The organism is Varibaculum massiliense (assembly GCF_900106855.1).
Classification (GTDB): domain Bacteria; phylum Actinomycetota; class Actinomycetes; order Actinomycetales; family Actinomycetaceae; genus Varibaculum; species Varibaculum massiliense.
The window spans coordinates 922,177-979,181 of the sequence record NZ_FNWI01000004.1 but is presented as its reverse complement, the minus strand read 5'-3'; the positions used below and the strand labels follow the sequence as shown (position 1 = coordinate 979,181).

Sequence of the window (57,005 nt, the reverse complement as noted above, 5' to 3'; positions counted from 1 at the left end):
CCCAGTGCGCTAACTGGTTTAGATTAGTTGCCATTCCGGCAAGGGTGCGCTGCTGGATTCTCAACTGCGTTACCGCCTCCGCTAGTCCTTCAACGTCAATCGTTTGTAAGATTTCTGGATCGGTGGCCGTTCTCTTAACAATCCATGCAGCAATACTCATACCGGCTCGCTGAGCCGCGCTAGTAATTTTTTCATAATCACTTTCAGTTACCTTCGCTTTAACTACCCGCGTGTAGCTGCCGCGCGCGTTGGGTTGTCTACGGCTCATAGGACAGCCTTGCTCTTATCTTCTTCCATGCCTATATAAAGAAGCCCCGGCAAACTCTCCACCGCCCAGTAGATCGGTGCCTCGAACTAGAAAAGTTAGCGGCAAAGTTTAAGAAAAAGTTCGCGTACTTGTACCGGAAATTTTCCTGAAAAATTTCAAAAACTTTTCCATAAAAGTTTGCGAATGTGTACCGCAAAATTTCCCGGCACAAGCCCAGTACAAAACCATGTAACAAGCCATGTAACAAAGAGTTTCCCAGCGAAGCGCACTTTAGGACGTAAGTCCTACAAGGTTCCTATGGGTACATGGGAACACATCTTGCGTCCGGCAACGCCGGAGGCGAATTTCCAAAATATGACGCAGGTCACGTTATGAGAAGATTCTAAGGACGTGATTTGCATACAGATTTTGTACCGGAACAATTTCGGGTACGTGTACCAGAAATTTTCCCGTAATTTTTTTGAAACTTTTCTGTAAAAGTTTGCGAACGTGTACCAGAAATTTTTTGAAACTTTTTCGGAAAACTTTTCGGTTACTCGGAAGGTTGTATCGGAATTTTATTCCGTACTTTTTGGGTTGGGGCGCGGGCTCGGCGCGGTTAAAAGTTTTACAGGTACCGCCTGCGCTGCGTTGTGGGTGGCTTTACTACCCGGCTTGTGGTGCCCGGTAGTAAAGCCGCGCGGTTTTCTGGCTATCTTTACCGCAGTAATGGGGAAGGGATCAGGTATTTATTTTTTCCCCGCTCGGTGGCACCTTCGAATCTAACTCTGGCAGGTGTTTTTTATCGCCGGTATGTACCAGTTCTGGTGATGTGCAGCTACCGGAAAGTTTTTTGTGACTGGCTGCCGTTTTTTTATTGACCACGCTATTTATATTGGGTGAGAGTTGAGGTATGGCAAGGAAAACTTTTACTGCAACTGAGTTAGCTCAAACTACCAGGGCTTTGAAAGAAGCAGAAGTCGCGCTAGTGGAGGCTAGTAATCGGTACTTGCGAATCTGGAAATCTTTTCCAGGTGCGGTGCGTCTACTAACCCCGCTGGGGTTTATTAAGCCACCCTATACGCGCGAGCTTGAACCGACAGGAATTGCAGTAACTGTGGCCACTGAATATGGCCAGGCGAATCAGGAAAATAATAGCGATGATTAAGGGAGAAGTTTCAATGAGTAATCGTAAGAGCATTAGCGGCGCAGTAGGTAAAGGATGCGCAGGAGTATTTGCAGCGGCGCTATGCTGCGTAGGTGGGGCGTTACCTGCTTTCGCGGCAGATACTACCCCGGCACCCGATCCGGTACCAACAGTTAAACCAAACCCTACCCCGGCACCCGATCCGGTAGTGCCTGCAAAACCGGATCCAAAACCTACTCCGAAACCGGATCCAAAACCAGAACCTAAACCGGATCCAAAACCAGAACCTAAACCGGCAGATACTACCCCCAATGTTTCGCCGGCAGCTCCCGGCAATAGTGGAACTAAGACCGCTCCGGCACCCGCGAAAAATCCGGTTACCAATCCTAACTATGTAACCCCGCGCGGTAGTGGCGGGTTTAGTCAAACTCAAAGCGTTTCTGGTCAAGGCGAGTTAGCTAAAACTGGTGCGCTTGCGATGACTGGCGGGCTTTGCGCACTGGTACTCGTTGCCGGTGGCGGTGGCACAATTTTAGTGCGGAAACTTCGCGGGAACACTCCGGAAAAATTAACCTCAACACCTGGGGTGGGCAGCGATAACTAAACCGTTAAATACAGTTCCTCCCTTACTGCATTTAACGCTATATCCCCTCCCCTAAAGTTCCGGTCTTGTACCGGGCAGGGGAGGGGAAAATATAGGCTTATCGGTCGGCACCTAGACCGATAAGGTTTTACCGACTATGTTCGGTAAAACTCATGGAATAGAGGGAATACAATAAGCGGGCGCGATCTTGTCCTGTGATCGCGCCCGCCTTCCCTATATGAGATATGTTTTTTCGGGTCTAACTTTCTTTGTGCGGCGGGTTTTCCGGGTCTTTAAGTTCGACTTCAATAAACCGGATCCGTTTTTCAAAATGTACCCGCTTTTGCCCGTCCTTATCCCGATATTCTGAACGGGTAATGTAAAGCCTTCCGGTAATGGAAACATAATCGCCCTTTTTCAAGTTCAAGGCTTCGATCTGTTCAGCTTTTTCTGCCCACGCCTCGGCAACTAGCCAGATTTGCTCACCAATGTAACGGTTTTTATCCCCGATCTTGGTTCCCGGCCTTATCGGGGTATCGTTTACCAGCAGGTTAATAATCTTTGTTCCATCCGACTTATACCGCACTTCCGGGTCTTTAGCCAGGAAAGATAGCGATTGAATTTTCGGGCCATATTTACTCATTTTCTTTTCTCCTTTGAGTACATAATTATTCTTGGTCACTTCTATTAAGATTTACCGGCAACACTAGCTGCCGGGTGGTTGCCAGGGCAGGAAGTGTTGCGCCTGCCCCGGCCTTGCTAGATTTCTTAGCGGTCTACCCAGTAGGTGTCATAGCTGCATTTGCTTAGGCCGTAACGTTTTAGATAAGTGTTTAACCGGCGGTCAAACGCTTTGAAGGTGGCCTCGATTAGTTGTTTATAGGTTTCTAGTTCTTCGCGTGTCATCGCGCTATCAGCGCTTTTAAGAACAAGTTGTGTGTGCGGGTGCAATAACTGATCTTTAGCGAAGCAGCGAACCTCATAGAAACGGGAACCAGTACCCCAGGCGTTGAATAAGAAGAAGTAAGCGGTGCCAGATAACGCTGCCTCAATATTCGCAAGTTCTTTATAGTAGCCTGCACGCTTTAAATTTTTGCGTTTGAAGTATTCGCGATCCCGGCTCGCTTTACTTGCTAGCTCTACTTTTTCTTGGAAGTCGGATCCGTTTTCTCCGAACCAAAAACTTTTCTCTATTTGTGGCTTGTCAGTGGTGATTATTTTTCCATCGCCAGTGACCATGTAGCCAACTGCGGATTTTCCTCGATATTCCCCGCCGGGTAGGGCAGTTAGTTTTTCCCGGTCTGCCCGGCTGATCTTGGTTACTAGCTTGATCCGATTAGTTGCAGAAGCAATTGTCATAGTCATTTTCTTTCCCCTTTTTTTCTAGTGTTTTTATGCCGCGTGTGACCACGGGTTGTGGCTGCGCTGTTCGATTGCGTATGTGGCTAGTTCTGCTAGATGCTCTCCTTCATCCCAGATAGCATCGCTTATGTCAGCGTTGAGGAAGTCTTGGTATTTGCTTGCTCCCCATGATCCGGCAATAGTTGCTAAGGCTTGGCAGCGGTGGCAGGTGATGTAAATGTTCGGCCCGCCGATAGCTACCGCGAAGCTGAAACCGTTGAATTGTCCTTGCTGGTTGAAAGTGAACTCCATATCCCAGCAGTCATTGAGATATTCTGATAATGCCTCCGGGCTATCCTGCTTTACCAGGCGTTCTAGTTCGCTAATAAATTCGTCTACTCGCTGTCTTAATAACGCGCTATCCCTATCCATGATGACTCCTTTAGCTTTTCGGTTAGTGGGTTAGTTTTTTGGAAGATTGATTACGGGTTGTTCTCCGCACTCTTGGCACTCTTGGTACTGGTCGAGAGGTAATCCGCAGTAGTAACAAGTACCGTGGCTAGGGCGGTAAATACGTGTGATCCGCCTGCGTAGCCCGCGTGCTTTCGCCGCGCTTGACCAACCACTAATATCTGCACCACATCCGCAGTCGCACTTTTGCATTTTGGACTCCTTTAGCTAGGACTTTGACTTTGTTTTTGCCTCACCGGGCACTGCGTAGCAGTGAACGAGAGCGAAGTCTTGTCAATCCGTAGGACTTAGGGGAGGAAATGTGGGGAAGGTCAGGGCGCGTAGCGCGGTGACCTTGCGCATATTTACGTACCGGTGGCCGCGCTTTGCGCGGCTTGACTAGGCGTAGCGAACGTTATAATTGGGTTCCCGGTGAGGAAAAAATATCGGGTCAGGTGGGGTTCTAAGGCGCGTCAGCGGCGTGAATCCTGCCCAGTAGCGCCCGTTTAGGGCGGCCATTGTGCTGCGTGGCTGTTCCCCTCGCAGCATCCCGCGTAGCGGGTTTTCCTGCCCCGTTAGGGGTGGTATGTTTTGGGGTTTTAAGTGGCAGGCCAGATCGTACCGCTAAGGGCTGCCCTTCATTTAGTAAGCTCAGCTCGTCAATGTCAGCATCGTGAGAAACCGTGAGCTTTTTTCGTGAGAAACCGTGAGCTTTTTTCGTGAGAAACCGTGAGCTTTTTTCGTGAGAAACCGTGAGCTTTTTTCGTGAGAAACCGTGAGCTTTTTTCGAAGGCAGGTGGGCGATTGTGCTGCGTGGGTTTCCGCGCCGAAAAGATAGCGTTATTTCAGCTAGCCGGCGGCGGGAGGTATATTGATAAAAAGTTACCTAAGCATGGTTAATGCTTGGCAATACGGTTTACGGCCGTAACATTTTACTTTAGAAACAGCTTAGGTACTTTGATAAATGTTTTATAAAGAGTAGCTTTGGTGACTGGTTTCAGTCACTTGGTCACTTGCCCAGGATTTCAGATAAACGAATTTTTACGGCTTCATCGGCGCTGAGGGATTGTTCCGCTACCTGGCGCACGATGTCGCGGGTTCTAGGATCAGTTACCGGCATATCGGCAAGATTCATAGCAACGTCAGCAAATGCTATCGCCGCTTCTGCTGGGGTCGGGGCGTTGGCCACCTCGGCGTATGGTGTGAGCTGATCTTCGGGGCGGTATTCAGGTTTGGTTTCGCTGTCTTGTGGACGCATATTTTAGTGCCTAGATTTCTAGTGAGGGCGGTTTTCTTCTTAGCCGACTACCGGGCGGTGTTAATGGTCGTGCAGGTGTGCGGGTTTTGATAGGGGTTAGGGTTTTGGTGAACATGGCTTCTAGTTCGCTAAAATCGCTTTGTTCTTTAGCAATCATGCAGGCGTGATCGTTTTCCTGACTGCTTATTTTTTCCCACGATATTTCATATCCTGCTTGCCGTAGGATGTTCGTCCACATGATCCGGCTGGTACGTCCGTTCCCTTCTCGAAACGGGTGTATATAGTTATAGTTGTCGTAATGATAGGCAAGACGCTTCGGGATGTCTTGCGGTTCCATGTGGTTAAAATGCTGATCCTTACATAACTCTTGGTGTGCCCAGGAGGTAGCGTCATAAATTCTGGCGCAGGGCAGGAACATATGGCCGTGTGCGCCTTGTTTCCAGATTTCAACGGTTCGTATTTGTCCTGCCCATTCGTAGATGTCTTGAAACAGGAAGTTATGGATTTTTTGTAGATCAGTGAGAGTTCCCTGCAATGGCGGGCAGCCGCGTTCTTCTAACTGTGCTGCTCTAATGGAAGATAATTCTGATTCAGCTTTGGTTAGCTCCGGCCAGGTGTCAATGCCGCGAAGGTTTTTTAATATCCCCGTTTCCGGGTCGATATATGGATCGGTAAGACTCATCCGACTATGCAGGGTGTTTCTTTGTATTGCGCTTTAGGGCGCGTTGCAGCATTTGGTCAAGGGTGAGTGTTCCCGTGATGTATTCGTTCGCGTCCTTGATGAACTTATCAGAGAAAGTACCACCCTCAAGTTTGGCAGAATGGATCACTCGTTCCATGTTTTCTCGTCTTGTTAGTTGCATAATTTTCCCTAATTTTCTGCGTTCAATATATGACTAATTATAGTATTTACCAGGGGTTACTGCTAGTTTCCGGGTAATTATATTAGTCACGGCCGTGACTACTTTTCTTGCTTGAAGGTTATTTCTGTTTCGATTTGATAAAGGCTACAAAGTAGATAGATGGCTTGGACAAGCGGCCTCATGTGTTTGTATTCTGCTTGTTCTGGATCAAGGATGTGGGCATATATTTCCTCGTTGTCATCAAGTAGTTCGATCATGCTGCCAAGTGATTCAAGGAAGGACTCGAAAGATTCTTGTACCTGTTCGATTACCGGGGCTGGTGGCATAGCTCTACCTGTTAGCCATCTCCGGGCGGTGCGTTCTTGTACTTCGAACTTTCGCGCCAGATCAGCGGCGGTAAGTCCTAGTAGTGAAGATTGTAAAGAAAAGTCAGCTAACATGGATACTCCTATAAATCGTATTTCTTGGCGATTGCGGCAAATTCTGTGCTGGTTCCCTTGGGGGCGCGCTTAAAGCGTTCGATACCTAGAACGTGATTACCTGTGACCAGTTTTTTCCCTTTAAGGGTGTATGCCCAGTTATTTTTTACTATCGCGAAGGCTGTGCGGGTGTGGAAACGCCCGTTGTTTCTGGTTCCGATCCATTCCTCGAATTTTATTTTGCCTTTGTAACTAGCCGCGTTGGTGGCCGCGCTTGGCTTAAAAGTTTTCATCGCTTCTAAAATGGTTTGGTCGGCGGCGTTTTCCAGGTTGATCCCGTAGAAACTGGTGCGATTAAAGTGTTTAGAGGTGTGATGCCATTCCTCGCATTGCAATAGGTAGTGTTTTAACGCTTGAAGGCTGCAACTTTCGAGATCGGCGCGTGAGAATACGCAATTTTCATAGCCTAGAACTTGGTTTATCAAGTCTTTTTTCGTCCATTTGGATATGGGGCGTAAACCGCCTGAATATGCAGCTAGTGCATTGTTACTCATTGAATGATTAAAATATCCAGCCATTTTTAATTCCTTACTCCAGGTGGCCGGGACTTTTCCCTGACCTTCCCTACTATTATAGCAGGTATTAACTGGTTTTGTCTATTATTTAGTAGCTATTTTTAGGTTATTTTCCTTCGGGTAGGTCTAGTGGTGTGGGGTTGGCGATTTCCTGGATTATTTGGGCAGGGGTTTTCCCTTGGGTTAGTAGGTTGTTGATTTGGCGGGCGCTTTTTTCGGTTAGGTTCTCGCAGTTGAAGGTGGGGTCTTGTTCTTGCATCCGGGCGCAGACTTCTTGTTTCAAGGTTTCGTGGCGTGCGATGGTGGGGATGTAGGGGCGCGCTATGGTGTATAGACTCATTGCGGCCAGGATCAGTACCGCGATCTTGATTAGTGTTTTCCGCATGGCTTAGTTTCCTTTTATCTCGGTGGGTTCAATATGAGCGTTTTTTTCGGCTCCGGGTATTTCTCCTGCCCGGTTGTTACCGAACGCTACTAGCTGCCCGGTTTTGGTTTGTGCCCAGGTGACGTAACCTGAGCTTTCCAGGCCGGTGATCTGGTCTTTGATATTTTTTGGAAGGCTCATTTTAGTGGGGGTGAGGGCTTGCCCAGTATCTTTTATTTGGCCATTTGTGGTATCTCCCCAGCAGTAGAGGCTGGTTCCGGTGGCGGCGCAGGTGTGGGCGGCACCTAATGTTAATGCCGTGATTTCCCCTTTTCCGGTGAGTACCGCTGTTGGGGTAGCTGGCGTATCGGAAGGGGTTCCAGTTGCTTGCCCGGTATCGTTTTTACCCCAGCAGTACACGCTGGTGCCGGTAGCGGCGCAAGTGGTTGCGCGCGAGGCGGCCAGGTGGGTAATGGTTTTACCTTTCAGCTCGCTTAGCGTGTTGCTGGTGGTTTCAGGCGTGGTGGTGCCGAGTTGTCCTTGATCGTTTAACCCGCTGCAAGTGATGCCTTTACCGTCTGTTCCGGTCTGGCAGGTAAATAGGTTGGCTCCTGCCAGGTGTGAAGAATGAACGGTGCGGGTTATTATTTTGGGTTTTGGCGCAGGTGCCGCGGCCGCCGGTTTAGTGGGGGTTGTACCGTGTAGTGCCCAGCCACTGATAGCACCTAATGTGCAGGTAGCGGCCAGGACTAGGGCGGTGGCCGCTATGCGCTTTATTGGTAGGTTTTTCAGCCGGTTTTGCCGGGCGGGCTTGTATCCTAGTGCGCGGGCTTTTATGATCGCGGCTGTGCGTAGTCCTGCCTGGTTGGGGCTGGTAACAGTGATGGTGTCATCGCTGGTATGTATTTCGGCGTGGCCGTCATCATAGATTTCTATGCAGTCTTTCATGGGGTTCCTCGTCAGTAGACGTTGACGTGTACGTGGTCATAGTGTCCGGTAGTGGCGTTTTGCTTGGTCGGTCCACCGTATCCGCCGTATTGTTTCCACTTGCCACTTGATCGTGTCCAGATTTTTCCTTGCCAGATTAGGTAATGGACTTCAAGGCGTTTGGAATTATCTATTGCCCAGTTAGCGAACTCGTTGCCTCTGCGTAGTTGTTCTCCAGTGGCGGGTTTTCCAGCATCAAACATATAGTCACAGGCTGTACCTGATGGGTGCCATTTCATCGAGTCTGGCCGCCAGCATCCGATACCTTTACCGGGTTTGCCGTAGCCGGCTTTGGCAGCTTCATCATAGAAGCGTTTCATTCTTGGCGTGATTTTTCCTCCTGTGCCGGTGGGGTCAGGTATGGTGGCCGGTTCTGAGCCGGGCTTGGATGAGTCTTGCCCTCCGTCATGGACACCTCCTGCCCCTCCTAGGCCTGGTATTCCGTTAGAAAATATGGAACAAAATCCGTCTGTGGCACCACTGGTGCCAGGTTCGCTGGTGGGGTTGGCGGTTGCGCCTTTCATGAAGGGTTCAGGATTTATGGGTTTGCCGTTTTGATGAATCTCATAATGGATGTGTGCCCCGGTGACGCGGCCAGTAGATCCGGTTAATCCTATGGGGGTGCCTTTTTGTACTTGCTGCCCCGGTTTGACTAAAAATTTTGATAAGTGTCGGTGGCAGGTTTTCCAGGTTGCCCCCGCGAACTCGCCGTGGTCGATACACACGGTGTTTCCTCCGGTGCCCTCATATTTGGTATAGAGAACGGTTCCGGGTGCGGTCGCGTATTGGGGATTGCCTTCTGCTTGCGCATAATCTGTTCCGGCGTGGAGGGATTGCATCTGCCCGGTGACAGGGTGGCGGCGCGGCCCGTAGGGGCTGGTGACGTGAAGGCCTCCGGGTGCGGGCGCATCAAATTTGCCATCCCAGGCGGCAGGATTTATTGCTTTTTGAATAGCAGCCTTTAGCGCGCGCGGGTTAGTAGCTGCGCCCGCTTTTACCCCTCCACCAGCTACGCTAACGCTACTGCTAGTTGCGTTAGCATCTTTCATATAGGGCATCATCCGTTCGATTGAGCGGCGGGTTTCAGCAGGCATTTTTCCCTTTTTTTGGGGGGTGAGGTAGGCAGGCCCCGCGTTATGAGCCAGGATTACCAGTTGCCAGTCTGGAAGGGATTTCAGGTTTGCTGGTAGGTTAGTGGATCTAGCTTTGTGTACCTTGTCGAGGTTTTCTGCTGAGAGTTTTCCGCAGTATTTCGCGTGAATAAGCGGATCATAGATATTGGGTGATGATGGGGTGCCTCCGGTGAGGTGTTTCCATTCTTCTGTTCCGATTTGGCATAGCCCCATGTATCCGAGGGAGTTGCGGATTTGCGGGGTAAAGTTGGATTCGTAATACATCATGCCCGCGAAGAAATTAGCGGGTAGGCGGTGTCCTGCCCCGTCATAAGCGGCTTTTACCCACGGGATTGCTTTAGTTGGAGTTTGACCCGAGATTGCGCCACTGGCAGTGCCAGTGGCCGTACCGTCTTGGGTTTGGGTAGTGCAGTATTGGGCGGCGCTGGCAGGCAGGGCGCAGCCCACGGTTAGAAACGTGGTAAACAGTATTGCCAGGATCGTGGGGTTTTTGTGCAGGCTCATTTGTTTTCCTTCCGTAGAGATTGCCAGATGTCCAGGATTAGGCCGACACGGATTTTCCCGGTCACAAGGTCTTGGGGCGTGTACCCGAAGTGGGTGAGGGCTGTCCAGATTTGTTCTGCTTGTTCGGGGTCACGCGAGGGGATCAGCGGGGTTATCTGTTGGATTGGGGTAAGCATTTTAGATACCCCGGTCATTGATTAACGCAGCTAAGGCGGGAAATATCCATAGATGGCAGGCCAAGCCTATTAAGACCAGTAGGATTAGGGTTTGTATGATTTTTAATACCCAGTTACCGGGTAGCCGTGACCAGATTAGTTTGAACATGGGTTTACCTTCGCTAGTTCTTTAGGTATTCCTGAGTCTTTGGGTACCCAGTGATCGAAGATGTTGTGGACTATAAACCGCTCAGAGTTTCCGTATTCGGGGTGGCAGGTAGTCATTGTGAGGTAGCGGTCTTTCGCTGGCGCTTCGGGGATCAGCGGGTTTGGTTTAATAACCGATAGGTCTTGTGGGGTAACAATTCGGGTTGATTCCACTTTGTAGATAAGCCAAGCATCCTTGGTTTCAATAATGATCGGATCACCTGGTTTTAGAGTGTCTACGCGGCGAAAGTTTGAGCCGTAAGAACGGCGATGAGCAGCTACCGAAAAGTTCCCGATCTGCCCTGGCATAGCGGTATCAAGATAGTGGCCGGCTGCGCCAGTGTTTAACACGGCCGGGCTGGTTCCTTCTTTGATAGGAATGGTCATAAACCGCCAGGCCGGTACGTGCATCGTTGCAAATACTTCCCCGCCAGTTACTGCCGCGTTTTCGGGGGGCGGGGTAGTTCGTTCATCATGGGAGGTTACATCCGGGCAGGGCGCATGGAAGGCTTTTACCGCTTGGGCGGTTTGCTTTTCGGCCTGCATATCGGTGACGAAAAGATTCCATAGCGTGAACGCGGCCACGAAAATACCGATTAAAAGGATTACTTCCCCGATAGCGGTTACCGGGTCAAAGCGGGGCTTGTCCTTATCCCGATTTACTGGCAATGCTGGCGGTGCTGGCATTGCCAGTATTGCCTGTTTCGCTGGTGTGGGTGGTGGTGCTGGACGTGCAGGCACGCGGCTTGCAAATTTGCGCGCGTGTGCGCGGGCTGCCCGTTCTTTACGGTTTGTTGATCTAGGCGGGTAATGCATAGTTCTCGACCCTTTAAGGGTGGCCGCGCCAAGAAAGAGAGAGGGCTTTCTTGGCGCGGCCAGTGTGCCTATTTTTCTTATTGGATCGCGCGTTTACGGGCGTACAGCGCGGCTGCGCCCGCTCCGGTTAGTAGTAGCGCAGCTAGCAGGCTAATAATTCCGGCAGAGCCAGTTTTAGCGAGCAGACCAGGTACTACTGTTACGGTTTGCGAAACATCATCAATGTCGTGGTGTTCCACAACGTGCTTTCCGGTAGTGGTCTTGCCTTCAATAATGGTTTCAAACACTACCCAGTCGGTATTTTCACTTACCTGGCAGTTACCAGTGAAGGTCATAGCGACAGTTCCATTACCGGACTTGTCAGCCTTGAAGGTGACAGGGGAGGCGCTCATGCAATCAACAGGCTTCTTGCTGGTTTTATCCATCATTTTGCCCTCGATCGTGTAGGTGCCACCGGGGATCAAAGACTTGTATTCGACTTTGTCCTTAATGGTGATACGTCCACTGGTCACGGTCTTATCGCCATCGGCACCATCGGTCGCGGTGGTTTTAGCGTTCGGGGAATAAACCGTTTGATCTTTATCGTTGATGTCATGATGCACGATAGGTTCTTTACCTTCACGCAAAACATCCTCGAAAACAACAGTGGTTTTACCGGCTAGTAGCTCGGCCTTGACCGGAATATCAATCTCTACGGTTCCGTTACGGTGCGCAGGAGTGAACTTCTTGGTAGCGGTTACCGGCTTGCAATTCTTGCCAGTTTCAATTTTATCGACAGTTACTACCAGGTTAGAAAGCATCTTTCCGGCAGCGTCATAATCGAACTTGGAGTCCTTTACTAGGGCTGCAACCTTGTCCTTATCTAACGCGGCGATAGCTTTTTCTACCTCAGCCTTATCAGCCTTGGCCAAAATAGCGGTAAGCGCCGTCTTAGGATCAAAGCTCAACTTCGGGTCTTTCTTGAGCGCATCCTTAAACCCGTCTAGCTGGGCACCAATGGCCTTGGAATAATCCTTAACCTCGGGCTTTCCGCAGTCCTGGAAGGGTTGACCAGTTGCCTTATCCATCAAGGTTGCCTGCAAAGTGTATTCTTTGCCAGCGGCAAGCTCACGATAGGTAACGACATCTTTAATGGTCACGTTGCCTTTCAAGGGCAGGTATTTATCGCCATCGGCCTTATCGGTCGCGGTGGTATGGATACTCGGCTGCTCGGGTACGAAAGACTCTTTCGGGTCTAGCTCGCTGGTGCGCAGCGGTTCTACCCGGTCATCACCTGCAAACTCGGACACGAACACGAGGGTGCCCCGGCAGTCAATATCTTGGATATGCTCGCCTGGTGCTTCGGGGAAGTAATCCGCGATCCGGTAGTTACCGTTTTCGGCCGGGATATTCCAGGACTTGACCGGGGTCATGCCCTTAGTGATACCTTCGGCGAGCTTGGTCTTAGAAGGTACGCAGTACAGGTACTGGTCAATAGTCTTATGATCGGCCTTAATATCCCCGTAACCTGCAAAAGTGGTGTGGTTTTTCGGGAATCCTTCAACCTTTACCCAGTCATTCAGGAAGAACTTAGCATCCGAACCGGAATGTACCTTAATAACATTGTTCTTAGAGCTAATTTTACCGATGATCCGTTTTACTTGGGTTTCGGTGGCTACGGTGTAGCCGTCAGTCCAGTTAGCGTGAATCAAGTCGGGAGTTTTCTGGCTGCCTTTGTCTACTGACCATACCCAAGTGTAAAAGCCGGGCTTATCGGCCTTAACGGTCGCGGTCTGCTCACCAGGCGCGGTGAACTTCAAGCTAGTAGTAGCTACGGGCTTTGCCCCGGCAGGAACGGCCTGTGCTTTAGTGGGCAGAGTTTCGCCCATGTAGTAAACCTCGCCCTTGTAAGTCACCTCAGTATCTTTAACCCATTCGGGGTTAGCGTACTTCGGGTCAGCAAAAGCCTTAAGAGTATCAGTGATCTCACCCTTAGTAGCGGCAACCGAAGGCTCAGTTACCTTAGAGGTAGCAATCGGCTGAAAATCATAAATAACTTTCCACTCCCCACCAGGTAGCGTCACATTACGTGGATCAGGTGAGCCCTTAATCATTCGCTGGGTTCCTGCTGGCCCGGTTAATTTGGTGAGCGCGTCTTTCACCTTGTAGGTGTATGAGAAGGATACCATTCCGTTTCCGGTGGATCGCCAATTAACCGTAATCGGGCTGCCGGTGGTAGTGCCGGACAAAGTATTTTTGCCGTTGGCGGCGAAAACGGCAGGCCCCTTAAGCGTTAGCGTGTAAGGAATACCAGCAATATTCTGTCCGTCAACGTTCTTAATTCCGATGTTGTTAATGGTGCCCTCGCGTTTTCCCTCACCGGTGTGGGAAGTGGAAGTGTAAGAGTGTACACCGGAGGCTTTAGCCTCTTTCACGTATTTGACCATTAGACTTACAACGCTTGGATACTTGGCTTTTACCAAGTTCCATAGACCGTAAATATTGTTTTTAGACTTCACTTTGTTTACTTCTAGATTGAAGTGCATGAGCATGGAGATCGCTGCACGTGAGTCGGCAGTATTTACGTTTTCGTATTTATCGAGAACCCACGCGACCTGGGCAATATTCATTAGGGTGATGTCATCGCCACCGTAGTTAGTTAACCCGTTGCTTTCGGTTAGAGTTTCTTTGGTTACCGTCGCGCCAGGGCTGATTGCATTTGGCCCCAGTTCGATACACCAGACGAGTTTGCCATCCCCGGTTGGTGATTGGTGTGCGCCCAGCCAATGTGTGCCGGATGCGTCCGTAATCATGTAGCCCTGCCCGGTCGTTTTGGCGTGCGCGGGTGTGGGGCTGGTTAGTGGGATAACTAGCCCTACTATTAGAGCTAGTAGCGCGATTATCGCGCTTCGTTTCTTAGTACCAGTGTTCACTGTTACTCCTTCTATCTACTTATAGATTCCAGGGATCGTGGCAAGGCACTGTTCCTTACTGGCTTTGTGCCCCCCGGCCATTGGTCGGGGGGCACAGGTTTTTGTATCAATAAGGAGTTAGTGGAAACCCAGCACGTTCCCGTATCTATAAAGAAGCCCCGGCAAACAAAAGGGAGCCAGGGCGCAAGTAATGCGCCCTGGCTCCCTGATAGAAACTATTAACTAAATGGAATTACCAGGTATTACCGAATTCGTCACCCCCTCCGGTTATATTCCCATCGTTATCTAAATCGTTTTTATCAAAGTAGGTTTCATAGGGTTTGGGTTGGTATCCGCCTCCGGTGTTCCCGCTATTGGTGGCGGGTTTTTGGTATGCCGGCTTGGCGGGTGCCTGGTACTGGCGGGCGGGCTGCTGTGGCGCTCGCCGTGCGGGTGCTGGTGCGGCAGGTTTTTGGGGCTGCTGCACTGCTGGTTTATTCCCGCTATTGGTGGCGGGTTGTTGCGCTGCCGGTGCTTGTGCTTTAGCGGCGGCCTCAGCTTCTTGCTTGGCTTTTGCCTCAGCCTGTGCTTTTTCTTTGGCGGTTTTCTTAGCTTTCACGCTTTGACTGCTGGTTACGGCAGGTTTTTTCGGTTCAGACTTCTTAGTGTCTTGCCCGCCGCAGCCGGTAAGGCTAATAGCAATCGGGATAGTGATTAGCGCGGCCAGGATGCGCTTAGTGGTCTTGGTTTTCATGGTTATTTTTCCTTTATCTACTTGGTCGGGTCAGAGTTTATGGGGCCGGGAGGAATACTACCGGGCGGTAGCTGCTCATAAACCCTTCCATTGTTATGTTCTAATTCTACTTGTTTTGTTTGAGTTTTAATAGTGTCGGCGTACCTTATGTATTTTGAGCGCGAAAGTTTTTCGGTGCCTCATTTAGTTTGAGCGCGAAAAGTTTATTTGAATGGACTATCTGTTTTTCAGTTTCGGGTTGGGGGAATATGTCTAGTAACTGCCTTGTTAAGCAGGAACTTTAACAGAGGGCTTGCTGGGTATATTTCCTTTGGAAAAAATTTGAATATCGCAGTTTGAGTGGTTTTGGGTGGGGTCTACGGTGTCCAGGTAGTCAATAACTTGCTTTTTCGCGTCAGCTAGTTTTTCAACCTGAGTGTATTGGCCAGGTGCTATTTCTAATTCCCAGCCGTTCTCCCATGGAGTTGCCTTAACGGAGATTTTCATTTTTACTCCTTTCTATTGCTTTAAGAGCGCTCCTTGTCACTCCCGGCGATAGTAGTTTGGTTCTGAGGATTACCGATTTTATCTGACCTTTCGTCCAGACCTCGTAATCTCCCTTGTCTGGTCGCGATCCAGCGGTGACGGGGTTTTCTCATTTCCCGACTTAGGAACGCAGGGTTAAAGGGCTCTAGTAGCAGTATTTAAGGTATACTCTTAGTATGACGAGTCGTGTGACAGGTGGACTGGGGTGACTGCTTTAGTAGAGCATCATGCATTAAAGCATGGGTTGAGTGAGTCTGAAATCAAATACGCTTGGGAGGCAATCATGGCTTCGAGATTACGGGGTGATGATTCCGATCCGCCCCGGTGGATAGCTCTAGGATGGCTGCCAGATGGCAGGCTCGCGCAAATGGTTGCAGTTGAGGACGACCAAGGTAGGTGGCGAATATTTCATGCTATGACCCCGCCTACCAAAGCCTTTCTTAAAGAACTAGGGATATAAGGAACAATGATGAGCACTTTTGCTGCCATAGACGGACAAAAAATAACCGATGAGAAGCTAGCTGCCTGGGAGCGGGATTACGCACAAGGAACTTTTCCGGAAGGCGAAAGAAATCTGAGCCAGGTCATCCACGGCTCTCCGCGCTCTTTAAGCGGCGAGGGAAGTGAAACCCTATCGGTAAAAATACCGGTAGCCATGAAAAGAGCGCTGATTGCGACAGCAAAAAAACAGCAGCTCACTACCAGTGAACTGGTGCGTATCACGCTAGCCAAATCACTTGCCCAAGCATAATGCTCATCCCTGTCGCGACTAACGTTGCTTGTCCAGAATCTCGGATAAACGAATTTTTACGGCTTCATCGGCGCTGAGGGATTGTTCCGCTACCTGGCGCACGATGTCGCGGGTTCTAGGATCAGTTACCGGCATATCAGCAAGATTCATAGCAACGTCAGCAAATGCTATCGCCGCTTCTGCTGGGGTCGGGGAGTTGGCCACCTCGACATATGGTGTTAGCTGATCTTCCTGACCGCGTTCCGGCTGGGGTTCTCTGTCTTGTGGATGCATATTTTTCTGATACCTACATCTTTAGCGAGGACGCTAACGGTCTACATTGGTTACTTGGCAGCGCTCTCCGAATCTCTTTTCATGATTCGAGTCTTAGTACGTTCGACCAATTCGTTAGCGTTTATAGTTCCCTTAATATATTCGTTGGCATCATCAATGAAAACAGAAGATACTGCCTGACCTTCGAGCTCGGCAGAATGGATGGCTCTGGTAACATTTCCGCGTCTGGTTAGCTGCATGATTTATCTCCATTCCCAGATGGATGCTGCCGAACAAATTATATCATCTACCAGGGGTTACTGTCATTTTTAACCTATCTTTCGTTTGCTGTGAGGGCAGAAAAGGTTACTCTCTCCCCGAAACAGTAGCCCTAATGGACTCCGCCGAAGTTGGTTAGGGGCCAGACAATTAGCATGGCTTTACCAACAACCTGATCTTCGGACACGGTGCCGATAGCTTTAGTGCGCGAATCAACCGAAATGGAGCGGTGATCGCCCAGCACAAAGTAGCGATGTTCGGGCACTTGGTAGGGGAATTTGATATCGGTTTTCCCGATTTTGCTGCCTTTGACGTAGTTTTCACGTAAGGGCTTCTTATTGACTACGATAGTGCCGTCTTCGCGCATATCAATCCAGTCACCTGGCTGCCCGATTACCCGTTTCAACAGCACTTTATTGTTGTAGTAAAAAGCAATAATGTCTCCGCTTTGGAAGCTGGAGTGGCGGCTGGCGACCACCAGGTCCCCATCGTGCAAGGTGGGGGTCATGGATTCGCCCCGGATTTGCAGTACCGACATAAAGAAAGTGGCAACCAGGATCCCGATAGCGCTCACTACGATAACCACTTCCGCTATCCGCGCCAGCAGCCCGAAGGCGGGGCGGGCGCGAATCTTTTCCCACTGGGTTTTGACGGTAGCGGCGGCGTTGGCTATTTTTTCCCTCTGATCCGGGCGGTCAGCAGTCGACCTAGCGTTTGGCTGCGAAGAAGCTTTTTCTTCCTGGGGAGGGCGAGTGGCGGGGACTATCTCCTTTTCCCCAGTATCTTCCTGGTTGTCCCTGCTTTGCTTAACATCAGGGTTGGCAGTATCTGAGGTCTCGTGGTTATTTTTCTTCCGGGGGCGACGCGGCTCGAAATACCGGGGGTTAACCGGGCGCTCAGTATCTGCCAGCGTCTCTCTTTGAATCTCGGTCGGAATTTTTAGGTAGGAGGAAACCGCGTTGCTATTTTCAATGCGTTTGCGGCGCGCAGACCGTTTCGGCAGCCCGGAAGCGGGTTGAAAATCCCCCATGTGCTACCTCCACTCACCTTGCTGACTCATAGTGTACTGTAACTGATTCCCGCAGTTTGGCAGCGGGTTTTGCTGCTCCCTGTTGCGTATTTCCTAAGCTCCCAGGTTCTGACCCTGCCGGAGCAGGAGTTTCTTTAGTTTACAACTCGCCAGTGGCTTGTAAGAGTTAATTTTTCTTCGGCAGCTACCCTCAACCTTTTAGAAGATAGAGAAATGGGACTTCGGGGCTAAGGTGAAAAACATTAGACATGATAAAATGTTTACGTTGCTTTAATTAAGAGGGTTAAATGCAGCTGTGTCCCTTTTTTATGTATGAAAGTGCAGATAGCACAGGAAGTGAGGAATAATGGGCACTCCTATTAAAAATTATTCACGGGGGGGGGGTCAGTAGACTTTTCGCTGGCCTCTTTCTAGCGTTGGGATTGGTCGCAGCACTGTCGCTGTCCTTTGCCCAACTGGCATCGGCATCCCCCTTGCAGCCCGCCGGCTCGAACAAGGATCATCCCGCTAATAGTGACCTTGCTGCTTGTAAGCCGCAGATTACTATTACCGCTCCCGAAGGTAACCATACATACGGCGCTTATCAGCTCTTTGACGGCGATCTATCTGGCGGCAAACTAACGAACATCAAATGGGGTAGCGGGATTGAATCTGCTGCTCTACTAACAGACCTTTCAAACAGTAATATCACAAAGCTTAAGACAGTTACCACCAGTACGACAGCCTCGGAGCTGGCAAAACTGCTGGAAACCTTGACAACAGATTCCGAAAAAATGGAATTTGCCAAAGTGGCAGTGAAGCACGTTAAGGGTACTCCCGAAACCTTTGAGAAAGACGGTGACGAAGCAAGTGGATTCGAGTACACCGCCACCTTGGGAGCTGATGACCACGGCTACTACCTGGTGAAAGATACCACTAACACACCTGCGGCTCTTACTGCACCGATAGTACAGGTTTTGGGCTGTAATGTATCTGTGGCGGCCAAGGGCTCGGCGCCTAGCTCCACCAAGGAAATCAAAGAAGACTCCACCAAAGCATGGGGCAAGACTGCCGACTTTGAGATTGGTGAAGAGGCACCCTTCAAACTGACCGGTACGATGCCCAGCAACCTTGGGGACTTCACTACCTATAAATACGGTTTTACGGACTTTATCTCTAAGGGTTTCACTCTGCCCGCCGGCTTTGCCGCTAAAGATGTCAAAGTAACTGTCGGAGGAACAGCACTAACTCCGGATTCGGTAACTGCCACTCCGATTACTAACGATGATGAGGGCGCCGAATATAACGGTGGTCAAAAGATCGAAATCATGTTCAACGATCTGAAAGCCAAAGCTAAAGATGCGGGTGTTACTTTAACCGCAGACTCGGTAGTGACTGTGGAATACTCCGCGACTGTGAATGAAAATGCCGTAGTTGGTGGAATCGGTAACCCCAACAAGTCTTTCGTCGTCTATGAAAAGAATGTAAATGGTGGAGTACCTGGAAAAACCCCGCCGCAAGAGGTTTGGGCGTTCACCTATAAACTAGATACCACCAAGGTTGACTCCGGCGATGCGGACAAGAAACTAGAAGGCGCGAAGTTCCGTCTGTATAACTCGGACAAGAGCAAGAGCGCCGAGATTTCGAATGGCAAGGTCGTTAAGTGGGTTGACGGCGATGGCGGTACCGAAATTGAAACCTCTGCCGAGGGCGTTTTCAATATCACCGGTCTGGATACCGACACCTACTACCTGAAAGAGACCGTGGCTCCCTCTGGCTATAACCTGCCCGAAGGGGATGCAGCCTTCTTCAAGTTCGTTATCACCTCCACTGTGAGCGTGGATCAAGGTACCAGTAAAGGTAAGATTGACACCTTGAAAATCACCGCAGGAACTAACCCTGCTACCGATGGCAATACCACCAAGGGTTCAGTGGCGATGACTATTACCAACACCTCCGGTTCCACTCTGCCCGGAACTGGTGGCATCGGTACGGTCATCTTTACGGTAGTTGGTTTGCTAGTTATGGCCGGTGCTGCTGGCGGATTCATCTGGCGGCGCAAGCAAAACAGCTAAATAGCATAACCATCCGATCATGAAGGAAAGCATGGTCGTGTGGCCAGAGAACCTTTCTCTGGTCACACGACCGGCACCACTCACACAAATCTGTATGGAGTGAATGCCCTGCGCCCAGGCAGGGTTAGAGAGGGAAAATAAGTGCAACAGTTGCAGGTAAATCAGGAAGTGGATACCACCACTGATTTCCTGGAAAAAATGCGCCAAAAAGCCCAGGCTTTCCTTCCTAATCGACAGCAAGCGCCCTCGAACGGTGCCAGTCCCACCCCGGATGGCTCCGGCTCCCCGGAGGGTGCCAAGCGATCACGAATCCCCGATCTTGCCTTCATCGCAGTATTTCTGGGCGGAATGTTGGTGTTCTTTTACCCGGCTATCAGCAACTATTGGAACACCCTGCTCCAAGGACGCGCGATTGCGGAATACACCCAAACCGTAAACAAGATGCGCCCCGGAGAAATCCAGCAAGCCTGGGACGAGGCCGAAGCCTATAACCGGGAACTGCTCACCAACCAGGCGCGCTACCATCTGTCCCACTCGCAAATGCAGCGCTACCTTTCCCTGCTAGACATCGGGAAAACCGGGATGATGGGGCATATTGAAATCGAAAAACTGGGGGTAGATTTACCCATCTACCACACCACCGAAGATGTGGTGCTACAGGTAGGGGCGGGGCACATTCCCGGCAGTTCACTACCTATCGGCGGGGCAGGTACCCACACGATTTTGTCTGGGCACCGGGGATTGCCCAGCGCCAAACTATTCACCAATCTTGACGAGCTAGAGGAGGGCGATCGTTTCGTGTTACACGTACTGGATCGCGACCTGGCTTATCAAGTTGACCAAATCCGGGTAGTCGAACCTAAAGAACTATCGAATCTGCAGATTATCCCGGGTCAAGACTATGCGACTTTAGTAACCTGCACGCCCTATGCGATTAATACCCACCGCTTGCTGGTGCGCGGTCACCGGGTTCCCTATGGAGGGGACGCCGGATACGTGCCAGCCGATGCGGTCGCCATGGATCCGGTGATGGTTTCGCTAGCCATCTCGGTGCCAGTGTTAGGAATCATTTTGGCAATCACCGTAACTCATGTGCGGCGTCGCCGAAATCAAGCGGGAGAAATGACGGAAGCACTATGAGCAAAGTATTTAGTTTCAACCGCTTAATAGGGGCGCTGGCTGCCACGGTTCTGGCAGCTCTACTGGCAATCGGGATGCTCGCTCCCGCCACCGCGCATGCCGCCGATCCCTCACAGGAAAATAGCGAAACCAGTACGCCCTCCGGCGCTACCTCCCTGGATTTAGTAAATCTAGAAAAGATTAATCAGAACGCCAAAGGCACTATCACTCTTGATTTTCATCATGAGGGCGCGCCTTTGGTGGGGGTGAAAGTCTCCGCCTATCGGATAGCGCAAGCTAAGCGTCATTTCCCTGCTCAACCGGCCTATGGGCAGTATTTGCGGGCTTTAGGGTGGAATGATTTCCAAGATAAAAGCGGGGCGATTCCCGCGGGCAGTGCTGATACTACCAAGTGGGCGGACTTCGCAGGCAGCCTCGCTAACCATATCCATGCTGACCAGGTAGTACCAGATGCGGTGGCGACCTCGGATAACAATGGGAAAGCAACCTTTAACAACCTGGAAGTCGGGGTGTATCTACTGTTGGCTGCCCCCTTTACTAGTAGGGCTGCTAGCGGGGAAACCTATATGTTTAATCCCGCGATAGTTACCCTGCCGAATATGGTGGACGGGAAACTGCAATACGCAGTAAACGCAGTGGCGAAGCTCGAAAAAGTAGTTCCCAAGCCGGCGCAATACCAGGTGGTTAAACACTGGCAGGACGGCGGAAACCAAACCGCGCGTCCTAAGGCAGTAAAAATTCAGATTCTGCGGGACGAAAAACTGTTCCAAACTATCGAGTTAAACAGCGCAAATAACTGGAGCTACCGCTGGGAAGATAGCGAGGGACATCGTTGGGCGGTAACCGAACAGCTCAGCAATACCCCCTATACCGTGCGTTATGAGCAGGTGGGCAAGGTGTTTACGGTTACTAATACTTTGGTTCCCGAAAATCCTCCCAAGCGTCCTCCGCTCACTAAAACCGGAGCGAATCTAAATTACTTATGGTTTGCCCCCTTGCTGATGGTTTTAGGGACAGCTGGAATCGCCATGCGGCGCCGGCAACTATCGGCAGGAAGCGGCAGTGAATACAAAACGGAAAGAGCAACAAAACCTATGGCAAACCGCGCAGATAGGGAGGCGAAATAGTGTTTAAGCAAGTCTATAAAGACCGCACCCGGTTACTCGCTATTCTGGCGGCGCTCTCTTTCTTCGTGACCACCCTGCTACTGGCGATTCCCTCCTACTCGTTAGGGATTAAAGAGGCCAATAACCTGGGAGCAGATAACGTTTCGCAGACACTGCGGGAAGCTACTGACTGTCAAGTAGACCCGGGTACGGTCACCACTGAAGATTTAACAGTTGGCGATGGCAAAATAGAAATGACCAATCGCCAGACAACCAAGAATCCCGAGACCGAAAAAACCGAGGCGATTAACTCCGGCAATGTTAGCCAGCGCTGGACTGGGGAGGCCTTTAGTCAAACTATCGGAATCTCGAATACAAATCTTGACCCGAACAAGGTTTATCGGGTTTATTTCCGGTTTGATAATAAAACTGCCTCGGCTCCCGGCTATGTACTAGGGGGGAAATCCGACACCAGGCTGGAGGTAGGCAAGACCTATTATCAGGGGACCGGAGAGGTAAATCCCTACACCTTTAACCAGGTGGAAGATGCTAACGGTAAAGCTGTTCCCGGCTACTATTTTATTGAGGTTGCCGGCTCTAAAATCGGGGATGCCTTCTCACTCCCGGTAAAAGCCAAGCATGATTCCCCGGCATCGGCGGGCGGGAAACTGCAGGTTTGGATGGCAGAGCTTTCAGCCAAGGAAGTGGCTGATTTAGGTAAACAAGGCCAGGAACCTACCTGCCAGGTACAGGAAAATACCTGGGATACCATTCGGCAAAAATATGAGGCCAAAAAAGCGCTGGTCAAGAGCGGGAAAGACTACGTGTGGGGAGCGGCGACTGACCCCAGCATTGCCTATGATATGGCCAGTAAAAACTATTATATTAAGAACCTGCGCTATACCTTCGGCAATACCCCGGTAGAAACCGCGGGGAAACCTAAAGGAGCGGTCGGTCAGGATCCCGCCACGGATGCAACCTATGTAGATACTTTTACCTTGCCAGAAGGGGTAGAGTTTAACTCTCAATACCTCGACAAACTACGGAGTAGATCTGGATCCATTGACGATTGGTATAACGTCATCCCAGAGTGGTCAGCGAAAACTGGAACCTTCTTAACGCTGAATTTTGAAGACAATGGTAAAAGGATTCCCCTGTTTGCCCTGCGCGCCACCGATATTTACCACAGCTCACTCAGATACGAGTTTGGTGCCGATAATCGGACTCTAAAAATTACCTACCATTTGACTGCTAGGCAGGACAAACCTAAACTCGTCGATCGTAGTGTGGATATTCGGTTCGGCGACAATTTCTTGTTGGTAAAGCAACCTAAAGAAGCTGATACGTACAATCTCCACAACGAGTTCCAGGCGACTACTAAATACACCCACACTGAACCCGCTGATTCTAAGGCAGCAGTTACTGACCCGGTTACCGCAAAAGGCCCAATTCCTGAGGTAACTAAGACCCACGAAGGCGGAGAAGGGCAAACCTTCTACCGGGGCGACCCCATTGACTTTACGATCACTGCCACTAACAAGGGATCTGGTCCCTGGAAGATTAAAGAAGGCGAGAAAGACGAAGGCATTATTGCTGATCACCTTCCGGAAGCCTATTACGTTGCGCCCGCGCAAATGGCCAAAATGTTTTCTGAGGACGGAGACGGGCTCACCATTAAGATCACCGACGTCAAAATCTGTGAAAACTATGTAGCTAAAAATCACACCACTACCAACGGAAAACCGGGAGCAGGACAAGCCTATTTAGAATGTGCTACCGCTAAAACCGCAAATCTAAAACTTAAGAAATTAGCGAGCGGCAAGATAGCGATTACCCGCTCAGGAGAGCCGGAAGTTACCACAGAAGTTGATAATACGGTTGCGGCGTTGCAGACAGCCCTGAAAGATCTGGTAGTAGTGCAGAGCACCCGCTATCAGGTGGCCTGGGAAGTTCCCGGACACGTGATTTACGGTGGCAACACCGTCAAACATGTAGTGCGGGCTACTGTTAAAGACGATTTCATGGCCGGGCCGACTTTCACCGAGGAACAAACCACCAACCAGGTGAATCTGAACAAGGAAGATGTTCCAGACAAGGTAAAGACGGTTAACTCTTTTAAGGCTAATAAGACCGCCTATGTGAAAAACAAAAAGGTGGAACAAAAGGGAACCGCAATTCCCATTGGAACCGTAGTTAAGTACCAGCTCTCCTTGGAACGTAAAGGCGGGAAAGCAGTATATAACGCCCTGCCCTTCACCGATAAGCTCTCGGGTGCGCAAGTGCTGCTGGTTCCAGTAAAAGGGGAGAACGCAACTAACCCGGATTTGCAGGGACTCAAAAAATACAATTACAACGAGCAAGATTACTACCTGCTGGATAAACCAGGCACTTATCGCAATGTGCATTTTAGTGCCACTGAAACCGTAGGAGAATCCTCTAAGAGCAAAGAATTTATCGCTGACCGGATCGAAGTGAAGAAGCTTGATAACGGGGCAGGGATTAGTACCTCGACCTATTGGTTTATGTCCAGCCAAGATTTCGCTAATCCCTCTACGGTTAGTGTCGAATACCTGACTCTCACCGATCCCGAAAAGACCGGATACACCCAGGTTAAAGAAGGACAACCCAACGCCCTCAACCTAGGCGGGATTGACCCCCCGGAATATAAGATTACCGACAAGACGGAGATGAGTATTGCGAAGTTGGCGGCAGATAAGAAGATTGTCACCAAACGGGGCGCTACTTTTGATGAAGACTCCCTAGTTTCCCAAAGCCCGCTGAAACCGGGGGAAAAGGTTACCTATCGCCTGGGCCTTTCAGTATTTGGGGATCAGCCTTTCAAACTAACTGGCAAACAGATATATGACGCTCTGCCCCCCAGCTTGCCGGGTAAACCCTGGACTAAAGACCAGTTGTCCCTGGAGATTCCGGCGGGGCAAAACAGGCTGAACGTAACTGCCGGTGACCTTAAGGACTGGAAGATTACCAATGTTAATCCGGCAGATGGCTCTACCAGTGACGCTCAGCAATACCTCGTTTGGAATTCGGATCTGCAACTGGAAGTATCCGGCTCCGTATATATGTATGTAACCTGGCAGTTACCGGGGGGAGCCGATTGGGATAACTATCGCAAGAAATATCAGTTAGACACCCTATTTAACACTTGGCATGTCCTTAATGACTCCTATGCAGTCAGCCACTACCTGGGCGGGAAAGCCGGAGCCACCTTGCAAAAAGGGGTAGCGGATACCGGAGTAGTCGGGAAGGAAAAATATGCGGTAACAACCGAGACCAAATATTCGTATGGGAGCGGCTACAGCAGTGGGACCAAAAATTTCACGGTGCTAAAGCCAGATGAAACCAGCACAGGTCGGGTTACTTACGCGAACTCGTCCCAAGATCCCTCTGCTAAGAACTACAGATATGTGCGCTACTACAACGTTTTGCACAACGACGGGGAATCCCGCCTGTATATTAACGACATTCAAGACGTCCTGCCTGAAGGGTTCCACTTCATTGCCGGCATTGATGATAAATCAATTTTGAAAAATGGGATATGCCGCAAAGATGGGGACAAAGATATCTGCACCAAGTATGAATACAACAGTACCGGTAAACCCGCGCCCGATGGCGTAGGTATCGAGCTGGACAGCTGGGAAGACACCTATTATGACCAGGTATTTCGTGATGATTCTCCGCGTACTAGCTATTTACCGATACACAAAACCTGGAAATCTAGCGCCGAAAACACTCCCGTAGATTTCCCGGGAGAAAAACCCAAGGTTGCTTCCTTGCGGGCGATTGTGGATACTCGTAACCCGCGCCACGTAACTTTCCGCCTTGATAACTCCCAGGCAGGTTCCAATCTGGGGTACGACACCCAACGGAATAAATACTATTTGAACCCTGGGGAAACTGTCGGGTATAGCTACCTAGTGGCAGTCGGCGAAGAGGCTAAAACCAAAGATTTAAGCCGCAACCAGATTGTAATGCCCTACGACGATCAGCAGGGACAAAAAATAACGGTAAATCCGGCGGTAAAAATTACCTCCCAGCCCCTAGGGCAGGCGCCAGCCAATGACGGGGATCGCCAGATAATCGATACCAACACCGCCAATCAAAGCGGTTTCGTAGGCGGGGACGATAATACCCAATGGCTATCCTCCCAAGTAGATGTGACTCGCGCAAAAGTCTTGCCGGGGGTTTCCAAGAAGCTAATCGCTAAGAAGAATGCGGCTGGTGCCACTACAAAAGAACCCAAAGTTGCCGGATACCCGGATACCTTAACTTGGGAAGTAACCGCCCATAACGATGGCAAACAACCCATCACCGACTATGTAATCAGTGACCGCCTAGATTCCAACTATCTGTTCACCGGTACAGTTACCTACACCTGTCACCCTCCCAAGTTGGACAACAGTGGCGGGTATGGCTGGTCGAGTGACGATTGTACTCGCGGTTACGATTTAGCTACCTTTGACGATAAATCATGGGAATACCAGGCAGATGGTACTACCCCCAAGAGCGTAAAGATCAGTTATCAGGCTCCTCACTACAGCACCTACACCTCAACTTTGCAGGTAAACGGGGCTCCCATAGCGTTACTGGGAAGAAATACTGTATTCCACGTTTCGCTCACTTTAAACGAAGGAAAGCTACAGCTGAACGTACGGGTCATTCCCGGTAGTGGCGATAAGAAGTCTCCGCAGCTTGGATATGCGGTAAAGGGCAATCCTTTATTGCCGGAAGGAAAAGCCACCTTACGGCTCTCCAGCAGGAATCCGAAACAAAAAGGTGACTATCGTACGGTCTACAACAGTGCCTATGTAACTCCTATCGACAAAACCTTCAACCAAAATGAGGTTAAGCACGGTTCCAAAGCGCTGCAAGATATCACCCTGGCGCAAACCACTAAAACCAACGAAAACTATGAATACCCGGAGCAGCCTGATAGTACCAAAAACCCCTACTATTGTTGGGGGCACGGCTACACCAGCTATGTTTGTGCCAGCGCAAACAAAACTAATCTTCCCAGCGTGCAGGCTGACGCATCGGTGCCGATTGCGCAAGACGCCTATACCTCTTCAATCCAGAGCGTAGAAGAAAAGGCGAATCCGGAAAACAAAGTTACTTCCACGGGCGAGAAAAACTATATTTCGCTGCCCAGTCAAAGCTCGCTGTTTACCTATACTTTAGAGGTTAAGAACAACACCGATGACGCTATCAAGCGTTTGACCCTGATCAATAACCTGCCGCAAAGCAAAGATAACTATAGCTTTACTGGCAGCCCAACGCGGGGATCGCAGTTCCAGGTAGATTTTGCGGATAAACCCAATGCGACATTGGAAGTGAAAGACGCGAGCGGAAATTGGGTACCGGTAGATCCCAGTAAATACACGGTGGAATACTCCGATAAATCTGGAGGGTTCAGCCCCACAGATTGGGATGGCAGCGAAAAGGACGGCTGGGATGCAACCCCTACAAGTAAATCGCGTTCCTTAAGAATTAATCTGGATGAGCGCACCGCCGCCAACTACACTTTCAATGGCGGCACTTCCCTGCGGTTGCGTTTCGATGCCAAGGTAGCCAGCGGGGCAAACCCCAAGCCCGGCGAAATCGCCTGGAACAGCTTCGGCTATAACTACCCGGCGCCGGGAGCCAGCTTCAACCTAGAGTCCACCCCAGCTAAAGTCGGGGTAAAAGTACCGGCAGAAATGCAATTGCAAAAACAGGTACAAGACGAAAATAATGAGCCTTTGCAGCTCAGTGAGAACGCCGAATACACCTTCTTGGTTTATACCGGGGAAAAACTTACCCCCGAACAAATGACTGAGAAGACCTTGATCGAAAACCTCAAGAAAGCTGGCCGCAGCTATATTGAGGTGAAAGTGCCGGTAGCCAAAGGTGCTTCTTCCTCGGAAAAGATTTCCCTGAACTCCCTGGTAGGCAAGCCCGCCAGTCCCTCGGGAACCTGGTCGTGGCAGGACGGGGAGCGCTACACCCTGGCGGAGCTGCCCCCCGCCGATGGCACGGAGTTCTCTAACTACCAAGTGTCCACGGGCAGCACTGAGACCCCGGTTGAGCACGAAGGAGATTATTCCTTTAGCTATAACGCCAATGAAAACGTTACATTTACCGGTACAAATATTCGCAGCAAGTGGGAAATCAACCTGTTCAAAGCGGACGGGGATGACTGTGGCGAGGACGGTAGTTGCACTAAAGGTTTGGCCGGAGCGGTGTTCGGGTTGTACTCCCCGGAGCAAACCCAGCAGATTACCGCTGACAAGCTACACGATGCCGGTCTGAGTGATTTGGATGAGGACGCCAAGACGGTAACGCAAGGAGAGACAACCTATTACCTGTCCCGCGTGGTTACCACCGCTACTGATGGCAAAGCCCAGTTCAAAGACTTGAATAAGCAGGAGTATTTCGTAAAAGAACTGAAAACTCCCGACAAGTACACCGCGACCTGGGAGGGGCAGCTATTCCAAAAGCCGCTTCCCGGCGCGACAGGTGAACAGCCAGGTAGCGCCGATAACCCGGTGATGGTCAAGAACTATCAGCCCTACGAACTGCCGAAGTCAGGAGGCATCGGCACCCTACCCTTTACCCTGTTCGGGTTAATGATTTGTGGGGGAGCAGTATATGGGTGGATGCGGTATCGCCGCCGCCAGGGGTAAAGCCCGCCGGACGCGCTGGGTACGCTGGATACAGGTAATCTGTATCACGCTGAGCTTGCTGCTAGTGGCGCTACTGGGGTACTCCTGGTGGCAAGGGCGTGCCGGTAATAGCGAAATAGATAACCTCCTGACGAAAGCCCAGGAAGTTATCCCCGGCTCCCGCCAGGTGGGAGTAATCGCCACCCAAACCCCCGAAAACGCGAAAAAGCCCGGCTCGTCCTCCGGGAAAATAGCTGGTAAGGGGAGTGAGCGGGGTGCGGAAGGTGCCTCTGCCCTGGACGCTGCCAGCCCTTACCTCGAGACCGTAAATCTTTCCGGGTACGAGGTCACCGGGATCCTGCAGATTGCCGACCTGAATCAAAGCTGGCCGATTATCGCTAGCGGCAATGCGGCGGCGACTGCGAAAATTCCGAGTATTTATGGGGGTAATCCCGCCAGCGGCAACCTGGTGATCACCGACAGCGCCGATAACCGGCAGTTTACAGGGATTAAGAATCTGCCCGATGGATCCGAAGTAGTGTTTACCGATATTTCCGGACGCGAATACCGCTACCAGATAGCAACCGTAGAAACTGTTCCCAACCGCAAATTATCAGCAATTTCGCGTCACCGGGAAAGATGGGATGCCGCAATCATTACCCCCAACTTTTCAGGCCGCGGGCAAATAGTCACCCGCCTAGTAAAATCCGAAAATAACTAGGTGGCTGCGCGCGCTGGACGTACCCTAAAAAAGGCGTATCCGTGCGCTACCTCCGGGAATAGCGGAAAAATAAGGAGTGACTACTTGTAGTCATTTTGCTATGCTGGCGGAAGGAGGGGATAAAAATGGTCGCTACTTCGGTACGGATGAGCGATAAGACCGCGGAAAAACTTGATAAGTTATCGCGTCTAACCGGACGCTCAAAATCTTATTATCTTCGTGAGGCGATTGAATCCTCAATTGACCAGTTGCTCTATGAATACACCCTACTAAATGAAGTAGAAGAAATTCGCGCTGGTAAAGCGAAGACTTACTCCCTCGAGGAAGTGAAGGCGGAACTTGGTCTGGAAGATTGAGCTAAGCGCCCGTGCTTCATCTAGCTGGCATGGAAACTCGAGCCTAACTCATGTTGTGAGCTAGGGTTAAGAGGTGCAGATCGAGTATCAAAACCACCTGAAGCCGGATCAGCCTGCAATCTTGGTTCATGAACTTTTGGAACAGGCTTTTGGCCCCGAAGAGCTGGGGGAGTCAGAAGATTTGATTGCTCAGCTGCAGGCGGGGCAGTTCCAGACTTTTTCTGCTTGGGAGGATGCTCTTCCATTAGGGGCAGCGATTTCCTGGCCGGCTACCAGCGAAGTTACTTTGCTGAGTTGGCTGGCGGTCAGTCCCCGCACTCGCGGTCATGGGGTGGGCTCTAAACTTTTCCGTCAAGCGATTTGCGCTCTGGAATCTGGTAATAACCCCCTGTTGATTCTGGGAGAAATTGAAGATCCGCAGCTCCACGCGCCCTCGGAAGATAGAGGGGATCCGCAGCGGCGTTGGGCTTTCTACCAGCGCCTGGGAGCCAAACACCTGGACTTTCCCTTCGTGATGCCGCGTTTGAGTGCGAACGTACCGGTGGGGCAGGATATGTGGCTGCTCAGTTTCGGAGGGCGCGCTCACGCCGGGATTGAGGCTAGTACCGGCAGGATTGCGGGGCAAGGCTTGGGTCGTCCTCTAGAAAAATTCTTGAAAACCTACCTAGCAGATAGCGGCGAAAGCCGGAACGCAGACGGAAAGTATCGCGCCGAAATCGAAAAAATGCTGGCAGCCGCCACCAATCTAGAATAATCCTCGAAGCTGCCCGGAAATCCTGTATCCAACACTGCAATGGCTGACAGAAAACAGTTAGCGATTACTAGCGTTAGGCTTCGTAGCTTTCCTGTCAGCGCGTTTTTCGTGACCTCTCGAACCTTAGGTAGCAGCATAATCGTTAAGTCCCGCAAGAGATACTCGAACTAGTTTTTAAGAAGAGTAAAACTGCCGAGAAAATAGCAGCAAATAGCCCTTCAGATTTGAATAAAAGTAAGGTATGATACTTTCGGAAACGTTTCCGGCGAGACCGCCGCCTACGCCTTGGTCGAGGAGGACCAGTGAAATCAAGAATTAGTAGAAGTTTTTTGGGATTTTTTATCGCCTTTCTGCTGGTAATAGCTGGTAGTGCTACTCCCATAGCTCACGCGGGCCCCAATAGCCAGGTAATGTACCTGAACTTCAAACCGGATCCAACCGTTCAAAACCCCTTAACTGTTTACCGAGTCGAGTACTGGGCTGATGGGCAGGCAAAGCAAAGTCAAAAGTTCTCCGCCCAGCAACCGGAAGGCTATATAAACACAAATATCTTGGCGCCAGGCAATCCCCTGAACTTCCGGGTCTACCGCACGGACACCACTTCCTTACAGCCAGGAGAGAGCGAAAATCGAATCTGGGAATCCGCCGTTTATACTGGCGTGAAACCGGGGAACTCCGTTTTCACCAGGTGGGATGCTCGTAGTTTCAGCTATAACCAGGATGGACTGGAACCGGCAGCAGACGGAAAACTAAAGGTGAGTTTTACCCCCGATCCCAATGTGCCCGCAGCGGAATATAACCTATGGGTATGGACTGATGGTTCTGGTGGCTACCCAGTGGCTTTCACCGGAAAGGATGGGGCAGGCAACCTAACCGCCGAAGTCACCGTTCCGGCTCCAAATGAAAAAGTAAATCTAATTGTGCGCCGCTCGACTGCGACAAACGACTGGGCGTGGCAAACCTCTGATTTGAAAGATATCCCGGTTCCGGGCGGGATCGATATAAAAACCGATGGCAGCTACCAGCTAAAACCAGCCGAAAATCCCCCTGCCCTCCCTACCGAGGTCACGGTGACTGTTCACTACCTGCGTTCCGACAATAAATATGACAACTGGAATGTGTGGACTTGGCTTCCGGAAAAGGAAGGAAAGCGAGCGGATTTCGATGGAAACCATACCGCCACCATTACTCATAAAGACCCAAATGGGATTGAAAAAGTTGGTCTGATTGTGCGCCGTTCAGAACCCGGAAATGAATGGGCAGAGAAAAACACTCCCGATGACCTCTTTGTTACCAAGTTCCCCCAGGGGAAGGCGGAAATCTGGATTGTGCAGGGTGACCCCAAAATTTACTATTCGGAAGCCGACATTCCCAAACCGACTCCTAACAGCAATTGCGCGGATCTACATACCGCGGAATTTAATAACAAATATTTTTACGAGGGCGAGTTAGGGGCGATTTACTCCCCGGAAAAAACCACCTTTAGGGTATGGGCGCCTACCGCCCAAGCAGTCGAGTTCGTTAACTATTCCGCGGGCGGAAAAGTCACTGCCATGACCAAGGGGGAAAAGGGAACCTGGGAGATTACGTTCGATGGTGACCAAAAGGGAGTGCAGTATCGCTACCGCCTCCATTTCGCGGGCGACAAGGTTAACGAAGCTATCGATCCCTACGCCCGGGCGGTTACCGCCAACGGTACTTACGCCGTGGTGATTGACCCCGATAAGACCGTACCCAGCAACTGGGATGGCAAACGGATGCCCGCATTTACCTCGATGAAGGATGCGATTATTTACGAGGTACACGTACGCGATTTAACCATCGGCCCGGATAATGGCATCACTAACAAGGGGAAGTTCTTGGGGCTCACCGAGACGGGTACCAAAACCAAGGCAGGGAATCTTTCTGGCTTGGATTATCTAAAATCTTTGGGTGTCACCCATGTGCAGTTATTGCCGATTTTTGATTTCGGGTCTGTAGATGAGTTGGGTGACCTCTCCTATAACGCCCAATACAACTGGGGATATGATCCCCAAAACTACAACGTTCCCGAAGGTTCTTACGCAACCAAACCGGCTGATCCGACCTCGCGCATTTTGGAGCTAAAGTCAATGGTGGAAACCATGCATGTTAACGATATGCGGGTGATTATGGATGTGGTTTATAACCATGTCTACAATCCGGAAACATCGCCGTTGCAGCAAACTGTTCCTAACTACTATTTCCGGATGGATGCGAACTGTAAGTTCCAAGACGGGACCGGAGTTGGCAATGAAACCGCTTCGGAGCAACTGATGATGCGCAAATACATTGTTGATTCGGTTACCTATTGGGCAAAGCACTACGATATTGACGGTTTCCGTTTCGATCTTATGGGTATCCATGACGTGGAAACTATGAAAGCGGTACGGGAAGCGCTAAATAAGATTGATCCCTCAATTGTGATTCTGGGCGAAGGCTGGAAGATGGGTAACCATCCCAGTGGGGTAGCAGCGGCTAACCAGGAAAACGCGAAACAGATGCCTGGAATTTCGTTCTTCAATGACCAGTATCGTGACACCGTAAAGGGCGATAACTTCGAGTTGAACCACACCGGATTTATTAGTGGTGCGAACCAGCCCCAACGCTCTTGGGATTTGTTGAACAATATCAAGGGCGCCCAATATGTGCGTAACTATCTGGGACCAGACCAGTCTGTGGTCTACAACGAAGCCCATGACAACTACACCATGTTCGATAAATTGAAAGGCAGTTTGCCGGCAGGTACCCCTGATGGGGAAGTAGCTCAGCGGCATGCCCTCGGTACCGGCACCCAGTACCTGGCTAATGGCGCGGTATTCATCCACGCGGGGCAGGAATTTTTGCGTACTAAAGCGGGGGATCACAACTCTTATAAGTCCCCCGACTCGGTTAACGTTTTCAACTATGACCGGGCTAAGCATTACGAAAAGGAAGTAAAGTTCTTCCGGGATTTAAACAAGTTCCGTAAGCAATATGATTTTATGCGCCTGGGCAGTTACGAAGCTGTAAACCAGAAGTACACGCATGAAATTATTGCTGGTGAAGAAAGTATTGCTACTAATCATGTGGGTTATACCGTAAAGGATGCTTTCCCGGTGAAAACTAAGAGCGGTAAAGACAGTGCCGATGCGTTCGCATACGTGAATGCAGACAAACAGGCTTGGGAGGCACCTTTGCCGGTCGGGGAATACGAGGTGATGATTAAGGGATTGGATGTTTACCAAAAACCGGTAACCCTCACTTCAAACGGTAAAGTTACGGTACCTCCTTTAAGTATTTTATTGGTGAGGGAGGCACCGGTGCCCGAGCCGGAACCGGAGCCAGAACCAAATCCGGGTACGAACCCGCAACCGAATCCAAACCCGGAACCGGGATCGCAGCCAGGTACTCAGCCCTCAGGGAGCAATTCCGCTGCGTCACGTACGCCTAATCCCTCCGCCAGGGGCAAGGATTCCGTCCAAGATCGTAGCGTAGACCACCTGGCGGCCACCGGGGCAGGGGTACCCGAGATGGTACTTATCTCGCTGCTGCTCGGGGCTTCGGGAGTTATGGTCACTGTCCGCGCTCGCAAACACGGGTAGGCTAGCGCGGTCTTGACCTGCTACTTCGCTTAACATTTTGCGAGGTAGAACGGGATGAGTTCAGCGTGATTTTCGTGTGAGTACTCCCCCATCGCCCTCCGGAAAATAATAAGTTTTTCTGGAGGACGCGGGCGGGCTAGGCTGGTTTAGAAAGAAAGTTAGTTCTCCTTTTGGAATTGGGGTGAAGCATGGGGGAGCCATCCTTACAGGTGTGTTCGCCGATTCCTGGGCGGCTAGTGGGGCTGCGGCAGGTACCAGACTTAGTGTTCTCTGGCATGATTGTGGGTGCCGGGATTGCGGTGCGTCCACTCCCCGGAGCCAAAAAACTGACGGCGGTAGCGCCCATTTCCGGGAGACTAATAAAGCTGTTCCCGCACGCTTTCATGATTGCCAACGGAGAACAAACAGTACTGGTGCATCTGGGGATTGACACGGTAAAGATGCGGGGGGACGGTTTCACCTGCCACGCCCTCGAAAATGAAATGGTTAAAGCCGGAGATCCCATTACTACTTTCTCGGTTAAACGAATTGAAAAAGCGCGTTACTCGCCGCTATGCCCGGTGGTGGTACTGGATTCAACTCCCTCTGACCTGGAAAATCTCCGCCCGGAAGGTAATCAGGTGGAAGTCGGGGATTTGTTGTTCGAAATCAGCGCCGCTCCTGCCGGCGATCCCAGCGAGTGGTGACCCTTGCACCCGGTTCCCGGAAATGATTAACCGCGCCGAGTTCCGCTTATATTCAATGACTTTAATTACTTAACCAGCTTTTAACTGCGACTAACCGTTACCATTAAAGGGTGTAAACCGATTTTAATTTTACGCCGACGAATATTTTGAGTGGAGAGAAAATGTCGAAAACTATGGAAAGAGTGGTCAGTTTCCTGATTGCCCCGCTGCTATTAGTGGGGATGGGGCTACTGGCTGTCACGCAACTGCCCAGTGCTCACGCCGAAGATAGTGACTCCGAGAAAACGTTGCGGATTGAAATCCTACCGGAAATATTTCTCAAACCCGGCAGCAAGGAATTATTCGCCAAACCAGAAGAAACTGTTGGGGTAAGACGCACGATGGACGTATATGGCGGAGCCCCTAAAGGACAGGTTTTGGAAGCTTGGAAGAAAGTAGCTTTTCAAGTTTTTGATGAAGAGGGCAATCTGATTGAGACCACTACCGGCACGGTTGGAGACAAGAATCGTTGGAGTGCAGGTAAATACCTGGGACCATATAAGCAGGGTAAAGCCTATACCGTAAAGGTGGATCCCTCCACGTTGCCGGAAGGGTATCACTCGTGGTTCACAGCCCTAAGTTCTGGGTATCCGGAGGCTAGAGGCGGAAAAACTGACCTGATGACGGTAAGCAAAGACTCCCAGTCCGCCACTAATGCCGCGACCAACTCTAACCCGATTGCGGAAACCCGCTTCCACATGGATACTGTGCAGATTGCATACGCGAAGAACCCGCAAGTAGCCAAGAATCTTTTCACCGTAGATGCTGAGGGCAAGGTCACCGGTCTTAATCCGAATTATAAAGTCGGCACTGACTATGTACTCAAGTCAATCGATAAAGATTGCAAGGTGGTACTACCTACCCCGGCAGAAGCCGATAAGCTCGCTGCCGAAGGATATAAGCCTGGAAAGTACTATTTCTATTACGGAAAAAAGCCGTTTCCGGTTTCCGCGGTGAAATGCTATGAGGGTTTTGGGTATCTAAAAAATTGGAAAGGCGACGACCAGGTAAACACTAACGCCAAATTTAAAACTTCCAGCGTCTTCACCGTGATGTTGGATCAAAAGATCCCGGAAGTTACCTTCTATAAGGGCGCGCCTCAGGAAGGTCAAGAACCTGAAGTGCTGGCAACCCAGCAGGTCTATTACCGGCATTCCCTTTCCGGTAACTGCCTAAGTGACGGAACTACCTGCCTACCGAAGAAGCTCCCGGCGGTTCCGGCGGCTCCCGCAGGGCAGGTTTTCAAAGAATGGAATACCAAGGCAGATGGTAGCGGGCAATCCTTTAATGCCGAGACCGTAGTTATGGCGGATATGGCGGTCTACCCCGTCTACCGCCCGAACACTCCGCCTGTATTAGAGGTTAAAGACGCCACTATTACCGTTGGCGATAAACTTGATCTACGTTCGCTGATTACGAAGGCTTTCGATGAAGAGGACGGAGCTGACCTAGCCGCAAAAGTAGTGATTGAAAAAGGGAACTTCGATTCGGCTAAACCGGGTACTTACAAAGTTAAGTTCACCTTGACCGATATGAACGGGGAAAGCGTATCTGCTACCGCGAAGATCACGGTGAAAGAAGCAGCTAAAACTCAAACCCCGCAACCTGACTCTAAAGTGAAGCAGCAGATGCCGCCTACCGGAGCTGCTGGAATTAGTGCTTTAGGTATTGCTTTGGCTTGCGTCTTAGCTGGTATCGCTGCCACTGCCGGAGCCCGGATGAGTCGCAAAAGGTAAACCCTAGGCTCGCCCCGCCGCTAGACTCCTCCCTCTGGGAGCCGAGTCCCCGGCGGTGAGGTCCGTAGACAGAGAGTGGGGGCAGATTCCTTTGGAATCCGCCCCCACTTTTGTTCCCCATCTCAAGCAAATAAGGAGATATCAAACGATCAACGCTCAATCCTTATTGCTGTTATTAATGATAAGACATTTGTCTGAAAAATAATATAAATGAACCTGTGAATTAGCTTTATATTTGGCAAAAGCCGCAGCTAGTGAGATTTTATAGAGATTTTCCACTGTTTTCCAAAAAAATTTCGGGAAACTAAGCGCCTAGAAAACGAAGAAACTAGCCGCTCTTGATTAGCTTATGTTCTAACCGCAGGAGCCACACGAGTAACCCAGGCAACTACTTGATCCCGCAAGAAATCCACCTTCTCCGCATCCGGGTAAGCGCTTTCAGCTTTACGGTAGTTCGCGGGTAGTTCCCCATACAAACTGAGATTATCCAAGAACAATAGTTCGCAACTGGGAGGTAGCAGCGACTGTGGATCATCTACCAGAGGGGCGAACCATTGGGAAGCAAGAGTTTGGGGATCAACCACGAATAAGGTCGGGAGGGCGATGTCATGCAGCAATTTTTCGGTGTCAACCATAGTTAGTTCCCCTAAGGTCTGCCTACCGATTACAAAATATGCTCGCGAAGCCCCCTGGTCATTGGGAATACGAGTGTGTCCTACTTTCTCTAACTCAGCTAGCTGCGAGGGTGAAAACACGTCCTCCCAGGAAACTTCCGCCGGCCCTAAAATAGGTGCCGTAAGCACCAGTGCCTGCACCTTATCTGGAACCGCGCGCAAAGCCACCAACGCTCCAGAACCGTCAGCATGCAAGATAATCCGATCGAAGCCTCGCTCAGCGAGCCAGCCGCAGGCCGCCTTTAAATCCTCAATCTGGTTTTCTAGACGAATCACATCATCGGCGCTATCCCCGCAGCCAGAAAAATCTAGTTGTAAAGTCGCGTAACCAGCGCTGCGATAGGATTTTGCGAAAACATCGAACCACCCCAGCCCGTGGCGGTCAAGCAAGAAAGAATGCGCAAAAATCACCGCACATTTACTGGAGTCCACTGGCACAATGAATTCCGCCGCCAAGGTGATACCTCGGGAAGTGTCGATTCTAATCTCGCTCATATATCCACCGTAAACCGCGAAACATAAAATATGTTGTGAAAAAATACGGAAATTGCTTAAGGACAGTTCTCAACTTGCTGCAACTTTCCTCATCATGCGCGTGCGATAGAATGAGGAACGCTTATTCTTATCGATTTGAAAGGTGTTAGCCGTGGGAAAGAAACTCCTAACCGTGCTCGGCATCGGCGCTGGTATTGCCCTGGTTCGCCGCGAAGTGCGAGAGAACCCAGAGGGCGGGGTAGCAAAAACCGTTAACGCGGTGACTTCCAATCCGCAGGTACGCAAAGCGGGGGAGGCCACCAAGAAAAAGGCTTCCGAGATTTTCCGCCGCCAAGGCGAAGCCGTCACCGACAAAATTGCGGACGCGGTCAAAGAACGCATCTTCGGAGTAGCGCCCTCCAGCAAATCTAATCCCGAGTTCGTAGATGTCGAAATCGAAGAAATAACCGTTGAAGGACCGGATTCGCGTCTCTAAAATGGCTGACTCAGCTAATAAACACGCAGCTGTTGACGGCTCTCAGGTGCCTGCTGTTTCCAGGAAACAGGTGCGGCGTTGGAGAAAATATCTCGCGGAAGAACGCCTGGAGGCCGACACCTATCGTTACCTGGCGCGCCGGCGTAGTGGCGATGAGCGGGAAGTGCTCCAAGAATTATCAATCGCCGAAGAACGTCACGAACAGTATTGGTTAAATCTCCTGGGTGAGGACGCGCTGCCCACCCCGCGGGCAAGCCTACGTTCACGGCTACTTAACTTTTTTACGCGCATTTTCGGAACCATCTTTATGTTGGCGATGATGCAGCGGGCAGAACAGCGGCATGATTACGAGGCAGACCTGGATGTTCCCAAAGAAATTGTGGCGGATGAAAAAATTCATTCCGAGGTGGTGCGCGGTCTGGCTGCCCGCCAACGCGCCACTATTTCCGGAAGTTTCCGGGCTGCCGTTTTCGGGGTAAACGATGGTCTCGTCTCTACCTGCGCCCTCATCCTGGGGATTTTTGGTACCGGAGTTTCTAAAACCACCATTATCGTTACTGGACTAGCGGGGTTACTATCCGGAGCCCTCTCCATGGGGGCAGGGGAATACGTTTCGGTACGTTCTCAAACTGAACTGTTGGCTTCATCTTCCCCAGACCCCGAGTCTGAACACGCCATCGATAAGCTCAATATGAACCAAAATGAACTGTCGCTAGTGTTTCGGGCGCGGGGAGACGATGCTGCGACTGCTGACCGTAAGGCGGCTGCCGCCTTTGCCAAGATTAAGACCGGTGGACACGCCTATCTAGAATCGGGTAACCGGGAATATGAAGAAATCGGTACCGGCATGAAAGCCGCTATTTCTTCATTCACTTTCTTCGCTATTGGAGCCTTCGTCCCGCTATTCCCATTCCTTTTACCGCTTTCACCCCTGCAAGGTGCGATAGGCGCGGTGATTCTAGTAGGGGTAGCGCTAGTTATCGTAGGCGGAATTGTGGGGTTGCTTTCGGGGGTAAATCCGGCTCCCAAAGCGCTGCGACAACTGCTGATCGGCTATGGGGCGGCGGGAGCCACCTACCTGTTGGGATTAGCTATCGGCACCCAGCTCTAAACTGCCAGCTATGTGCGGTTAGAGGGCGTCCTTCTTGCCGGAGTTTCGTTACCGCCCTTTGTAGGCGTTCCGTTAATCACTGCCAGAGGTGTTTTTATCTTTAGTGACCGGATTAGTGTCTTTTGAATCCTGCGGTTTGGTATCACGCAAACGCAAAAGCTGCCGAAACTGGCGGGGAGTTAGATTGATGCTCAAATCAAGTGCCTCGGGAAGTACCCATCCTCGCCACTGTGCCAAAAGTACAAAAATCAGCGCCGCAATAATGGAGAGCGCCATCCCCAGTACCGGCATATTTAGTTTGAAAAATACCACCATGATTACTGCCGAGGTGGCAGCGGGGGTGGCATACAGATTAGCGCCCCCAAAAATCTTGGGAATCTTTCCCACCATCACGTCCCGGATAATACTTCCTCCCACCGCAGTAGTTAGTCCCATCATCATCGCGGGTAACACCCCTAGTCCCAGGGCGAGAGTTTTTTGGGCGCCGGTAGCGGCCCAACACCCCAGGCAGAGGGCATCGGCCACGGTTATCATCCGGTTGGTCCATTTTGATTCCAGGCGCCAAAAGAACGCCACGGTGGCTCCCAAGAGGGCGCCGCCTAGATAAAAGGGATCGGTAAAGGCTACCGGAATCTGTTGTAGCAGCACGTCCCGGGTCATCCCGCCACCCAGCGCGGAGATAACCGCCAGGGTGGCGAACCCGACTGCATCAAAACGGCGTTCACGAGCGAGTTTCGCGCCGATAACCGCGGCACAAAACACTCCGGTCACATCGACTGCCCGGAACCAGATTTCAATAACTTCGGGGCCTAAGGAACTTGTGGGCATACCCCTATCTTTCTATCTTTCACCCCATTTTTTCCACTAACGGATTTATCTCCGCCCCAGCTTTCCCTCCATTTTAAGGTACGCAAATAAGCAGGAGGAGCACGTCCGGGTCGCGGCCGGTAAAAGATACGAACGGGGCTTGAGCTGAGCTTTGCGAAGCTCACGGGGTCCCCGGAGTGCTTTTACCGAGCCAGACCCGGACACGGTCTGCTTTTACCGAGCCAGACCCCGATACGCCTCCGGGTTGATTACGGCATCGATTTTACGTTTAGAAGGCAGTCCTGCCAGCAGTAATATTCCAGCTAGTGACAAAATGGTATAGAACCAGAACAGGCGAGTGAATCCTTCGTTTAGCCCCATTTGGAACGCGGTCTCTATCTGGTCACGGTGGGACTCAATATCTTTTAGATATTGTTCCTGCATCTTATCGATGCCGGGAGGAACCATCCCCATTTTGGCTTTCATTTCCTTTTCCTGCTGCGCGAACATGTATTTCGCAACTTCTTTAGTGCGATCTACCACGTTGGTTACATCAGCGGTTTTAATTTTATTTTGCAAAGAAGCAGGCATATCGGACATCTTGAATCCCATATCGGATTTCGCCATGGGGGTGGCGGCTTTCCCTTTTGGCTTTTCTGCTGGGACTTTTGCCTGGCTACTTGGGGGCATGGTCTGCCCGTTAGCGTCGGGTGCCGGAGCAGTCATAGCGGGCATCGCTGGCATTTCCATGGCGGGCATGGCGTCCATGACTTTGCCCGATAGACCTCCCATGGCGGTGGCAAGTAACCCGACCAGTATCGCGGGAGCCAAAGTGGTACCCAGTGAGCGGATAAGCGAGAGTGTCGCCTGTCCGGAGTTGGCATCAGTTTCTGGAATCAGGTGCAGGATTAGGTAGGTTAAAGGCGCTCCCATCAGGAATCCTAGCCCCAGACCCATTACGAAAATCGAAAGCGAATTCGATAGGTATCCCGGGTAGGGGCTCGCCCAATAAATCAACATGAACCCGGAAATAGTAGAAATCAGCACCCCAATCCCTAGCACGAAGCGAGGACCAAAACGGTCGGTTAGCCGTCCGCTTAATGGAGCCCCGATGGCCGAGGCCAAGCCGATAATAATCGTGGGATAGCCGCCTCGTCCAGAGGGTAGCCGCATACAGTTTTCCGCGAATTGTGGGATGAACATGACGGTCATCATCAAAATGCCGGATACGGCAGCGAACAACAAAGTAGTTCCCACGTTGATAGTAGCGAAGTATTTAAAATCGATGAGAGGGTCATCGGCGCGCACTTCCGCTACCCAAAATGCTGGCAGCATGATCAGGAAAATAAGTAAACCTACCCATACGTTGGGGTCTCCCAGGGATTCGCCGATCTTGGTGAAGTCTAGGTTTTGGAATGCCCACAACAGGGCGGTAATCATCACTACTAGGATAAATACCCCTGGTAAATCTAGTTTGCGCGCGGAATTCTCATTTTCTTGCGGGAGCGCCCAAATTCCGAGGGCGACCACGATTACCGCAATCGGAACGTTAATGTAGAAGATCCATTGCCAGTTTTCCTGTCCGGCGATATCCAAAATGAGAGAACCAGCAGAGCCGCCGAACACTGAGGCAACGCCATAAACCATGCCTACCAGCCCTAAGGCCATGCCGCGCTTAGGGGGAGGAACGATAGTGCCCACTGCAGCGGTTGCTACTGGCACCATCCCGCCGCCTCCGATTGCTTGGATGGCGCGGGAAGCTAGTAACAGTCCTAGGGAAGAGAAATCTTGCGCTAGCCCGCACCCCAGGGAACCGAGCCCAAATAGCCCGATAGCCAGTACATATACCGGTTTACGGCCAATAATGTCCGCAATTTTTCCGATTACTGGAATCGCGGCCGCATAGGCGAGGGTATAAATGGTGAAAACCCAAACCCCGACCTTATCGCCTACTCCCAGCCCATTTTGAATCACGGTACGCGCCGGGTTCACAATCCCCATATCGAGGGCGCCCATCCCGATGCCCGCTAAATAGAGGACGAGGACGAGTTTCCACCGCTTAGGGGCAGTAAAATCACTGGGGGCGCGGTTATTTACTGTCGGAGATACTCCGGATTTCTTTGATTCTTTCGCTTCCTCTTTATTTGAAGCGCCAAGTAGATCGCTCATTTTGATCCTTAAATAGCCGTAGTTTTCTGGCGATAGTCTCAGGCTTCAAGGTCGTGGGAGGTGTCTAGAGATTCCACGAAGTCTCGGAGCATTTCGGTAAAGATGGCTAGTTCTTTCTGGCTTCGTTCGGCAAATAAACCGCTGAGACCGGCCTCCATAGGGGCAGTGAAGTCGTGCCCAATTTGCCCACCTAATTCCGAGATGCGCAGAACCGTCTTGCGCCGGTCGGCCTCATTACTTTCCCGATTTACGTAGCCTGATTCCATAAGCCGATCGGTCAGGTAGCTAACTGCCGCCCGGGTGATATGCAATTGCTCAGCTAATTCCGAAGGGGAGAGGGGAGCGCCGGCCAGTTCCGCCTGCCAAATTTGTAATAGGGCTTCCCCGTCTTTTCCGTGCAGTCCCATTTTTGAGGAATACCGGTTAATCAGGTCATTTGAAGCAAAAACCAGTCTGTGTAATTCGTAGAGGAGTTGGTCAATAAGTTCCTCGCGCCCTTTGGCGGATGTCGCAGCATTATTCATGTAGTTAAGTATATTAACAATTAAGAAACTTAAGCAACCGGAATTTAAAATTACCTACCCGCGCAGTCCCATCCCTAGGGAACCCTCGTTCAGGGAATCGCCGTTATCGGGATAGGTGCCCGCAGGAGCCGGTTTTACCCGAGGGGGTGCGGGGTGTGTATACGAGCCAGGCTCGGATTAACAGAGATGACCTTTGTTGGGCGGAGAAACCGGTCTACTGGGTACACCTGTGGGTACGAGGAAAAGGGGCTTAATTGGGGAGGGTGTACCTTCGCTGGGGTAGATTTTATCCGAGTAGGTGCGGTGGGCATAAGAATCCGGAAAACGCCGCTACGTTTTCCGGATTCTTGGGCAGGAGGAAAAATCTACCCCTGCGAGCATGGAGTTACCAACACTAGAGGACTTATATCTAGTGGGGTTCGGAATTGCGGGGTAGGGGCGCGGGAGGAAAAACCGGCTCCTGTGGGTACAGCTGTAGGCACTGCGAAACAGCGATTTAACCAGCGGGGAGGGGCTGGGCGGGGCAGGAGGCCGCCACTGCCGCCATCGCCCGCTTTTCCTCCGGAGTAACCCACAGTTTCCACTTTTGTTTAACCGCGGTCTGCAAAGCCACGTATTGACAGTGAAATCCCTGGTTAGGGGGCAGCCAACTGGCGGCGTCCTTATCTTGTTTATCTTGATTCGCCGGGCCATCAACCGCCAGCAGATTTAAGGGGTCGTTGGCGAACTGTTCACGAGCTTTAGCATCCCACCTACTGGCTCCGGTTTTCCAGGCATTAGAGAGGGCGACTACATGGTCAATCTGGATCTTGCTGGAAGTGTCTGCCCCTTTACGAAATCGTTGGAAACGCCCAGTATATGGCTCTGTTAATTCCCCAGATAGCACCACGCAATCATGAGTTCCTGCCTTGGTCTGCACCTGGGACAAGTCGCGCCGTAAAATATCGTTCCGGGTATCGCAACCATTGCGATCCACATCTGCCCAACGGATACCGAATTGAGAACGCTGATATGGGGAGGCGCTTTCCCACTCTCCCTCGGGCAGGCTGGCGACTGCTTTTACCAAATCGGTTTGCACCGATTCGGAAAGAATCTGATCCGCACTTTTCCCCCAATTGGGCAATCCCACTTTGGGTGCTCCTTTTTGGGAAAGTCCCGCTAAATCCGGACCGATTCCAGGGATAAAAGCCCATGCCAGCAAACCAATAATAAATCCCGCAATAATGCGGGTACCCCAGGAAAAATCCTTCCCAGAACGTCTGCGTCTGCCTAACCGGTAATACCCCATAGCTCCATTGTGGCAACTTTTAGGCGCTTTCCTAATTGGCAGTCCCGCTGCCGGAAGTATTTGCTTTTATCTCCCGCGGTGCACAATAGAAGCATGTTCACGCTTTCCCAGGCACGCGCCCTCGCCCCGACGCTCCCGGCGGCGAGTATTCTGCCGAAACTGGAAAGCGTCCTCGAAACCGCGGGGAAAGTAATTGTTTCCGCTGAGCCAGGGTCGGGGAAAACCACTTTGGTTCCTCCGATTTGCTGGGCGTTAGAGGATGCGCGGGCGAAAAATAACTCCCCGGCAGCGGGGGTAATAGTGACCGAGCCGCGCCGGATTGCCGCCCGGGCTGCTGCCAGTTACCTGCAGACATTGCTGCCTAAAAATGAGGATAACCTGGCAGCTAAAGTCGCATTTTCTATCCGGGGAGAATCCACTCGCAGCCGCAATACGCGCCTAGATTTTGTGACTGCCGGTCTGTTTTTGCGGCGCCTGCTGACGGATCCGGAAATCGCGGGTATCGGTACGGTGATTATCGACGAGGCTCACGAAAGGTCTTTGGATACCGATATTTTATTAGCTCTGCTCTGCGAGGTGCGTCCACTTAGACGTCGGATTTGATAAGTAGGCGTTTGCGTTAGCGAGTACGCCCCAAGGGGGTGTGGAAAACCATCTGCGTTAGCGGGTTGGGATTTTGCGTTAGCGGGTATCTTGTTTGCCCTAGTATAATGCGTATTCAGGGTTTAACGCGCTAACGAAGCGTTAAACCTAAGGCCGTTTCACGAGGAGGTGTGTGGTGAGATCGTATGCGTCCGGCGATGAACTAGCCGCAGAGATTACTAAGCGTGGCGAACTTTTTATCGGCGAGTTCGTAGGCGTTCCTGGCGATGGTTGGGACCGGCTGGTTGACGGTGTTGACCGCACGCCCCGGCAGATGATCGCCTACCAGCTTGGCTGGATGGAATTACTGCTCGGCTGGGAACGTGATGAACAAGCCGGTCTTGACGTGGTGACTCCGGCACCTGGTTTTAAGTGGAATCAACTGGGCGGATTGTATGAATCGTTCTACCAACGCTGGGAGCAGGTATCTACTGAGGATTTGATCGACAGGTTCAAGATCCTGCTTGGTGAGATAGTCAAAATGGTGGGCGGCCTAACCGAATCAGAATTGTTTGGTTCGGGTCAGCGTGCGTGGGCTTCTTCTACCCCGTCGGCGTGGCCGGTGTGGAAATGGGTGCATATCAACACCGTCGCGCCATTTACGACGTTTCGCACCAAAATCAGGAAGTGGAAGAAACTGGCAGCCTGCTAGCAATAGGCACGGTGAATTCAGTGCCGATTCTGAAGACGAACCGGATCTCGTTGGCTCCGATAACGGCATGGTCGATGAGCGCTGTCCACTGGGATGGTTGAAAATGCTGGATGGGCTTGTCGGCCAACTGGGTGTAGGCGGTTTTGATCGCAGTGGCCTTGGCGCTCTTGGCAGTAATCTCGGCCTTGATGGCTTGTTCGCGGCCCAGGGTTTTCTGGTATTTAGCTTCTAACTGGGTGTATTTGGCGAGGTATTGGTTCTGGTCTTGCGCTACCCGCTGATTTTCTGCAACCAATGCTTCAATCTCGCTGGCAAGAGCGCGGATTTTCTCGTCTAGGCGCTTGGACTCCGCTTCGAGCTGGTCTGTATTAAACATGGCGTCGATGACCTGTGGTAGATGGCTTTCTCCGCGATATTGTTCAGCCAACTGGCCTAGGGCGGCGAGGAATGCGGTTTGGATTTGCTCATCACGCAAGGTGGCAGTCTGACAGGGACGGGGATGGTCGTATTTTTGGTTGCACCGCCAGATCGTGTGCTTGTATTTGGTGTTTGATGCCCAGGTTTTTCGTCCGTACCAGGCACCGCAGTCGGCGCATTTTAGGCGGCTGGCGAACAGCCCGATTTTGGCGGTGTTGGTTGCGTGGCGGGTGGCCAGCTCGTATTGAACTTGATCCCAGACGGGCGCATCAATAATCGGCTCGTGGTTTCCGGTGACGTAGTATTGCGGGACTTCGCCCTCGTTTACTTCGATTCGTTTGGTTAGGAAGTCAGCGGTGAACGTTTTCTGGAGCAGGGCGTCGCCTTTATATTTCTCATTGGTCAAGATGGAACGCACGGTTGAGGTGGACCAGTTGGTTTTACCGCGCGGGGTCAAAATACCGCGACGTTGTAGCTCGGCACGGATTTCGGTGATCGATGAGCCGTCTAGAAACAGCTGGTAGATCAAGCGCACGGTCGGGGCTTGGGTCTCATCAATAGCGAGGTTACCGTCAGCGCCTTTCTTATATCCCAGTAGCGAGGAGTAGGGCACCATGACTTTCCCATCAGCGAAGCGCCTGCGATGTCCCCAGGTGACGTTCTCAGATATGGAGCGAGATTCTTCCTGGGCAAGACTACTCATGATGGTGATGAGTAGTTCGCCTTTAGAATCAAGGGTCCAAATGTTTTCTTTCTCGAAATACACCTCCACACCGGCTTCTTTTAGCTGGCGGACGGTGGTCAGTGAGTCGACGGTGTTACGAGCAAACCGCGAGACACTCTTGGTGAGGATCAGATCAATTTCCCCTGCCAATGCGTCGGCGATCATGGCTTGGAAGCCCTCACGGTGTTTGGTGGAAGTACCGCTAATGCCTTCGTCGGCATACATGCCAGCAAACACCCAATCAGCACGCGATTGGATGTGGGCTGTGTAGTAATCGATTTGGGTTTGATAGCTGGTGGCTTGTTCTTCCATATCGGTGGACACCCTTGCGTAGGCTGCCACCCGGCGTTTGGAGCTAAAACCTGAAAGCGCGCTGTCGTGGATGCGTGTCTTGGTTGCTGGTATCGCGGTAATCGTAGCCACTGTTATTCTCCTTCCAGCTGGGCCAGCGCTATGATTGTCTGGCGCTGATCGTCATGGGTGAAGATCAACTTGTCTTTCATGACCGTGATGCAAGATAGGCGGGACATGATTTCTTCCTCATTCCACTTAGCCAGCGTGAGGATCTTGATTACTGTTTGTTTGAGTCGGGTTTCTTTGAGGTCCGGCCCACAAGTATTGCCTTGCCCGAGGCATGCTCCCCAGCAACGCCAAATCTTGTAAGCACCAGCCTTTCGGTAGCGGGTTTTACGCTGATAATTCCTGCCACACGAGGCACACTTGATCCTGGAAGTAAAACAGCCCGTGGCAAGCGACGGCGTGGCAGCAAGACCAAGCCTGCGGCGACGCGCTAACTCTGTTTGTACTTGTTGGAAGGTCTCTGTGTCGATGATGGCGGGATGGGAGTCTTCAACCCAGTAGCGCTCCAACTCGCCATTGTTTTTTACTTCTCGTTTGGCGCCGATAGCGGGGATGAAGGTTTTTTGAAGCATCTGGTTTCCGGTGTAGCGCTCGTTTTCAAGGATGCGGCGAGCAAGATTCGGATCAAGAGGCTTACCTGTTAGGGAGCGGTAGCCTTCAGCGTTAAGTTGAGCCACGGTTTTCTCAGGCGATATCCCTGCCAGGAAGCTGGTGTAGATGCGTCTGATGGCTTCGGCTTCGCGCGTCTCGATGTGGAAGCGTTCTCCGTCCCAGCGGTAGCCGTAAAGGACAAACGAATTCGTTTTGCCTTGTTTGAAACCTTGCCTAATCGCCCACTTCACATTCGCTGACAGTGAGGCGGATTCTTCTTGGGCGAACGATGCCAGCAGCGTCAAAAGTAGCTCGCCATCAGCGGTGGCAGTGTCGATATGTTCACGCTCGAACCGGATGGAAACACCCAAGTTTTTTAGTTCGCGCACGATACGAAGCAGGTCGAGCGTGTTGCGGGCGAGCCTGGAGATCGACTTGCACAACACAATATCCACCCCGCCATTCCTGGCGAGCTCCATCAAGTCTGCTAGGCCTTGTCGGCCGCTGGTTTTAGTGCCGGTGATTCCCTCATCGGTGAAAACTCCCGCGTAGACCCAGCCGGGGGTGGATTGGATGAGTCGCGAATAATAAGAAACCTGGGCGGCGATAGAGGACAGCTGGCGCTCCCTTGCTGTGGATACCCGCGCGTATGCTGCGACATTCACCAGCTTCACTCTCACTGGCTTGGCCGGTGTCACCTGCTCGATCTTCGCCACTATTCCTCCTCACCTCTAAACTGATTGGTGCTTGTGTCTATACACGCTCTAAACATGGCGTTTATCCAGTCAAAACCAATAATTTCCGGCGCTGATAAACCGGCCGACACATCTCCGCCAGTTGGGCGTACAAGGCTTCGTGCTCGCTAGCACTGATCACCCTGTTCGTTGCAAGACAGGCAAGCATTGTGGCATCGCGAATAAAGCCAAGCTCACGAGCAAACACAGCGCTGTCGGCAAGTTGATCAACCAAAGGGGTAGGCGGGTTCATTTGCGTCCGCCTCTGGTACCAAAACGTGAGCGAACATAACAAGCATGGCTGCAGTATTGTTGGCTGGGCTTATCTGAGGAGTTGAAGGTTTGTCCGCAGGCTTGGCAGGTTTTCGGCCGGTGTAGACTAGCCCTCCAGGACTGATGACGACACGAGCTACCACAGAATCTTGCGCGCGGATCCACGCTGGCCAGCGAACTCCCACACCAGGAGCAGACACGCTCCTGTATCTCGCTCTTAGCTTCAAGGCTGTGTTTGATGCACCATGCGCGCACCTGGTCACGGCTAAGGCCACAAAATTCTGCGATCTTCTTATAACCCCACCCGTTGGCACGCAGGTTAGCGATGCGTAGTTGATCTAGTTGGTTCAAAGAAACTCACCATCCTCTCAACCAACTGCCGACCAATCCGCATCTGTTAAATCGCACCGCCTGTAAAACGGAAAAAGGGCCCCGCCACCACCTCACGAATGTGAGGCAGCAGCGGGGCCGATTAGTAAGGAAATATGTATGGGCTTGCTAGCTGAGTTTCTGGTTTACACGGGCCTGAACAGCGTCGTAGAGACTGCCGAGTCTGCGTCGACGTTCGTCACCGTTTCCGTAGTCGCCACGAATCACCGCGTCAGCCAGAGCATCAATATTTGGTGCTGCTGGGGCGGGTGCGGCTCCGAGCTTCTCGTTTACACGCTTTTGCACGGCGTCGTAGAGGCTACCGAGTCGGGCGCGGCGGGTATCTCCGTTTCCGTAGTCTCCACGGATAACAGCGTCAGCCAATGCGTCAATGTTCGGTGTCGCAGTCGCAGGATTTGGTGCTGGTGTAGAGCTATTTCCAGTCATCTGGTCATACCAGTACCGCGCACGCGCCATATAGGTTTCCCTTTGGTTTCCTGCGATGGATGCCGGGCATTCGGTCGGGCTGAAATGACTGTGCCCGAAGATGTTCTTACCCCATTCGGGTCGGCCGAGCTTGTAGTAGACGCAGAGTGCTGCGACGAGGTGTGCACCATTTTCTAAACACACGTCTGATATCCGCCACGGATTGCTCGAGCAATCTGCGTGTTCGATACCAATGCTGGTGAGGTTGGCATCCCAGTTGCCAGCGTGCCAAGCAGTATCCCTGTCCCACACGAGCTGCCCAATAATGCCGGTACTTTCTACCTGATAGTGTGCGCTGGCTTGTCGGGTTTGCCAGGTGTCGAAGCAGCCACGCACGCTTAGGTTTCCAGCGTTGTGGTGCAAGATGATCTTGTCGATTGCCCTGCCTTGCCGTCCTTTCGAGTAGTGCTTATCGAGTAGCAGGTTGATGTCAGCATCAAGACTGTTCCAGTTCTTCATAATGATTGTTCTCCGATCTCTTGATTGGGTGGTTTTAGGGAATGGTGAAAATGATGAGTGCAAGCAGGTAGATCAACGGACCCAGCATCCAGGAGAGGATGAGTCCGAGTAGCAGCCACACCCCAGCAATAAAAAGCGCTAGTACACAGATAAGAATGAGCGCCTTGACGAATGCAGTCAGCCGGGGTTTCACTACTGCTCCAGCTCGTCTGGTTCAGCACGACGCGGCTGGTAGTTTGGCTTGGTGGTGTCGGTGCGGGGTGTGGGTACCAGATAGTTCACTCGAGTCCCACTACCTGCCGGATCAGTAGACTTACTGCCAGCAACACCAGTAGTTTTTTCCTCTGGCTGAGTTTCGCCGCGTTGCTTGATCACGTCCAAAGCCTGGCGCAAACCATTCGGGATCGGCAGACCTAGCAGCCCTGCGTTTTCGAGGACGGAGATGCCTTCGTTGGATAGGTAGAAGAAAATTGTCGCAGTTCTCAAGACTCCGGGGGTGCCAAGAACATGCACGTCTAATAAGTGGGCGAGGCCGATGAGGTTGAAGATTAGGATTTTGCGGGCGATACCGCGAAACCCTACCGAGCTGGATAGTTTGTGGGCGTTGATAGCGGCGAGCATGCCGGTTAGATAGTCGATAACAGTGAATGCGACTATCGCGTATAGCAGGGAGTCAGTTCCGCCAAGGAATGCTCCTAGCCAAGCACCCATAGCGGTGATGACGCCTTGGATAGTGACCCAGATAGATTTAATGGACATGTCGAGTGGTTCCTTTCAAAAGACAAAGAAAAACGCCCGACACAGGGTGTAGGGCGCATAAAAATGCCCACCAAAAACTGGTAGGCGTAAGTAGCTGGAAACTGTAACCTTTGAGGTTATAGGTCTGGCAGGTTGGGGTTGGTAAGCACTTCTAAAATCGGCATTCTTAGATCGAGGTGTGCTTCACGCGGGCTGGCCGTCTCGCCTGATTTCTCGTCGGTAGGTTGTGCTGGTGGTGCTGGTGTGGGATCAGAGGGAATAGAAACAATCGGTTCTTCACTCATCGTTAGTCTCCTTGGCTAGTGCGTCAGCGATGGCGTCGTAAAGCACGTCGAAGGCCTCCGCTGCTTCTCCCGATAGTTCACCGTCATAGCCATCAAGCAGAGCTTTAATGTCGGCTAGGTGACGGCCGTATGTGGGCCCGGAAACCTCGGCAGCACTATCGAATAATTCCTGGCGTAGGGCAAAAAATTCTTGCGCCTTTTCCGGGGTTGCGAGACTGAATGTTCCATCGGTATTGATGATGGGCTTGCCAGCATCGTCGAGGGTTGCGTATTGGCTGATTAGTTCGTATTCGTCGCCTCCGAAGCGTGTAGAGGCTTCACGTACCAGATGCAGTAGTTTGGTACGCGCACGTGAGGCGGCTGGCTTCAGCGACATGCCAGCCAGCAGTTCGGTGACCGCGGCGAGCTGATCATTGGGAAGAAGAATTTTCATGTTGGTTTCCTTTCATGCGAGATTGGTGGACATTTTCTGGTAGCCGGTGTTGTCGAAATAGGTCCAGGAGATGGAGCCATCGGCGCGGGAGGTGATTTTAGAAATCCAGCCTTGGTTCAAGAGCCCAAGTATTCCGTTAACGCGGTTCATCAAATCCCCAACACGGTCGAATAATCTCGTCATGTTGTAGAACGAGCCGTTGGTAACAACCATGACGTCGTAGGTATGAAACACAACCTTCGACAAAGCGGTTGGCCCCACCCAGCCCGGATGCGTACCACGCCCCTGCAAAGACACGTCCTGCAAGGTGACATAGCGGTTTGCGCTGGTGTAGAACTTGTAACCGTTTGTGCGCAGATCAGAACCTAAATGAATGCCGGCTGAACCGTAGAACTTGCCTTTAGGATCCAGCGTCAAGCACGTGTAGAAGGTACCGTTCGCTTGTGTCTGGTATGTCCATGCCACGTAGTCGCCTTGGTTGGCTAATGACATGGAGATGCCTTGAATGTTTTCGTTGTTCTTTTTGCCACCACGCGACAGCTCACCGACGTAACGGTCGCCATACCAAAACTGCATACCCCGAGAACTAATTGTTCCCTCCAACCGGGAACCGTTATACCAAGAGATTTGAGTGGGGCTGATGCGAATATTCTGATTCCACCCCGCCAATCCAACCTGGATAGCATTAGTCGCGAGCTTATCGGCCGTAATCGAATGAGAAGCAATACGCGCAGCGTTCAAATACCCAGTGGTGATCTTGCTGGCATCTATGTAAGCAATCTTCGCCGAGGTTATAGCCGCATCACGGATCATCACTGTTTGGATAAACCCATTGCTGATGGTCAACTTGTCGGAGGTGATGGAGCCTGCGGCGATCCTGGCTGCTGCTAGGGTGCCGGTGGTTATTTTATCTGCTGACAGCTGAGAGATTTTAGCGTTAGTGATCGCCGCATCAGCAATCATCGCCGTGCCGATAATTCCGTTGTCGATAGTGGTCTGCCCAGTGATATGCACCCGTTTGCCGTCGATGAGGATGGTTTCAGGTGAAATGTTGATTTGGTTGATGACATCGCCTTTAGCCACACGCAGGTTGATGTTGTTGCTCATCATGGCGATAGAGCCCCACACGTTTTGTAGGTTATCGCTCAACGTAATCTTCAAACCCTCAACGCCCTCACTAGCCTGACTAGCAGTCTTGACCGCCTGGTCGGCTTGTTTGCGCGCCGCCGCAACATCACTGGCTGCTTTCGCTACGCTAGCTTGGGCTTGACCAGCCAAATCCCCAGCTTGTCTAGCGGCTTGTTTAGCCTGGGCAACCTCGGTTTTTGCTTGCTCTAACTCAGCCGATACTTGCGCGTGGTTAAGGTCGGTGGCGAGTGCTACCCAGCCGGGCTGACCAGTATCAGTAACGCGGTAGATCCAGATTCCTACTTGCTCACCATTTTCTTTAAACCACACATCCCCAAGCCGGGCGGATACAGGTTGGGTGGTGCCATAGTGGTTGGTGTTTTTCCCATCCGCGCTAGCTAGCGCAATACTTGCTGCCTGCTGGGCTTGGATAGCCTCGGCGCGGGCAGTGGTAATGGTGTGGGTGATGTCGGTGAACTTCCCAGCAGCACTGCCCAGCTCAATCGAAATGTATTCACCTGCGAGTGGGTCGAAGTCATAAGCAACAACCCTAGCGGTCAGTGCGACATTGAGGTCGCTGTGGCGAACCGTCACAGTATCGCCGAGAGCCACGGTTTCTAGGTCGCAAAAACCCTCATATTCTTTCGTCGAAGCCAGATCCACAAACGAGATCTTGTAAGCGCAATGCGGTTGATCGACATGACAACTAGAGAACTCAGCTTTCGCTAGTTCACGCAATCTCGCATGAGCCTGAGCAAGTGGCAACTCATCATCACGCGGTTTGTCCGCATCCTTAATGGCTTTGACCTGCCCATAGCGGATGACCTTGATACGCGGGCAGATATAGTCGCTGATGCGAGGGCTGTCCACATACAATTCAGGCAGGAGCAGACCGTCGTAACCAACCGGCAAAATCCGGGTAACTATCGTGGTGTAGTCCAGGCTCGATTCGTATCCGGACAGGTTCTTACGATCTCTAATAACCACGCCATGATTAGCGCCTCTGCGGGGTGTGTGGTGAATGTGCCAGTTATCGAAAGTAAGCTCTCCGCCCCAACGGGAGATAAAACTGTTGTCTGCTTTGGTATCGAGGATTGCGGCGGCTAGCGGTTGGCGCACGATTCGAGCCGAAGCTCGCGACACATTATCGGAGCTAGTGGCGGTAAAGCCGTGCGTGTTTTTGGCGGCATTGAGTAAGTGCTTGAGTGCATCAGCGGCAGTTTTGTTGACCACATAGGTGTCGGCGATCAGGTTTGCTGCTAGGTCATAAAACACGTGATGAGCTGTCACCTCGAGCATTCCATCGAGCGTGGTGACCACCTCAGTAATGCGGAAACCCTGACGATCCTCCACGCCAGGTACGGGTGCTGCGACGATGTTCTCAAGACGCAGGTGCTTGGCTGCCCAACCATCAGCTGGGTAACTAAACGACAACATGAAGTGGCTGCCTAGTTCCTCGCTCACGACCGGGTCAATGATCTCGCGGTCGAGAACAGCCAAACCATTAGTGGTGAAGGTTTTAGCAACACGGTTGTGAACCGAAATCATAGGTTTTACTCCTTACTAGAGGGTGCGCCAGTTGCCAGTAACCGCTACCTTCGCTAGGCCCGCACCGAGTTCTATGTGATTCTCACCGACGGCAAGCTGCGGAAAAGACCCGCTTAAAGCATCGATTTGGGTTTTTCCGCACACGTGAGTGATCATGCGAGTCGAATCGAGCGTGATCTGATCTACTGGTGAGGAGACTTTGTAGCGCTGTCCATTGATCGTCAGCACCAGCTGCCCAGTGCCGAACAAGGTTATTTCTGGATCGGATGGCAGCAGGCCAGGGTTGATGATCGTTGCCGTGCTGGTGAGGGTGATCGGTTTTAGCCCTGTGGCGAGATAGGTGAACGGCTGGCAGGTGAGGTTGGCTTGGAACATGCCCCAGCCAGCCATCTCCTGGGCAAGCGGCGAAACCTCTACATGTTTTATGTATCGGAATAGACCAGGCTCACCACTAAACGAGATCGTTGAAGCCTCCATCAAGGCAAGGCATGCTTGCCGATAAGCCTCCAACCCACCCTGAACCGCTAACGGCAGGCCTATTTCCGTGTCTTTCCAGCCGGTGAACCAGGTTAAAGAACCTGCTCTGCCACTCACTTCGATATCGTCAACCCGCCGTGCAGCAGCTGGAATCTCAACTGGAGCAGTGAACCGCAAACCAAGATCCCGAGAGGAGGTTTCGTGGTCGAGAGTAAACCCATACATCGCTTTACACTCCTGCCGTGATTAGGTTACTGCGCCTTGATAGTCGTGAGAGTTGAGCGTCGATGCGGGGCGCGAGTTTGCCTACCAGTGTTCCGTCATTGAGCACGACTTGGACATCCAGGCTGCTTAGAATTCTGCGGGCAGCTGTATCCACGACCGATTCGACGTCTACCGGCTGGCGGTCTTTCAGCGTTGCAGCAACGTCAGCTCGAAGCGCGGTGGCGGGTTCGAGATTAATACTCGGTAGCGACAAATCCGCGTCACTGATACTGACGGGCACGTCAACGCCTTCTGCCAGCGCGTCCATGGCGCTCAACGTGTCGGCGGCCATGTCTGCGGCTGCATCAGCTGCCTTGTACCCCTCGGATGTGATCGCTCCGGCGAGGCCTGCTACGAGCATGTCACCAACCCACGCCATTTGTTTGGAAGGACTGTGGATACCAAAGAACCCGAGAATCCCATCCCAAATTGAAGATACCCAGCCAGATACCTTGTTCCACAACCAACCCGCCAGTGATTGGATGCCCTGCCACAAACCAGAAACCAGGGACGCACCAGCTGAGATCATCTGACCAACCCCACCCAACACCGCGCTAACGATACCGCTAATAATTTGCGGGATAGCCGAGACAATCGTGCCAATAATTTGCGGTAGCGCACCAATAAGCGCCGTCAGTAGCTGGATGCCAGCTTGCACTAACTGCGGTATGGCTCCACCGATAGCCGAGACCACTGCAGAAATAATCTGCGGCAGTGCGGCCACGATCGTTGTAATGATTTGTGGCAATGCACCAATCAAAGCCACAAACAACTGGACACCAGCTTGAATCAACTGTGGAATCGCACCCAACACACCGTTAATTACCGCCGTAATAATCTGTGGCAAAGCCATAACAATCGCAGTAATAATCTCAGGCAGAGCGCTCACTAAAGAGGTGAGTAGTTGGATGCCGGTTTGAATGATCTGCGGAATAGCACTTATCAGGAAATCCACCAGCCCCTGAATAATCTGCGGCAAAGCCTCAACAAGCACCGGGATAGCCGCAATCAAACCCTGGGCAAGACCAATAATTAACTGCAGGGCTGCATCCAAAATAAGTGGCAAATTATCGATGAGTCCCTGGATCATGGTCATCAGCATTTCTACCGCCGCCGGGATCAGTTCCGGTAGAGCCTCACCAATACCCGAAACGAGTGTGGCGATAATCTGGACCGCAGCTTCCAACAGGCTCGGAAGTGCCTCAATAATCGCTTCCACCAATGCCACAATCAACGTCACGGCAGTTTCTGCCAAGGAAGGCAGAACAGCGATAATGCCCTCCAACAAAGAGGTGAGGATACTCATCCCGGTATCTACCACTTGCGGAAGCTGGCTAGAAATAAACTCCAGAGCCTCTTGCAAGATCTGTCCGAGGGTGTCGATAAAGGCCGGGGCACCCCCGGTCTCGAACGCTTCGGTGAGTTCATCGACCCAACCATTAACCATCGGCATCACCGTGCCAGCCAAGACTGTGGTCAAACCTCCAGCAAGTAAGCCTTTAAGGTTATCGACCCCGTCTTTTAGCGTAGCTAGTTGGCCAGAGAAGGTTTTGGATTGGGCATCCATCGCCCCATAAAACCGGCCACCCTCACTTGTGGCACTAGCAAACGCATCCGCAACCATATCCGCACTGATCGCGCCCTTAGCCATTTCTTCTTTGAGCTCACCGATACTTTTACCGGTCTTACGGGAAATCTCCTCTAAAGGGTTGAAGCCGGCGTTAATCATCTGGTTCAAATCCTGGCCCGTCAGCTTGCCAGTAGAGCTCATTTGAGCAAACGCCAACGTGAGGGATTCGAACTTTCCAGCATCCCCCTGGCTGATATCACCTAACTGTTTGAGGCGTACCTGGGATTCTTCAGCGCTCATGCCGAACCCCATCAACGTTTGGGTGGCCTTGGCTAGATCCTCCATCCCAAAGGGAGTGCGAGCCGCTTCCAACTTGAGGTTATTAACCAGTTTCTGAGCCTTGGCTTGATCACCCAGCATCGTAGTAAACGAAGTGGTGTATTGCTCCATCCGGGCGTTATAATCCAGACCATCCTTTAAAGCCCCGACCATGCCCCGCCCAATAGAAGAAATAGCATGCCCAATAGCTTTAACCCCACCAACAACAGCTTCCGCTGCCAGGCTGGCTTTAAGCACGTCACCAAAAATGCGGGTCTTCGAACTGGTACCATCCATCTGAGAGCCCAGCTCGTCTACAGCATTTTCTAGGTGTCCAGTGTCCTTAGCGGCAGTTTTCGCATCATCACCCGCACCGTCAGCCTCATCACCAAACTTGGAAAGAGCACAATTATTCTCTTTAAGCTCGCCCTCAAGACCATTCAAAGTCGCCTGAGCGTTATTGAGCTGAATCTGCCAATTCTTCGTACGAGAATCGTTGTCACCAAACGAAGCCGCAGCATTATCCAACGCAGCCTTGAGAGTTTCGACTTTGGAGCGCTGCGCCTCAATCTCCTTGGCCAGCACCTGAT

The 57,005-nt window shown here is 51.5% G+C and carries 57 protein-coding genes (2 of these 57 only partly in view); 19 read left to right on the top strand and 38 right to left on the bottom strand.

Annotated elements, in window-relative coordinates:
* Together BQ5456_RS04415 and BQ5456_RS10480 are read right to left on the bottom strand one after the other, a co-directional pair.
* On the bottom strand, positions 1-268 hold the 5' portion of the coding sequence (locus BQ5456_RS04415) for a plasmid mobilization protein (protein WP_071128935.1). 113 nt of this gene lie to the left of the window's left edge; the window shows 268 of its 381 coding nt (coding positions 1-268); it begins with the start codon at positions 266-268; the stop codon falls past the left edge of the window.
* A gap of 720 nt (positions 269-988) precedes the next feature.
* The gene (locus BQ5456_RS10480) at positions 989-1,132 is read right to left on the bottom strand and encodes a hypothetical protein (RefSeq protein ID WP_205407852.1); all 144 of its coding nucleotides are present in this window, start codon (positions 1,130-1,132) and stop codon (positions 989-991) included.
* A gap of 28 nt (positions 1,133-1,160) precedes the next feature.
* Between BQ5456_RS10480 and BQ5456_RS10390 the strand changes: the two genes are divergently transcribed.
* Both BQ5456_RS10390 and BQ5456_RS10385 read left to right on the top strand, forming a co-directional pair.
* Positions 1,161-1,415 carry a hypothetical protein gene (locus BQ5456_RS10390; RefSeq protein WP_071128933.1) on the top strand — a complete coding sequence of 85 codons (255 nt, stop codon included), beginning with the start codon at positions 1,161-1,163 and terminating at the stop codon, positions 1,413-1,415.
* A gap of 13 nt (positions 1,416-1,428) precedes the next feature.
* Positions 1,429-1,998, top strand: coding sequence for a hypothetical protein (locus BQ5456_RS10385; RefSeq protein ID WP_159428755.1), 570 nt, complete (start codon positions 1,429-1,431; stop codon positions 1,996-1,998).
* 238 nt (positions 1,999-2,236) lie between these two features.
* Here BQ5456_RS10385 and BQ5456_RS04395 read toward each other — a convergent pair whose 3' ends face one another.
* From BQ5456_RS04395 to BQ5456_RS04340, 14 genes are all read right to left on the bottom strand, one after another.
* On the bottom strand, positions 2,237-2,620 hold the full coding sequence (locus BQ5456_RS04395) for a single-stranded DNA-binding protein (RefSeq protein WP_071128931.1): 384 nt from the start codon (positions 2,618-2,620) through the stop codon (positions 2,237-2,239).
* A 125-nt stretch (positions 2,621-2,745) separates the two neighbouring features.
* Positions 2,746-3,342 (bottom strand): hypothetical protein, encoded by a 597-nt coding sequence (locus BQ5456_RS04390; RefSeq protein ID WP_143037021.1) that lies wholly within the window; start codon positions 3,340-3,342, stop codon positions 2,746-2,748.
* Positions 3,343-3,369: 27 nt separating this feature from the next.
* Entirely contained in the window at positions 3,370-3,750 is a 381-nt protein-coding gene (locus BQ5456_RS04385; protein WP_071128929.1) for a hypothetical protein, read from the bottom strand.
* Between the two features lie 50 nt (positions 3,751-3,800).
* The gene (locus BQ5456_RS10380) at positions 3,801-3,959 is read right to left on the bottom strand and encodes a hypothetical protein (protein ID WP_159428754.1); all 159 of its coding nucleotides are present in this window, start codon (positions 3,957-3,959) and stop codon (positions 3,801-3,803) included.
* An 818-nt stretch (positions 3,960-4,777) separates the two neighbouring features.
* Positions 4,778-5,026: a hypothetical protein gene (locus tag BQ5456_RS04380; protein WP_071128928.1), complete on the bottom strand. Its 249-nt coding sequence runs from the start codon at positions 5,024-5,026 to the stop codon at positions 4,778-4,780.
* A gap of 10 nt (positions 5,027-5,036) precedes the next feature.
* Complete coding sequence (locus BQ5456_RS04375) at positions 5,037-5,708, bottom strand: Fic/DOC family protein (RefSeq protein WP_071128927.1); 672 nt, start codon at positions 5,706-5,708, stop codon at positions 5,037-5,039.
* 4 nt (positions 5,709-5,712) lie between these two features.
* Complete coding sequence (locus BQ5456_RS10375) at positions 5,713-5,889, bottom strand: antitoxin VbhA family protein (protein WP_159428753.1); 177 nt, start codon at positions 5,887-5,889, stop codon at positions 5,713-5,715.
* A gap of 98 nt (positions 5,890-5,987) precedes the next feature.
* Positions 5,988-6,329 (bottom strand): helix-turn-helix domain-containing protein, encoded by a 342-nt coding sequence (locus tag BQ5456_RS04370; protein WP_071128926.1) that lies wholly within the window; start codon positions 6,327-6,329, stop codon positions 5,988-5,990.
* An 8-nt stretch (positions 6,330-6,337) separates the two neighbouring features.
* Complete coding sequence (locus BQ5456_RS04365; protein ID WP_071128925.1) at positions 6,338-6,886, bottom strand: hypothetical protein; 549 nt, start codon at positions 6,884-6,886, stop codon at positions 6,338-6,340.
* Positions 6,887-6,989: 103 nt separating this feature from the next.
* Positions 6,990-7,268, bottom strand: coding sequence for a hypothetical protein (locus BQ5456_RS04360; RefSeq protein WP_071128924.1), 279 nt, complete (start codon positions 7,266-7,268; stop codon positions 6,990-6,992).
* Positions 7,269-7,271: 3 nt separating this feature from the next.
* Positions 7,272-8,195: an RCC1 domain-containing protein gene (locus tag BQ5456_RS04355; RefSeq protein WP_071128923.1), complete on the bottom strand. Its 924-nt coding sequence runs from the start codon at positions 8,193-8,195 to the stop codon at positions 7,272-7,274.
* 11 nt (positions 8,196-8,206) lie between these two features.
* Positions 8,207-9,871, bottom strand: coding sequence for a VldE C-terminal domain-containing protein (locus BQ5456_RS04350; RefSeq protein ID WP_071128922.1), 1,665 nt, complete (start codon positions 9,869-9,871; stop codon positions 8,207-8,209).
* Entirely contained in the window at positions 9,868-10,047 is a 180-nt protein-coding gene (locus tag BQ5456_RS04345) for a hypothetical protein (protein ID WP_143037020.1), read from the bottom strand. The genes BQ5456_RS04350 and BQ5456_RS04345 overlap by 4 nt, the downstream gene beginning before the upstream one ends.
* Before the next feature lie 135 nt (positions 10,048-10,182).
* Positions 10,183-10,920: a class E sortase gene (locus BQ5456_RS04340; protein ID WP_071128920.1), complete on the bottom strand. Its 738-nt coding sequence runs from the start codon at positions 10,918-10,920 to the stop codon at positions 10,183-10,185.
* Between BQ5456_RS04340 and BQ5456_RS10645 the strand changes: the two genes are divergently transcribed.
* Entirely contained in the window at positions 10,902-11,036 is a 135-nt protein-coding gene (locus BQ5456_RS10645; protein ID WP_268872097.1) for a hypothetical protein, read from the top strand. The genes BQ5456_RS04340 and BQ5456_RS10645 overlap by 19 nt on opposite strands.
* Positions 11,037-11,126: 90 nt before the next feature.
* Here BQ5456_RS10645 and BQ5456_RS04335 read toward each other — a convergent pair whose 3' ends face one another.
* The 3 genes from BQ5456_RS04335 to BQ5456_RS04325 all read right to left on the bottom strand — a co-directional run bounded on the left by BQ5456_RS04335 (position 11,127) and on the right by BQ5456_RS04325 (position 15,180).
* Positions 11,127-13,961: a VaFE repeat-containing surface-anchored protein gene (locus BQ5456_RS04335; RefSeq protein ID WP_071128919.1), complete on the bottom strand. Its 2,835-nt coding sequence runs from the start codon at positions 13,959-13,961 to the stop codon at positions 11,127-11,129.
* A gap of 232 nt (positions 13,962-14,193) precedes the next feature.
* Positions 14,194-14,694, bottom strand: a complete 501-nt coding sequence (locus BQ5456_RS04330; protein ID WP_071128918.1) for a hypothetical protein — start codon at positions 14,692-14,694, stop codon at positions 14,194-14,196.
* 267 nt (positions 14,695-14,961) lie between these two features.
* On the bottom strand, positions 14,962-15,180 hold the full coding sequence (locus BQ5456_RS04325) for a hypothetical protein (RefSeq protein WP_071128917.1): 219 nt from the start codon (positions 15,178-15,180) through the stop codon (positions 14,962-14,964).
* A 244-nt stretch (positions 15,181-15,424) separates the two neighbouring features.
* Between BQ5456_RS04325 and BQ5456_RS04320 the strand changes: the two genes are divergently transcribed.
* On the top strand, positions 15,425-15,679 hold the full coding sequence (locus BQ5456_RS04320; protein ID WP_071128916.1) for a hypothetical protein: 255 nt from the start codon (positions 15,425-15,427) through the stop codon (positions 15,677-15,679).
* A 9-nt stretch (positions 15,680-15,688) separates the two neighbouring features.
* Positions 15,689-15,970 (top strand): hypothetical protein, encoded by a 282-nt coding sequence (locus BQ5456_RS04315; RefSeq protein ID WP_071128915.1) that lies wholly within the window; start codon positions 15,689-15,691, stop codon positions 15,968-15,970.
* Positions 15,971-15,988: 18 nt separating this feature from the next.
* On the opposite strand, the gene BQ5456_RS04310 is transcribed toward BQ5456_RS04315, so the two are convergent.
* The 3 genes from BQ5456_RS04310 to lepB all read right to left on the bottom strand — a co-directional run bounded on the left by BQ5456_RS04310 (position 15,989) and on the right by lepB (position 17,531).
* Positions 15,989-16,243, bottom strand: coding sequence for a hypothetical protein (locus BQ5456_RS04310; protein WP_071128914.1), 255 nt, complete (start codon positions 16,241-16,243; stop codon positions 15,989-15,991).
* 50 nt (positions 16,244-16,293) lie between these two features.
* Positions 16,294-16,482, bottom strand: coding sequence for an antitoxin VbhA family protein (locus tag BQ5456_RS04305; RefSeq protein ID WP_071128913.1), 189 nt, complete (start codon positions 16,480-16,482; stop codon positions 16,294-16,296).
* 131 nt (positions 16,483-16,613) lie between these two features.
* The gene (gene lepB, locus BQ5456_RS10095) at positions 16,614-17,531 is read right to left on the bottom strand and encodes a signal peptidase I (protein ID WP_083378352.1); all 918 of its coding nucleotides are present in this window, start codon (positions 17,529-17,531) and stop codon (positions 16,614-16,616) included.
* Between the two features lie 422 nt (positions 17,532-17,953).
* Here lepB and BQ5456_RS04295 point away from each other — a divergent pair, with 422 nt between their 5' ends.
* The 10 genes from BQ5456_RS04295 to BQ5456_RS04250 all read left to right on the top strand — a co-directional run bounded on the left by BQ5456_RS04295 (position 17,954) and on the right by BQ5456_RS04250 (position 36,384).
* A complete protein-coding gene (locus tag BQ5456_RS04295) occupies positions 17,954-19,585 on the top strand; it encodes an isopeptide-forming domain-containing fimbrial protein (RefSeq protein WP_143037019.1) in 1,632 nt (543 codons plus the stop codon).
* A 141-nt stretch (positions 19,586-19,726) separates the two neighbouring features.
* Complete coding sequence (locus BQ5456_RS04290; RefSeq protein WP_205407851.1) at positions 19,727-20,725, top strand: class C sortase; 999 nt, start codon at positions 19,727-19,729, stop codon at positions 20,723-20,725.
* Positions 20,722-21,852 (top strand): Cna B-type domain-containing protein, encoded by a 1,131-nt coding sequence (locus tag BQ5456_RS04285; RefSeq protein ID WP_071128911.1) that lies wholly within the window; start codon positions 20,722-20,724, stop codon positions 21,850-21,852. The genes BQ5456_RS04290 and BQ5456_RS04285 overlap by 4 nt, the downstream gene beginning before the upstream one ends.
* Positions 21,852-28,511 carry a SpaA isopeptide-forming pilin-related protein gene (locus tag BQ5456_RS04280; RefSeq protein ID WP_071128910.1) on the top strand — a complete coding sequence of 2,220 codons (6,660 nt, stop codon included), beginning with the start codon at positions 21,852-21,854 and terminating at the stop codon, positions 28,509-28,511. Before BQ5456_RS04285 ends, BQ5456_RS04280 begins: the two co-directional genes overlap by 1 nt.
* Positions 28,477-29,211 carry a sortase gene (locus BQ5456_RS04275; protein ID WP_071128909.1) on the top strand — a complete coding sequence of 245 codons (735 nt, stop codon included), beginning with the start codon at positions 28,477-28,479 and terminating at the stop codon, positions 29,209-29,211. Before BQ5456_RS04280 ends, BQ5456_RS04275 begins: the two co-directional genes overlap by 35 nt.
* Before the next feature lie 125 nt (positions 29,212-29,336).
* Entirely contained in the window at positions 29,337-29,567 is a 231-nt protein-coding gene (gene relB / locus BQ5456_RS04270) for a type II toxin-antitoxin system RelB family antitoxin (protein WP_071128908.1), read from the top strand.
* A 73-nt stretch (positions 29,568-29,640) separates the two neighbouring features.
* A complete protein-coding gene (locus tag BQ5456_RS04265; protein WP_071128907.1) occupies positions 29,641-30,321 on the top strand; it encodes a GNAT family N-acetyltransferase in 681 nt (226 codons plus the stop codon).
* A 302-nt stretch (positions 30,322-30,623) separates the two neighbouring features.
* Positions 30,624-33,923, top strand: a complete 3,300-nt coding sequence (gene pulA / locus BQ5456_RS04260) for a type I pullulanase (RefSeq protein ID WP_235858530.1) — start codon at positions 30,624-30,626, stop codon at positions 33,921-33,923.
* Between the two features lie 188 nt (positions 33,924-34,111).
* A complete protein-coding gene (locus tag BQ5456_RS04255) occupies positions 34,112-34,609 on the top strand; it encodes a PTS sugar transporter subunit IIA (RefSeq protein WP_071128905.1) in 498 nt (165 codons plus the stop codon).
* Between the two features lie 161 nt (positions 34,610-34,770).
* A complete protein-coding gene (locus BQ5456_RS04250; RefSeq protein ID WP_071128904.1) occupies positions 34,771-36,384 on the top strand; it encodes a bacterial Ig-like domain-containing protein in 1,614 nt (537 codons plus the stop codon).
* Positions 36,385-36,731: 347 nt separating this feature from the next.
* Here BQ5456_RS04250 and BQ5456_RS04245 read toward each other — a convergent pair whose 3' ends face one another.
* A complete protein-coding gene (locus BQ5456_RS04245; protein ID WP_071128903.1) occupies positions 36,732-37,553 on the bottom strand; it encodes an alpha/beta hydrolase in 822 nt (273 codons plus the stop codon).
* A gap of 151 nt (positions 37,554-37,704) precedes the next feature.
* Between BQ5456_RS04245 and BQ5456_RS10565 the strand changes: the two genes are divergently transcribed.
* The gene (locus tag BQ5456_RS10565; RefSeq protein ID WP_071129918.1) at positions 37,705-38,028 is read left to right on the top strand and encodes a hypothetical protein; all 324 of its coding nucleotides are present in this window, start codon (positions 37,705-37,707) and stop codon (positions 38,026-38,028) included.
* Between the two features lies 1 nt (position 38,029).
* Positions 38,030-39,139 carry a VIT1/CCC1 transporter family protein gene (locus BQ5456_RS04235; RefSeq protein WP_071128902.1) on the top strand — a complete coding sequence of 370 codons (1,110 nt, stop codon included), beginning with the start codon at positions 38,030-38,032 and terminating at the stop codon, positions 39,137-39,139.
* Between the two features lie 72 nt (positions 39,140-39,211).
* On the opposite strand, the gene BQ5456_RS04230 is transcribed toward BQ5456_RS04235, so the two are convergent.
* The 4 genes from BQ5456_RS04230 to BQ5456_RS04215 all read right to left on the bottom strand — a co-directional run bounded on the left by BQ5456_RS04230 (position 39,212) and on the right by BQ5456_RS04215 (position 43,927).
* Complete coding sequence (locus BQ5456_RS04230) at positions 39,212-39,967, bottom strand: trimeric intracellular cation channel family protein (RefSeq protein ID WP_071128901.1); 756 nt, start codon at positions 39,965-39,967, stop codon at positions 39,212-39,214.
* 213 nt (positions 39,968-40,180) lie between these two features.
* Positions 40,181-42,115, bottom strand: a complete 1,935-nt coding sequence (locus BQ5456_RS04225) for an MFS transporter (RefSeq protein ID WP_071128900.1) — start codon at positions 42,113-42,115, stop codon at positions 40,181-40,183.
* Positions 42,116-42,153: 38 nt separating this feature from the next.
* Complete coding sequence (locus BQ5456_RS04220; protein WP_071128899.1) at positions 42,154-42,639, bottom strand: MarR family winged helix-turn-helix transcriptional regulator; 486 nt, start codon at positions 42,637-42,639, stop codon at positions 42,154-42,156.
* A 496-nt stretch (positions 42,640-43,135) separates the two neighbouring features.
* A complete protein-coding gene (locus BQ5456_RS04215; protein WP_071128898.1) occupies positions 43,136-43,927 on the bottom strand; it encodes an HNH endonuclease family protein in 792 nt (263 codons plus the stop codon).
* Positions 43,928-44,020: 93 nt separating this feature from the next.
* Between BQ5456_RS04215 and BQ5456_RS04210 the strand changes: the two genes are divergently transcribed.
* Positions 44,021-44,530: a DEAD/DEAH box helicase gene (locus BQ5456_RS04210; RefSeq protein ID WP_071128897.1), complete on the top strand. Its 510-nt coding sequence runs from the start codon at positions 44,021-44,023 to the stop codon at positions 44,528-44,530.
* A 175-nt stretch (positions 44,531-44,705) separates the two neighbouring features.
* On the top strand, positions 44,706-45,221 hold the full coding sequence (locus tag BQ5456_RS04205) for a ClbS/DfsB family four-helix bundle protein (protein ID WP_071128896.1): 516 nt from the start codon (positions 44,706-44,708) through the stop codon (positions 45,219-45,221).
* On the opposite strand, the gene BQ5456_RS04200 is transcribed toward BQ5456_RS04205, so the two are convergent.
* From BQ5456_RS04200 to BQ5456_RS04160, 11 genes are all read right to left on the bottom strand, one after another.
* The gene (locus BQ5456_RS04200) at positions 45,190-46,785 is read right to left on the bottom strand and encodes a recombinase family protein (protein ID WP_071128895.1); all 1,596 of its coding nucleotides are present in this window, start codon (positions 46,783-46,785) and stop codon (positions 45,190-45,192) included. The two genes, BQ5456_RS04205 and BQ5456_RS04200, sit on opposite strands and share 32 nt — an antisense overlap.
* A gap of 2 nt (positions 46,786-46,787) precedes the next feature.
* Positions 46,788-48,029, bottom strand: a complete 1,242-nt coding sequence (locus tag BQ5456_RS04195; RefSeq protein WP_083378350.1) for a recombinase family protein — start codon at positions 48,027-48,029, stop codon at positions 46,788-46,790.
* Between the two features lie 61 nt (positions 48,030-48,090).
* The gene (locus tag BQ5456_RS04190; RefSeq protein WP_071128893.1) at positions 48,091-48,300 is read right to left on the bottom strand and encodes a hypothetical protein; all 210 of its coding nucleotides are present in this window, start codon (positions 48,298-48,300) and stop codon (positions 48,091-48,093) included.
* Positions 48,297-48,671: a helix-turn-helix domain-containing protein gene (locus BQ5456_RS10720; RefSeq protein ID WP_408056652.1), complete on the bottom strand. Its 375-nt coding sequence runs from the start codon at positions 48,669-48,671 to the stop codon at positions 48,297-48,299. Before BQ5456_RS10720 ends, BQ5456_RS04190 begins: the two co-directional genes overlap by 4 nt.
* A gap of 147 nt (positions 48,672-48,818) precedes the next feature.
* Complete coding sequence (locus BQ5456_RS04185; RefSeq protein WP_071128892.1) at positions 48,819-49,634, bottom strand: N-acetylmuramoyl-L-alanine amidase; 816 nt, start codon at positions 49,632-49,634, stop codon at positions 48,819-48,821.
* A gap of 192 nt (positions 49,635-49,826) precedes the next feature.
* On the bottom strand, positions 49,827-50,393 hold the full coding sequence (locus BQ5456_RS04180) for a phage holin family protein (RefSeq protein ID WP_071128891.1): 567 nt from the start codon (positions 50,391-50,393) through the stop codon (positions 49,827-49,829).
* Positions 50,394-50,509: 116 nt separating this feature from the next.
* Entirely contained in the window at positions 50,510-50,677 is a 168-nt protein-coding gene (locus tag BQ5456_RS10460; protein ID WP_162840156.1) for a hypothetical protein, read from the bottom strand.
* Positions 50,670-51,110 carry a DUF1617 family protein gene (locus BQ5456_RS04175; protein WP_071128890.1) on the bottom strand — a complete coding sequence of 147 codons (441 nt, stop codon included), beginning with the start codon at positions 51,108-51,110 and terminating at the stop codon, positions 50,670-50,672. The genes BQ5456_RS10460 and BQ5456_RS04175 overlap by 8 nt, the downstream gene beginning before the upstream one ends.
* 12 nt (positions 51,111-51,122) lie before the next feature.
* A complete protein-coding gene (locus BQ5456_RS04170; protein WP_071128889.1) occupies positions 51,123-53,786 on the bottom strand; it encodes a phage tail spike protein in 2,664 nt (887 codons plus the stop codon).
* A gap of 15 nt (positions 53,787-53,801) precedes the next feature.
* Entirely contained in the window at positions 53,802-54,488 is a 687-nt protein-coding gene (locus BQ5456_RS04165; protein ID WP_071128888.1) for a hypothetical protein, read from the bottom strand.
* Between the two features lie 4 nt (positions 54,489-54,492).
* Positions 54,493-57,005: the 3' portion of a phage tail protein gene (locus BQ5456_RS04160; RefSeq protein ID WP_071128887.1), read on the bottom strand. It continues 169 nt past the right edge of the window; the window shows 2,513 of its 2,682 coding nt (coding positions 170-2,682); its start codon lies beyond the right edge, outside the window; its stop codon occupies positions 54,493-54,495.

Excerpts from the sequence above, each read along its gene's own strand:
- BQ5456_RS04225 (WP_071128900.1), bottom strand. The coding sequence starts at position 42,115 with ATGAGCGATCTACTTGGCGCTTCAAATAAAGAGGAAGCGAAAGAATCA.
- BQ5456_RS04355 (WP_071128923.1), bottom strand. The coding sequence starts at position 8,195 with ATGAAAGACTGCATAGAAATCTATGATGACGGCCACGCCGAAATACAT.
- BQ5456_RS04305 (WP_071128913.1), bottom strand. The coding sequence starts at position 16,482 with ATGCAGCTAACCAGACGCGGAAATGTTACCAGAGCCATCCATTCTGCC.
- BQ5456_RS10460 (WP_162840156.1), bottom strand. The coding sequence starts at position 50,677 with ATGAGTGAAGAACCGATTGTTTCTATTCCCTCTGATCCCACACCAGCA.
- BQ5456_RS10375 (WP_159428753.1), bottom strand. The coding sequence starts at position 5,889 with ATGCAACTAACAAGACGAGAAAACATGGAACGAGTGATCCATTCTGCC.
- BQ5456_RS04350 (WP_071128922.1), bottom strand. The coding sequence starts at position 9,871 with ATGAGCCTGCACAAAAACCCCACGATCCTGGCAATACTGTTTACCACG.
- lepB (WP_083378352.1), bottom strand. The coding sequence starts at position 17,531 with ATGGGGGATTTTCAACCCGCTTCCGGGCTGCCGAAACGGTCTGCGCGC.
- BQ5456_RS04360 (WP_071128924.1), bottom strand. The coding sequence starts at position 7,268 with ATGCGGAAAACACTAATCAAGATCGCGGTACTGATCCTGGCCGCAATG.
- BQ5456_RS04220 (WP_071128899.1), bottom strand. The coding sequence starts at position 42,639 with ATGAATAATGCTGCGACATCCGCCAAAGGGCGCGAGGAACTTATTGAC.
- BQ5456_RS04370 (WP_071128926.1), bottom strand. The coding sequence starts at position 6,329 with ATGTTAGCTGACTTTTCTTTACAATCTTCACTACTAGGACTTACCGCC.
- BQ5456_RS04190 (WP_071128893.1), bottom strand. The coding sequence starts at position 48,300 with ATGAACCCGCCTACCCCTTTGGTTGATCAACTTGCCGACAGCGCTGTG.
- BQ5456_RS04170 (WP_071128889.1), bottom strand. The coding sequence starts at position 53,786 with ATGATTTCGGTTCACAACCGTGTTGCTAAAACCTTCACCACTAATGGT.
- BQ5456_RS04375 (WP_071128927.1), bottom strand. The coding sequence starts at position 5,708 with ATGAGTCTTACCGATCCATATATCGACCCGGAAACGGGGATATTAAAA.
- BQ5456_RS04180 (WP_071128891.1), bottom strand. The coding sequence starts at position 50,393 with ATGTCCATTAAATCTATCTGGGTCACTATCCAAGGCGTCATCACCGCT.
- BQ5456_RS04275 (WP_071128909.1), top strand. The coding sequence starts at position 28,477 with ATGGGTGGATGCGGTATCGCCGCCGCCAGGGGTAAAGCCCGCCGGACG.
- BQ5456_RS04385 (WP_071128929.1), bottom strand. The coding sequence starts at position 3,750 with ATGGATAGGGATAGCGCGTTATTAAGACAGCGAGTAGACGAATTTATT.
- BQ5456_RS04380 (WP_071128928.1), bottom strand. The coding sequence starts at position 5,026 with ATGCGTCCACAAGACAGCGAAACCAAACCTGAATACCGCCCCGAAGAT.
- BQ5456_RS04390 (WP_143037021.1), bottom strand. The coding sequence starts at position 3,342 with ATGACTATGACAATTGCTTCTGCAACTAATCGGATCAAGCTAGTAACC.
- BQ5456_RS04215 (WP_071128898.1), bottom strand. The coding sequence starts at position 43,927 with ATGGGGTATTACCGGTTAGGCAGACGCAGACGTTCTGGGAAGGATTTT.
- BQ5456_RS04250 (WP_071128904.1), top strand. The coding sequence starts at position 34,771 with ATGTCGAAAACTATGGAAAGAGTGGTCAGTTTCCTGATTGCCCCGCTG.
- BQ5456_RS04230 (WP_071128901.1), bottom strand. The coding sequence starts at position 39,967 with ATGCCCACAAGTTCCTTAGGCCCCGAAGTTATTGAAATCTGGTTCCGG.
- BQ5456_RS04395 (WP_071128931.1), bottom strand. The coding sequence starts at position 2,620 with ATGAGTAAATATGGCCCGAAAATTCAATCGCTATCTTTCCTGGCTAAA.
- BQ5456_RS04175 (WP_071128890.1), bottom strand. The coding sequence starts at position 51,110 with ATGAAAATTCTTCTTCCCAATGATCAGCTCGCCGCGGTCACCGAACTG.
- BQ5456_RS04345 (WP_143037020.1), bottom strand. The coding sequence starts at position 10,047 with ATGCTTACCCCAATCCAACAGATAACCCCGCTGATCCCCTCGCGTGAC.
- BQ5456_RS04365 (WP_071128925.1), bottom strand. The coding sequence starts at position 6,886 with ATGGCTGGATATTTTAATCATTCAATGAGTAACAATGCACTAGCTGCA.
- BQ5456_RS04165 (WP_071128888.1), bottom strand. The coding sequence starts at position 54,488 with ATGTATGGGTTTACTCTCGACCACGAAACCTCCTCTCGGGATCTTGGT.
- BQ5456_RS04315 (WP_071128915.1), top strand. The coding sequence starts at position 15,689 with ATGAGCACTTTTGCTGCCATAGACGGACAAAAAATAACCGATGAGAAG.
- BQ5456_RS04310 (WP_071128914.1), bottom strand. The coding sequence starts at position 16,243 with ATGCATCCACAAGACAGAGAACCCCAGCCGGAACGCGGTCAGGAAGAT.
- BQ5456_RS10385 (WP_159428755.1), top strand. The coding sequence starts at position 1,429 with ATGAGTAATCGTAAGAGCATTAGCGGCGCAGTAGGTAAAGGATGCGCA.
- BQ5456_RS04255 (WP_071128905.1), top strand. The coding sequence starts at position 34,112 with ATGGGGGAGCCATCCTTACAGGTGTGTTCGCCGATTCCTGGGCGGCTA.
- BQ5456_RS10645 (WP_268872097.1), top strand. The coding sequence starts at position 10,902 with ATGCTGGCGGTGCTGGCATTGCCAGTATTGCCTGTTTCGCTGGTGTGG.
- BQ5456_RS04340 (WP_071128920.1), bottom strand. The coding sequence starts at position 10,920 with ATGCCAGCACCGCCAGCATTGCCAGTAAATCGGGATAAGGACAAGCCC.
- BQ5456_RS04235 (WP_071128902.1), top strand. The coding sequence starts at position 38,030 with ATGGCTGACTCAGCTAATAAACACGCAGCTGTTGACGGCTCTCAGGTG.
- relB (WP_071128908.1), top strand. The coding sequence starts at position 29,337 with ATGGTCGCTACTTCGGTACGGATGAGCGATAAGACCGCGGAAAAACTT.
- BQ5456_RS04210 (WP_071128897.1), top strand. The coding sequence starts at position 44,021 with ATGTTCACGCTTTCCCAGGCACGCGCCCTCGCCCCGACGCTCCCGGCG.
- BQ5456_RS04245 (WP_071128903.1), bottom strand. The coding sequence starts at position 37,553 with ATGAGCGAGATTAGAATCGACACTTCCCGAGGTATCACCTTGGCGGCG.
- BQ5456_RS04185 (WP_071128892.1), bottom strand. The coding sequence starts at position 49,634 with ATGAAGAACTGGAACAGTCTTGATGCTGACATCAACCTGCTACTCGAT.
- BQ5456_RS04285 (WP_071128911.1), top strand. The coding sequence starts at position 20,722 with ATGAGCAAAGTATTTAGTTTCAACCGCTTAATAGGGGCGCTGGCTGCC.
- BQ5456_RS04330 (WP_071128918.1), bottom strand. The coding sequence starts at position 14,694 with ATGAAAACCAAGACCACTAAGCGCATCCTGGCCGCGCTAATCACTATC.
- BQ5456_RS04325 (WP_071128917.1), bottom strand. The coding sequence starts at position 15,180 with ATGAAAATCTCCGTTAAGGCAACTCCATGGGAGAACGGCTGGGAATTA.
- BQ5456_RS10390 (WP_071128933.1), top strand. The coding sequence starts at position 1,161 with ATGGCAAGGAAAACTTTTACTGCAACTGAGTTAGCTCAAACTACCAGG.